Origin of the sequence: Ralstonia sp. GX3-BWBA (assembly GCF_003290055.1) — a bacterium.
GTDB lineage: Bacteria > Pseudomonadota > Gammaproteobacteria > Burkholderiales > Burkholderiaceae > Ralstonia > Ralstonia holmesii.
The window spans coordinates 110,846-168,516 of sequence record NZ_QMKS01000020.1 but is presented as its reverse complement, the minus strand read 5'-3'; the positions used below and the strand labels follow the sequence as shown (position 1 = coordinate 168,516).

47 protein-coding genes (2 of these 47 running past the window's edge) are annotated in these 57,671 nt (G+C 64.7%); 18 read left to right on the top strand and 29 right to left on the bottom strand.

The window, feature by feature from the left end; all coding sequences use genetic code 11:
- The 3 genes in view from DOD19_RS19585 to DOD19_RS19575 are tightly spaced (at most 18 nt apart) and all read right to left on the bottom strand, a layout consistent with a single transcriptional unit that may run on beyond the window.
- On the bottom strand, positions 1–552 hold the 5' portion of the coding sequence (locus DOD19_RS19585) for an OmpA family protein (protein WP_112187447.1). Its footprint begins 120 nt before the window's first position; only the first 552 of its 672 coding nucleotides appear in the window; its start codon is at positions 550–552; the stop codon falls past the left edge of the window.
- Positions 549–2,855, bottom strand: coding sequence for a DUF802 domain-containing protein (locus tag DOD19_RS19580; RefSeq protein ID WP_112187445.1), 2,307 nt, complete (start codon positions 2,853–2,855; stop codon positions 549–551). The genes DOD19_RS19585 and DOD19_RS19580 overlap by 4 nt, the downstream gene beginning before the upstream one ends.
- An 18-nt stretch (positions 2,856–2,873) precedes the next feature.
- A complete protein-coding gene (locus DOD19_RS19575) occupies positions 2,874–3,608 on the bottom strand; it encodes a DUF3348 domain-containing protein (protein WP_112187443.1) in 735 nt (244 codons plus the stop codon).
- 314 nt (positions 3,609–3,922) lie between these two features.
- Here DOD19_RS19575 and DOD19_RS19570 point away from each other — a divergent pair, with 314 nt between their 5' ends.
- The gene (locus DOD19_RS19570; RefSeq protein ID WP_112187441.1) at positions 3,923–5,077 is read left to right on the top strand and encodes a class I SAM-dependent methyltransferase; all 1,155 of its coding nucleotides are present in this window, start codon (positions 3,923–3,925) and stop codon (positions 5,075–5,077) included.
- Between the two features lie 9 nt (positions 5,078–5,086).
- Here DOD19_RS19570 and DOD19_RS19565 read toward each other — a convergent pair whose 3' ends face one another.
- On the bottom strand, positions 5,087–6,349 hold the full coding sequence (locus DOD19_RS19565; protein ID WP_112187439.1) for a TIGR03862 family flavoprotein: 1,263 nt from the start codon (positions 6,347–6,349) through the stop codon (positions 5,087–5,089).
- Between the two features lie 217 nt (positions 6,350–6,566).
- Between DOD19_RS19565 and DOD19_RS19560 the strand changes: the two genes are divergently transcribed.
- Positions 6,567–7,409, top strand: a complete 843-nt coding sequence (locus tag DOD19_RS19560; RefSeq protein ID WP_024977695.1) for an SAM-dependent methyltransferase — start codon at positions 6,567–6,569, stop codon at positions 7,407–7,409.
- A 97-nt stretch (positions 7,410–7,506) separates the two neighbouring features.
- Here DOD19_RS19560 and DOD19_RS19555 read toward each other — a convergent pair whose 3' ends face one another.
- Both DOD19_RS19555 and DOD19_RS27560 read right to left on the bottom strand, forming a co-directional pair.
- Positions 7,507–8,979 (bottom strand): sensor domain-containing diguanylate cyclase, encoded by a 1,473-nt coding sequence (locus DOD19_RS19555; RefSeq protein ID WP_024977694.1) that lies wholly within the window; start codon positions 8,977–8,979, stop codon positions 7,507–7,509.
- An 83-nt stretch (positions 8,980–9,062) separates the two neighbouring features.
- Entirely contained in the window at positions 9,063–9,251 is a 189-nt protein-coding gene (locus tag DOD19_RS27560) for a hypothetical protein (protein ID WP_162634400.1), read from the bottom strand.
- Positions 9,252–9,545: 294 nt separating this feature from the next.
- Between DOD19_RS27560 and DOD19_RS19550 the strand changes: the two genes are divergently transcribed.
- Positions 9,546–11,786, top strand: a complete 2,241-nt coding sequence (locus tag DOD19_RS19550) for a M1 family metallopeptidase (RefSeq protein WP_024977693.1) — start codon at positions 9,546–9,548, stop codon at positions 11,784–11,786.
- 116 nt (positions 11,787–11,902) lie between these two features.
- Here DOD19_RS19550 and DOD19_RS19545 read toward each other — a convergent pair whose 3' ends face one another.
- From DOD19_RS19545 to DOD19_RS19520, 6 genes are all read right to left on the bottom strand, one after another.
- Positions 11,903–12,226 carry a P-II family nitrogen regulator gene (locus tag DOD19_RS19545; RefSeq protein ID WP_112187438.1) on the bottom strand — a complete coding sequence of 108 codons (324 nt, stop codon included), beginning with the start codon at positions 12,224–12,226 and terminating at the stop codon, positions 11,903–11,905.
- On the bottom strand, positions 12,223–15,372 hold the full coding sequence (locus DOD19_RS19540) for an efflux RND transporter permease subunit (RefSeq protein WP_112187436.1): 3,150 nt from the start codon (positions 15,370–15,372) through the stop codon (positions 12,223–12,225). Before DOD19_RS19540 ends, DOD19_RS19545 begins: the two co-directional genes overlap by 4 nt.
- A complete protein-coding gene (locus DOD19_RS19535) occupies positions 15,369–16,589 on the bottom strand; it encodes an efflux RND transporter periplasmic adaptor subunit (RefSeq protein ID WP_112187434.1) in 1,221 nt (406 codons plus the stop codon). Before DOD19_RS19535 ends, DOD19_RS19540 begins: the two co-directional genes overlap by 4 nt.
- Positions 16,586–17,932: a TolC family protein gene (locus tag DOD19_RS19530; protein WP_112187432.1), complete on the bottom strand. Its 1,347-nt coding sequence runs from the start codon at positions 17,930–17,932 to the stop codon at positions 16,586–16,588. Before DOD19_RS19530 ends, DOD19_RS19535 begins: the two co-directional genes overlap by 4 nt.
- 113 nt (positions 17,933–18,045) lie before the next feature.
- Positions 18,046–18,573 (bottom strand): hypothetical protein, encoded by a 528-nt coding sequence (locus tag DOD19_RS19525; protein ID WP_112187430.1) that lies wholly within the window; start codon positions 18,571–18,573, stop codon positions 18,046–18,048.
- A gap of 64 nt (positions 18,574–18,637) precedes the next feature.
- Complete coding sequence (locus DOD19_RS19520) at positions 18,638–19,039, bottom strand: helix-turn-helix domain-containing protein (RefSeq protein WP_112187428.1); 402 nt, start codon at positions 19,037–19,039, stop codon at positions 18,638–18,640.
- Between the two features lie 239 nt (positions 19,040–19,278).
- Between DOD19_RS19520 and DOD19_RS19515 the strand changes: the two genes are divergently transcribed.
- From DOD19_RS19515 to DOD19_RS19500, 4 genes are all read left to right on the top strand, one after another.
- On the top strand, positions 19,279–19,608 hold the full coding sequence (locus tag DOD19_RS19515; RefSeq protein ID WP_112187427.1) for a multidrug efflux SMR transporter: 330 nt from the start codon (positions 19,279–19,281) through the stop codon (positions 19,606–19,608).
- Positions 19,609–19,628: 20 nt separating this feature from the next.
- The gene (locus tag DOD19_RS19510; RefSeq protein ID WP_112187424.1) at positions 19,629–20,273 is read left to right on the top strand and encodes an NAD(P)H-dependent oxidoreductase; all 645 of its coding nucleotides are present in this window, start codon (positions 19,629–19,631) and stop codon (positions 20,271–20,273) included.
- A 73-nt stretch (positions 20,274–20,346) separates the two neighbouring features.
- Positions 20,347–20,784, top strand: coding sequence for an Rrf2 family transcriptional regulator (locus DOD19_RS19505; protein WP_112187422.1), 438 nt, complete (start codon positions 20,347–20,349; stop codon positions 20,782–20,784).
- A 99-nt stretch (positions 20,785–20,883) separates the two neighbouring features.
- Positions 20,884–21,495, top strand: coding sequence for an NAD(P)-dependent oxidoreductase (locus DOD19_RS19500; protein ID WP_024977683.1), 612 nt, complete (start codon positions 20,884–20,886; stop codon positions 21,493–21,495).
- A 37-nt stretch (positions 21,496–21,532) separates the two neighbouring features.
- Here DOD19_RS19500 and DOD19_RS19495 read toward each other — a convergent pair whose 3' ends face one another.
- Both DOD19_RS19495 and DOD19_RS19490 read right to left on the bottom strand, forming a co-directional pair.
- Positions 21,533–23,020 (bottom strand): ATP-binding protein, encoded by a 1,488-nt coding sequence (locus tag DOD19_RS19495; protein WP_024977682.1) that lies wholly within the window; start codon positions 23,018–23,020, stop codon positions 21,533–21,535.
- Positions 23,017–23,694 carry a response regulator gene (locus DOD19_RS19490; RefSeq protein WP_004631528.1) on the bottom strand — a complete coding sequence of 226 codons (678 nt, stop codon included), beginning with the start codon at positions 23,692–23,694 and terminating at the stop codon, positions 23,017–23,019. The genes DOD19_RS19495 and DOD19_RS19490 overlap by 4 nt, the downstream gene beginning before the upstream one ends.
- A 232-nt stretch (positions 23,695–23,926) precedes the next feature.
- Between DOD19_RS19490 and DOD19_RS19485 the strand changes: the two genes are divergently transcribed.
- The 3 genes from DOD19_RS19485 (at position 23,927) to DOD19_RS19475 (ending at position 27,677) form a co-directional block, all read left to right on the top strand.
- Positions 23,927–25,246, top strand: coding sequence for an Nramp family divalent metal transporter (locus DOD19_RS19485; RefSeq protein WP_112187420.1), 1,320 nt, complete (start codon positions 23,927–23,929; stop codon positions 25,244–25,246).
- Positions 25,247–25,388: 142 nt separating this feature from the next.
- Positions 25,389–26,489 (top strand): GGDEF domain-containing protein, encoded by a 1,101-nt coding sequence (locus tag DOD19_RS19480; RefSeq protein WP_204360085.1) that lies wholly within the window; start codon positions 25,389–25,391, stop codon positions 26,487–26,489.
- A gap of 54 nt (positions 26,490–26,543) precedes the next feature.
- Entirely contained in the window at positions 26,544–27,677 is a 1,134-nt protein-coding gene (locus tag DOD19_RS19475) for a mechanosensitive ion channel family protein (RefSeq protein WP_112187418.1), read from the top strand.
- Here DOD19_RS19475 and DOD19_RS19470 read toward each other — a convergent pair.
- The 8 genes from DOD19_RS19470 to DOD19_RS19435 all read right to left on the bottom strand — a co-directional run bounded on the left by DOD19_RS19470 (position 27,667) and on the right by DOD19_RS19435 (position 39,487).
- On the bottom strand, positions 27,667–28,554 hold the full coding sequence (locus DOD19_RS19470) for a hypothetical protein (protein ID WP_024977678.1): 888 nt from the start codon (positions 28,552–28,554) through the stop codon (positions 27,667–27,669). The genes DOD19_RS19475 and DOD19_RS19470 overlap by 11 nt on opposite strands.
- A 2-nt stretch (positions 28,555–28,556) precedes the next feature.
- Complete coding sequence (locus DOD19_RS19465; RefSeq protein ID WP_112187416.1) at positions 28,557–30,269, bottom strand: DUF2334 domain-containing protein; 1,713 nt, start codon at positions 30,267–30,269, stop codon at positions 28,557–28,559.
- A 23-nt stretch (positions 30,270–30,292) separates the two neighbouring features.
- Positions 30,293–30,745 carry a hypothetical protein gene (locus DOD19_RS19460; RefSeq protein WP_024977676.1) on the bottom strand — a complete coding sequence of 151 codons (453 nt, stop codon included), beginning with the start codon at positions 30,743–30,745 and terminating at the stop codon, positions 30,293–30,295.
- Positions 30,746–30,754: 9 nt separating this feature from the next.
- On the bottom strand, positions 30,755–32,014 hold the full coding sequence (wecB, locus tag DOD19_RS19455) for a UDP-N-acetylglucosamine 2-epimerase (non-hydrolyzing) (protein ID WP_024977675.1): 1,260 nt from the start codon (positions 32,012–32,014) through the stop codon (positions 30,755–30,757).
- Positions 32,015–32,262: 248 nt separating this feature from the next.
- Positions 32,263–33,996 carry a tetratricopeptide repeat protein gene (locus tag DOD19_RS19450; RefSeq protein WP_112187414.1) on the bottom strand — a complete coding sequence of 578 codons (1,734 nt, stop codon included), beginning with the start codon at positions 33,994–33,996 and terminating at the stop codon, positions 32,263–32,265.
- Positions 33,993–36,104, bottom strand: coding sequence for a glycosyl transferase family protein (locus tag DOD19_RS19445; protein ID WP_112187412.1), 2,112 nt, complete (start codon positions 36,102–36,104; stop codon positions 33,993–33,995). The genes DOD19_RS19450 and DOD19_RS19445 overlap by 4 nt, the downstream gene beginning before the upstream one ends.
- Positions 36,105–36,846: 742 nt before the next feature.
- Positions 36,847–38,685 (bottom strand): methyl-accepting chemotaxis protein, encoded by a 1,839-nt coding sequence (locus DOD19_RS19440; protein WP_112187410.1) that lies wholly within the window; start codon positions 38,683–38,685, stop codon positions 36,847–36,849.
- Positions 38,686–38,773: 88 nt separating this feature from the next.
- Positions 38,774–39,487, bottom strand: coding sequence for a glycine zipper 2TM domain-containing protein (locus DOD19_RS19435; protein WP_112187567.1), 714 nt, complete (start codon positions 39,485–39,487; stop codon positions 38,774–38,776).
- 265 nt (positions 39,488–39,752) lie between these two features.
- Here DOD19_RS19435 and DOD19_RS19430 point away from each other — a divergent pair, with 265 nt between their 5' ends.
- A complete protein-coding gene (locus DOD19_RS19430) occupies positions 39,753–40,685 on the top strand; it encodes a 2-hydroxyacid dehydrogenase (RefSeq protein ID WP_112187408.1) in 933 nt (310 codons plus the stop codon).
- Positions 40,686–40,709: 24 nt separating this feature from the next.
- Here the strand turns inward: DOD19_RS19430 and DOD19_RS19425 are convergent, their stop codons facing one another.
- Positions 40,710–41,966 (bottom strand): branched-chain amino acid ABC transporter substrate-binding protein, encoded by a 1,257-nt coding sequence (locus DOD19_RS19425; protein ID WP_024977669.1) that lies wholly within the window; start codon positions 41,964–41,966, stop codon positions 40,710–40,712.
- Between the two features lie 229 nt (positions 41,967–42,195).
- On the opposite strand from DOD19_RS19425, the gene DOD19_RS19420 reads away from it, so the two are divergent.
- The 3 genes from DOD19_RS19420 to DOD19_RS19410 all read left to right on the top strand — a co-directional run bounded on the left by DOD19_RS19420 (position 42,196) and on the right by DOD19_RS19410 (position 44,878).
- Positions 42,196–42,861, top strand: a complete 666-nt coding sequence (locus DOD19_RS19420) for a TetR/AcrR family transcriptional regulator (protein WP_024977668.1) — start codon at positions 42,196–42,198, stop codon at positions 42,859–42,861.
- Positions 42,862–42,902: 41 nt separating this feature from the next.
- The gene (locus DOD19_RS19415) at positions 42,903–44,348 is read left to right on the top strand and encodes an MFS transporter (protein ID WP_112187405.1); all 1,446 of its coding nucleotides are present in this window, start codon (positions 42,903–42,905) and stop codon (positions 44,346–44,348) included.
- A gap of 95 nt (positions 44,349–44,443) precedes the next feature.
- Positions 44,444–44,878, top strand: coding sequence for an HIT family protein (locus DOD19_RS19410; protein WP_092971142.1), 435 nt, complete (start codon positions 44,444–44,446; stop codon positions 44,876–44,878).
- Positions 44,879–44,887: 9 nt separating this feature from the next.
- Here the strand turns inward: DOD19_RS19410 and DOD19_RS19405 are convergent, their stop codons facing one another.
- From DOD19_RS19405 to DOD19_RS19390, 4 genes are all read right to left on the bottom strand, one after another.
- Positions 44,888–48,067, bottom strand: a complete 3,180-nt coding sequence (locus tag DOD19_RS19405; protein WP_112187403.1) for a CusA/CzcA family heavy metal efflux RND transporter — start codon at positions 48,065–48,067, stop codon at positions 44,888–44,890.
- Between the two features lie 11 nt (positions 48,068–48,078).
- Complete coding sequence (locus DOD19_RS19400; RefSeq protein ID WP_112187402.1) at positions 48,079–49,269, bottom strand: efflux RND transporter periplasmic adaptor subunit; 1,191 nt, start codon at positions 49,267–49,269, stop codon at positions 48,079–48,081.
- Positions 49,270–49,293: 24 nt separating this feature from the next.
- Positions 49,294–50,496, bottom strand: a complete 1,203-nt coding sequence (locus DOD19_RS19395) for a TolC family protein (RefSeq protein ID WP_239498046.1) — start codon at positions 50,494–50,496, stop codon at positions 49,294–49,296.
- A 68-nt stretch (positions 50,497–50,564) separates the two neighbouring features.
- On the bottom strand, positions 50,565–50,918 hold the full coding sequence (locus DOD19_RS19390) for a hypothetical protein (protein ID WP_112187398.1): 354 nt from the start codon (positions 50,916–50,918) through the stop codon (positions 50,565–50,567).
- A gap of 194 nt (positions 50,919–51,112) precedes the next feature.
- On the opposite strand from DOD19_RS19390, the gene DOD19_RS19385 reads away from it, so the two are divergent.
- Together DOD19_RS19385 and DOD19_RS19380 are read left to right on the top strand one after the other, a co-directional pair.
- Positions 51,113–51,787 (top strand): heavy metal response regulator transcription factor, encoded by a 675-nt coding sequence (locus DOD19_RS19385; RefSeq protein ID WP_112187565.1) that lies wholly within the window; start codon positions 51,113–51,115, stop codon positions 51,785–51,787.
- Positions 51,788–51,795: 8 nt separating this feature from the next.
- On the top strand, positions 51,796–53,205 hold the full coding sequence (locus DOD19_RS19380) for a heavy metal sensor histidine kinase (RefSeq protein ID WP_112187563.1): 1,410 nt from the start codon (positions 51,796–51,798) through the stop codon (positions 53,203–53,205).
- 8 nt (positions 53,206–53,213) lie between these two features.
- Here DOD19_RS19380 and DOD19_RS19375 read toward each other — a convergent pair whose 3' ends face one another.
- Positions 53,214–53,576 carry a DUF2917 domain-containing protein gene (locus tag DOD19_RS19375; protein WP_024977659.1) on the bottom strand — a complete coding sequence of 121 codons (363 nt, stop codon included), beginning with the start codon at positions 53,574–53,576 and terminating at the stop codon, positions 53,214–53,216.
- Positions 53,577–53,828: 252 nt separating this feature from the next.
- Here DOD19_RS19375 and DOD19_RS19370 point away from each other — a divergent pair, with 252 nt between their 5' ends.
- Positions 53,829–54,785, top strand: a complete 957-nt coding sequence (locus DOD19_RS19370) for a TauD/TfdA family dioxygenase (RefSeq protein ID WP_112187396.1) — start codon at positions 53,829–53,831, stop codon at positions 54,783–54,785.
- Between the two features lie 2 nt (positions 54,786–54,787).
- Here the strand turns inward: DOD19_RS19370 and DOD19_RS19365 are convergent, their stop codons facing one another.
- Entirely contained in the window at positions 54,788–56,302 is a 1,515-nt protein-coding gene (locus tag DOD19_RS19365) for a M20 family peptidase (protein ID WP_112187394.1), read from the bottom strand.
- 302 nt (positions 56,303–56,604) lie between these two features.
- On the opposite strand from DOD19_RS19365, the gene DOD19_RS19360 reads away from it, so the two are divergent.
- Positions 56,605–57,671 carry the 5' portion of a PLP-dependent aminotransferase family protein gene (locus tag DOD19_RS19360; RefSeq protein ID WP_112187392.1) on the top strand. 352 nt of this gene lie beyond the right edge of the window, so only the first 1,067 of its 1,419 coding nucleotides appear in the window; the start codon lies at positions 56,605–56,607; its stop codon lies off the right edge, out of view.

The following is a 57,671-nucleotide window of genomic DNA, read 5'->3' as shown; positions in this document are numbered from 1 at the left end:
ACCAAACGCTGCCGCAAACACGCTGGAGGCGGGAATGCCTTCGTCAATCAGGGCGCGCGTCACGGTCAAGGCGCGCTTGGCGGACAGCTCCCAGTTATCTGCGAACAAGCGGTTGCCGGCACGTACCTGCTGATCGTCGGAGAACCCGCTCACCATCAGGATCTCTTCACGCGATGTGAGATACGCGGCCAGCGGCCCCGCCAGGCTCTTCATCAGCGCACGGCCCTCGGGTTGCAACTGATCGGAGTTGATCGCGAACAGCACATTGCCATTGATGCCGATACGCCCGTTGACGAGCGTCACGCGCCCGGCCGCCAGCGGGCCAGCAAGCGCCTGCTCCAGCGTCTTGCGGCGCTGCGCCTCGGCCTCGCGCTGCTTGACCTCGCTCTCCAGCTTGGACGACAGCTCCAGCTGCACGCCGATCACGCCCACCAGAATCAGCACAAACGCGCCCAGTAACACCGACATCAGGTCACCAAACGCGGCCCAAACCGGTGCGGTGGCCTCAATGCCACCTGCGCCATCTACGCTGCCGTCAATCTCGTCACTCATGCCGCTTCGGTCCCGGCCAGCGCGCGCTGGTCACCCAGCCGTTGCAGGTCTTCCAGAATCTGCTTTTGGGACAGCATGCTCAGGTCGATCACCTCACGCGCCTGCGCCACGTAGTAGGCAAGCTGTTCGTCGCTGCGCGTGAGCGACTTGTCGAGCGCGGCTTCGATGCGCTGGAGCTGGGCTGCAAGCTTGTCGTTCGACTCGCCAAACAGCTGCACGGCCACACCAAACGCTTCGCCCAGGCTGGCCACCTCGACGGCGCTGCCGGTCACCTGCGCGGCCACCGCGCCGAGCTTGCCGGTCTCGGCTTCCACCCGATCGGTGAACCGCACGCCCACGCGCTCCAGCAGATCTGCGGACGTTGCCACCAGCGCATCCACCGCTGTGCGTTGCTCGGTCGATGCATGGTTGACGGCGTCGAGCAGCGTTTCGAGCGTGCCAAGCAGGCGCGCACGCTCGTCCAGCATCGCGGTATCGCGCACCATGCTGTCGGACAGCTTCTGGCGCAGCTCGGCCACCACTTCGGCCGCAGCCTTGGGCGCTTCCGATGCAGCCTGTACCAGGCGAGAAATCTCGCTGATCGTGTTGTTGGCGTGCGCCTGCGTTTGCGCAGAGATGTCGCGCGCGGTTTGCGCCAGTGCATCGCAAATCTGTTGCTGACGGCTTGCCGTATCGGCGCCTGTTTTTTCCCACACCTCGCTCAGCTTGGCGCCCATCGCGCCGAGTGCATCGGTCCAGGCTGCCAAACGTTGCGCGTCGCGCGCTTCCAGGGCGGCTTGCAGCGTGGCATTCGATTGGCGCGATGCCTCCTGCTGCGAAGCGATATCGCGCGCGGTCTGCGCCAGCGCATTGCAGATGTCCTGTTGACGATTGGCCGTATCGGCGCCCGCTTTCTCCCACGCCTGACTCAGCTTCCCGCCCGTTGCGCTGAGCGCCTCGGTCCAGGCCGCCAGACGTTGCGCGTCTCGTGCTTCCAGCGCGGCCTGCAGCGCGGTGTGCGACTGGCGCGATGCGTCTTGCAGCGACACGGCGTGTTGCTCGAACGTGGCGGCAGCGGCCTCCAGCGCGCGCTGGTTCTGGACGGCCAGTTCGGTGTGGGCGTGTTCTTGCCGGGCAAGCGCATCACGCCAGGCAGCGGCCAAGCCGCCTGCCGTGGCGTCCAGTCGGTCGGTAACGCCATCGAGCAACCGCGCCGAGCGCTGCTCGAATGTTTCAGCAAACCGGTCGAGCGAGGTGCCAACCTGGCCAACCAGCGCTTCGCTGGAGCGTTGGTGCGCCGACAAGGCGTTGTTCCAGATGCCCGAAACCGTTTCGGCCGTGGCTTCAAAGCGGGTCGACAGGCCGTCGAGCTGACGCTGCACCGCGTGCGTGACCGTCTCCTGCAGCGCGGCCGATTCACGCGCGAGACCAGCCATCGTCGTTTCCACCACAGGCTGCAGCGCGGCGCTGGCAACGCGTGCGCTTTCGGCGGCACTGTCCTTCAGGGACTCGCCAACCGAGGAAGCAAGCTGGCTGTAGGCGGCTTCCGTCTTATCGAGAAATGCCTGCTGGGCGGCGATCTGCCGCTCGCTGCTGGCTGCGCCCTGCTGCTCCAGCGACGTCATCATCGCCTGCAGCCGGTCAACCAGCGCGGGCATCACATCGGATTGCCGCTGCAGAAGCTTGAACGTCTCTTCACGCTGATGCGCGTGCGAATAGATGCGCAACGTGGTCGCGATCTTTGCGTCGAGCGCCTGGACTGCCTGCAGCCGCTCGCGCCGGCACAGCGCCGAGAGCAACCCCAGCATGGCGGACGTCGCCACACCGGCAATCGAGGTACCGAACGAGAATCCCAACCCCTTGATCGGGGCAGCAAGCGATGCGCGGATCGCCTGCAAATCCGTCGCGCTCTCCAGCGCCGCGCCCGTGCCCTTGAGCGTCACCACCATGCCAAGCAGCGTGCCCAGCATGCCGAGCAGCACCAGCAGGCCCACCAGATACGGCGTCAACGCGGGCGCAGGCAGTGCAACGCGTTCGCCTTCCACGCGCAGGCGCACGGCATTGCGCAGGCTCGGGTGCAGCTGTTCCAGCCAGGCAGACAGCTTGGGCGGTGGCTCGGACAGCCCCGCCACGGCCTGCGTGACCGTGCCCGTGGCGTGGCGATAGCGGCGCAGCTCCAGGGCGCCGGCCACATAGGTGGCACCAATCACGAGCGTGACAGCCAGCGCCAGCAGATTTCCGCCAACGAGGTAACCGCCGGCAATCCACCCCAAGGCCGCCAGCCCGACAAAGAAAACGATGAGATTCAGGTGAAGTCTGGACATGAATGGTGTCTGTCCCGCTTAGCGGGGGCGAAGGGCTGCAAGCAACCCGTCGACCGGTTGAAAACGAACATCAAGCTCGGCCAGGAGCACGCTCTGCATATCCTTGCGGAACGCATCCAGCCAGGCGCGGGATGTGGATTGGGTGGCTTGGCCCTCTGCGGGCAACTCGGCCTGCCGCTGCTGCTCGGCCGTGCGCAAGCGCTCGAAGTACGGCCCCAGCATCGACGGAATGGTCCCCAGCAACGAACGTTCGCGGCCCGCGAGCGCCTGCTCCATGCTGGCGTCCAATACCGCGAGGCGCGCGAGGTCGGGCGTTCTGGCTGCCAGCAAGCGCCGCAAGCGGCCACGCAGCTCACTGATCTCCAGCTCCATCGTCTGCTGCATCAGCACGTAGCGCTGCCGAAAATCGGCATAGTCGACCACCAGCGGCGCCGAGGGGCTCTGGATCGGCGCGCGTGGGCCCGTCCTGGCATCGGGCGCGCAACTGGACGCGATGGACTTCGTCAGCGCTGCGCGGACACGGCTACCGATGGTCTCGGCGTCCGGGCCGACGGGCCGCGTGCTGGACGCAATGGCGGGCGGTGCCGCGCTCAGTGCCGACGAAAGCGTGATGGCATCCGTCCAACTGAGCCATTGGCTCAACCGGTCTGAGATGGGCTGCGCGGATGCGGAAACGTCGACGTCCGTCAGGCGAGCAAGAATGCGGATCAGCGCAGGGCCGCTGAGCGCCCTGCGTTGCTGGGCGTGCGCCATGCTACGAGTGCCGAAAAAAGGCTGGAGTTTACACTGCCTGCCCCGTCGGACAGCCGTCTTTAGGTGGCAAAAGCATCACTTCCGAAGAAGAATCAGGGCGATCAACCGGCTCGCCGGCGATATAGCGCCGCATCCTCTCCAGCGCAGAGCGGGGCATTGGGCCTTTAATGACATGGGGGCTTCGCCGAAACCGAGTCACTCCAGCGCTGCCGCGGAGGGCGTCCGGGTCGCCCCTCCGCATTTGTGCGATCAGGCCGACAGCGGTATTGTGTCGCCCACTACCGCACCCTCCCGGCTTTCCTGCCATTTCCCCCGTGACCGATCACCCCACCCTCACCTGGACCGACGACCGCCCTGAAGCCAGCAGCGACGCCGTCCATACTGTCCTCTGGCGCTCCGAAGCCGGCAATCCGCCGCCCAAGCGCGTGGTCGTTGCGGACGATCGCACCACCGCCGATGCGGCTTACCGCCTCGCCTGCGAAGGCACCGCACTGCTCTGGCAGGGCGATTTCCAGAACGCGCGCCAACTGCTGCAGGCCATGTCCCGCCGCACTGATCGCAAACCCGGCAAGGCGCGCAAGGAAGCCACCTCTGCCATCGATGCGTTCAACCTGCACCGCCAGGCGCAATCGCAGCGCGCACGCACGCTCGGCATGCTGCTGATCCCTCTGGATGCGGACTACGGCATCCCGCTGCGCCGCGCGCCTGACATGCGCGAAGCCTGCACGGAGGCCTACGGCACGAGCAGCGCCGCCTCCGTCGTCTCGCTGCGTGAGCTGCTGGGCCTGATCGGCGCGCATGAGTGGCGCAAGAAAGGTGTCGAGATTCCCGCGCTCGGAGGTGAGCGCATTCACCCGCACTACGGCGTGTTCTCGCCGGTGCGTGGCGAATACATCGATCTGGTGGCGAAGGCGCCGTTGCCTTCAAAAGCGCTGGCGTTCGACATTGGCACGGGCACGGGCGTGCTCGCGGCGGTGCTGGCCAAACGCGGCGTGAAGCGCGTCATCGGCACGGATCAGGACCCACGTGCCCTGGCCTGCGCCCGTGAGAACGTGGCGCGCCTCGGGCTGCAAACCCACGTCGACATTGTTGAAGCCGATCTGTTTCCCGAAGGGCGTGCGCCACTGATCGTGTGCAACCCACCGTGGCTGCCGGCACGGCCCAGCTCGCCCATCGAGCGCGCCGTTTACGACCCTGACAGCCGCATGCTGCGCAGCTTCCTGAATGGGCTGGCCGCACACCTGGAGCCCAACGGCGAAGGTTGGTTGATCCTGTCGGACTTTGCCGAGCACCTGGGCCTGCGCACGCGCGATGCGCTACTGGCGATGATCGACGCAGCCGGCCTTCAGGTCGTGGGCCGTGAAGACATCAAGCCGAAGCACCCGAAGGCGAGCGATGAAAACGACCCACTCTATCGCGCCCGCGTTGCCGAGGTGACGTCGTTGTGGCGCCTGAAGGCACGCCAATAGGCCAGTCATTCAGCGCGCCATCGTCGCCAGATAGTCGAGCGCGCCCTGCCCCGCGGCAGCGCCGCTCGCAAAACACGCCGTCAGCAGATAGCCGCCCGTCGGCGCTTCCCAATCGAGCATCTCGCCGGCGCAGAACACGCCCGGCAGACGCTCGATCATCAGCTTCGCATCCAACGCTTCAAACGCGACACCGCCTGCAGTGCTGATCGCCTCGTCAATGGGCCGGGTGCGTGTGAGCCGCAACGGCAGCGCCTTGATGGCTTTGGCCAACTGGGCAAGATCGGCAAATGCTTCCTTGCTCAGGCACTCACGCAGCAACCCGAGCTTCACGCCCGTGATGTTCAGCTTGCTTTGCAGATGGCTCGACATCGAACGCGCGCCGCGCGGACGCATCAGTTCATCACTCACACGTTGCGCGCTCCAGCCCGGCGCAAGGTCAAGCCAGATCGTCACGCCGCCCTCTGCGGACAGCGCATCGCGGATGGGCGCCGACAACGCATAGACGAGGCTGCCTTCAATGCCCGTCTGCGTGACGACGAACTCGCCCTGGCGGAATTGCAGCGCGCCGCCATCGCCCGACGGCAAGCCGATGGCGACCGACTTGACCGGCCGCCCCGCAAAGCGCTCCTGGAAATGCGCGCTCCAATCGGCATCGAACCCGCAGTTGGCTGGCCGCAATGGCTGCACCTGCACGCTGCGCGCCTGCAACAAAGGCACCCAGGCGCCGTCAGAGCCCAGGCGCGGCCAACTGCTGCCGCCCATGGCAAGCACCACGGCATCGGCTTGCACGAGGCGTTCAACATCGGTGGTTTCAAAGCGCAGCACCTGCGCGTGGTCCGATGGCTCTGCCCACCCCACCCAGCGATGCCGCATATGCAACTGCACGCCGGCCTCGCGCAGCCGGTGCAGCCATGCGCGCAGCAAGGGCGCAGCCTTCATCTCGGTCGGAAACACACGGCCCGAACTGCCGACAAACGTGTCGATGCCAAGCCCGTGAATCCAGGCGCGCAGGGCATCCGGGCTGAAGCGGTCAATAAGCGGCGCCAGCGCATCGCGCCGCGTGCGATAGCGGCCGAGAAACGCGTCGATCGGCTCGGAATGCGTGATGTTCATCCCGCCAATGCCCGCCAGCAGGAATTTGCGTCCGGCCGAAGGCATGGCATCGAACACCTCCACGCGCACACCGTTGCGCGACAGGACTTCAGCGGCCATCAGCCCGGCGGGGCCGGCGCCGATGACGGCAACGAGGGGGGCGTTGGGTGTTTCGGACATGCGGGGGGTGGATGGCTTATGCGGGGCAGACAAGCGGGGCGCTATTGTCACATCCTGTCTGAGCGCGGGCAAACGAGGTCGCGCATGGCGCCCATTTAGGGTGCGCTTGCCGTCGCCCACCCCGCTTTTCGGTAAACTGACGCCCTCTTTCCGCTTTTTCTCCGCGCCGCCGCACCGGTCCCATTCCGTGCGGCATGTCGCCCAGGCTGTCCTGACGATGTCCAACAAGACCCACGAAATCCGCCCCAACCAGTCGATCGAGCTGCTCAAGGAACTGCACATCCTGACGCGCGACGGCAAGATGAACCAGGACAGCCGCCGCAAGCTCAAGCAGGTCTATCACCTGTTCCAGTTCATCGAGCCGCTGATGGCCGACGTGCAGCAAGCCAAGGGGCACGTCACGCTGGTCGACCACGGCGCGGGCAAGTCTTACCTCGGCTTCATCCTGTACGACCTGTTCTGCAAAGAGCAGCCGGGCGATGGCACCTCGCACATTTACGGCATTGAAACGCGCGAAGAGCTGGTCGCCAAGTCGACCGAGCTTGCCGCGCGGCTGGGCTTCAAGGGGATGTCGTTCCTGAACCTGTCGGTGGCGGAATCGATCACGTCTGACAGGCTGCCGCCCACCATCGACATCGTGACCGCACTGCATGCGTGCAATACCGCCACGGACGATGCAATCCGCTTTGCGCTTGAAAAGCACGCGCAATACATCGTGCTCGTGCCGTGTTGCCAGGCGGAGGTGGCCGGCGTGCTGCGCAAGAACAAGGGCAAGTCGCTCGGCAACGCGCTCACGGAAATCTGGCGCCACCCGCTGCACACGCGCGAATTCGGCAGCCAGGTCACCAACGTGCTGCGCTGTCTGCAGCTTGAAGCGCACGGCTATCAGGTCAGCGTGACGGAACTCGTCGGGTGGGAACACTCGATGAAGAACGAGTTGATCATCGCGCAGTACAAAGACCTGCCGCGCCGCCGCCCGACCGAGCGGCTGAACGAGGTGATCAGCACGCTGGGGCTGGGAGAACTGCACGAACGGTTTTTTGCACCGACTGACTTCTGAAGAAAGGCAGTGTGAGCGCAGTCTGTCAGTGCATCAGCACCGGGGCCAGCTCGTTCGGGCCCCAGGATCGGTGCACAGCGCGCGCAGAGCGCCGCGGTTATGCCGGGCGTCCGCCTTCGTGCTGGATCCGCTTGTCTTCGTACATTGCGACATCGGCTTCGCGCAGCGTTTCTTCCAGACGCCCGCCTTCGTGGCAGGTGGCGCAGCCCATGGAAAAGCCGAGCACCGCGCCCGGATAGAACTGGTTGTTGAGTTCGACCAGCTTGCGCAGGCTCTCCACCAGCGCAGCACCGGCCTGGGCGTCGGCGCCGGGCAGTAGCACGGCAAACTCATCGCCGCCAATGCGCGCGGCGTGTGCGGGCTTGTCGATGGCCTTGCTGAGCACCTCGCCGGCGCGGCGCAGCAGCGCGTCGCCTGCGGCGTGGCCGAGTTGGTCATTCACGCGCTTCAAGTCGTTCAGGTCGATCATGATGACCGTGACCGGAAACGGGCCCTTGCGCTCCAGCCGGTTGATCTCGTCTACGTAGAACGAGCGGTTCTTCAGCTTGGTCAGCACGTCGTGCTTGCCGAGATATTCGAGATACGACTCAGCCTTCTTGCGCGCGGTGATGTCGGTCAGCGCCAGCAGCACCATGTCCCAATCCTTCTCGCGCCCGGGGAAGACAGAGAACTGCAGGTGGATGTTCAGCGTGTTGCCATCGAGCCCATAGTTGACCACCTCGCGCTGCTGGAAGAGCCTGCCTTCCCACAGGTCGATCAACTGCTCGCGAAAGTGCGAGCGCATGTCGTCGCGAAAGATTTCCGGCAAACGGGCAAGCAAGTCGTTGCGGTTGCGTGCCTTGAACATCTCCAGCGTGAAGCCGTTGACGTCGAGCACCTGGATCTCCTGCATGCAGCGCTCGACAAACTCGGGATGCACGTCGGTAAAGGTGCGGAAATCGGTGATGCCCTGCATGCGCACTTCGTCCAGCAGCATCTTGATGGTGCTGAAGTTCTCCACCCACAGCGACACCGGCGCGTGCTCGAACACGCCGCGCGCATAGAGCTGGCTGGCCGCGGCACGGCGGCGGGCGTCTTCGAGTTCGGTGATGTCGTCCACGGCCACCAGCACGCGGTCCCACGGCTGGTCGTGATCGGGCAGGACAACGCCCTTGAGCAGGATATCGAGGCGGCGGCCATCGAGCGTGTAGTTGACGCTGCGGCTCTCGAACGACGGCTCGCCAGACCAGAGCTGAACGAGTTCGCCCACGTGGGCTTCGAGCATGTCGTCGCGCAGTACGTCGGCCAGGCGCGCGGTGAGGGTTTCGGCATCTGGCGCGGCGTACATGGACAACGTGCGCCGGTTCACGCGCAGCACCTTGATGCAGGCGGAACACGCCGCCACGCGTGATGCGTCCTCTTCCAGAAAGCGCTGCAGATCGGTCACGCCGGCGGCACGCCATTGGGCAAAGAGGCGGTGCAGGTCGCTGTAATCCTCCAGCCACAATGACGTGGGGGTGACATCGAAGAAATCGATCAGGTTGACACCCACAGCCGCCGGGCTGCTGACGCTATCGGACGCGGATTGCATGAATCGCTCTACGGAAAACAGAAAACACTTCGCAAACCTTGCAAGCGTAACGGCTTTGTGTAACACCGCGCACAGCACCAGCCTCATCCGGAAGGATTACCCCCAGGCAGGCGATCGTCACTCAGCTGCTGCAGCGCAATACCTTGCCGAATACCGAGAAAGTTCCCCGACGGGAATTTCCAATCCCGCCCCGCATTTAGTTTTGCTTTATCTGGCGTTGTAAAAATAGCCGCTTCAATTTTTAAGATATTTTCACGAAGCGAGAAACGCATTTCATTTTTTCAACGCGCTTTGCAGATGTCACCAAGCACCCCGGGAAGTGGCCGCAGCTTTGCGTATGCGCATGCCAAAAACTGCAAATTCCCCGGCGTCTTCCCTTGCACGTGATTTAAAAAACTTCGTCTCGATTCGCAGGCCGTTTCCTCCAGAATCCGTGCATCCCGTGCGCGGGCTGTGATTTGCACCGCGCAAGAAGCGGGTAATTCCTTGTCCCGATTCTGCGGCCTGCCCCCCATTTTCTTTTGAGCCCTGGGCCGCCGATTCGTTTCCACCTCAGGAGAAATGCAATGCGGGATTCGACAACCCACCGTCGTACGGCCACGACACGCACCGGACGCGCCTACAGCGCCCGGACACGTCGTTCGTTCAAGCTGGCACTTGTGGCTCAGGCTGCGGCCGCGCTGATTCTGGCCGCGTGCGGCGGCGGCGGAGATGACGGGCTTACCCCGGCCGGCGGCAAGCTGGACGCAAACGGCTCGCAGCAGCAGGGCAATACCAATACAGGCAACACCAATGCGCAGGCGCCGGCCGTCGATGCATCGGTGCCCCCGGTGGAACTGCCGGACTACATCAAGCCCGTCAACTACAAGCTGTGGTTCCGCCCCAGCGCAGACCTGAACAGCTTCTCGGGCCGCGCCGACGTAGAGATCAAGGTCACCAAGCAGACCGGCGCCGTCACGCTGGCCGTGCGCGACCTGAAGCTCGACGCCTCGCGCCTGACGCTCACGCCCACCTCGGGCAACGGCGCATCGCGCGTGCTGGTGCCGATTCCGCAATCGCAAGGGGCCTTCTACGATCTGCGCGACCCGACCGGAGACATCAAGCCCGGCAACTACGTGCTCCATATGGAATGGACGGGCACGATCAACTTCACCAAGGCTGAAGGCATCTTCAAGCTGGGCCTGCAGGCCGCAACGGGCGAGAGCTCTGACGCCATCGTCACGCAAGGCGAATCGAACTTCGCGCGCGAGTGGTTCCCGAGCTGGGATGAGCCGGCCTTCCGCAACACCTTCGAGGTGACGGCCGAAATTCCGGGCGACTGGAAGGCCGTGGCCAACGGCAGGCAGACCGGCGCGACCAAACTACCGGATGGCTATCAGCAGGTGTCGTTTGCCAAGACGCCGTCGATGCCTGCTTACCTCCTGTTCTTCGGCGGCGGCAAGTTCGACATTCTGGAAGACCAGTTCACCAACCCGCTCGATGGCAGCAGCATGCGCCTGCGCTGGTGGGTGCCGCCTGGCGAGGCACACTCGGCGGTGGCCGGCATGCAGTTCACGAAGGAAGCGCTGAACCACTATTACAACTACTTCCAGATCCCACTGCCGTTCGACAAGATGGACACCATCGTCGCCAACGACAGCTACGACAACAAGAATGCCGGCTTTGGCGGCATGGAGAACTGGGGCGCCATCTTCGAGTTTGCCGACCAGGTGCTGGTGCCGCCCGATGGCGCACCGACAACCGTCCACTCGATGGGCAAGGCGCGCTCGTTCGTTGTGGTGTCGCATGAACTGGCGCACCAATGGTTTGGCGACCTCGTCACGCTGGACTGGTGGGACGACATCTGGTTGAACGAATCTTTCGCCAACTGGTTCGAGAACGTCACCAAGATCGCGCTGCATCCCGAGTTCCAGGGCAACACCTGGGCCGACTATGCAGCCGTCAAGCAGCGCGTCTACACGTTGGACCTGCAGCCGACCGCCGTACCGGTACAGCACAACCTGAGCGACGCCGGCTCGATGGACTTCCTCGACCGCTTTGCCTACAACAAGGGCGGCCATGTCTTGCAGATGATCGAGAATTACGTCGGCAAGGATGCCATGCGCAAGGGGCTGCAGAGCTACCTGAACAAGTACAAGTTCGGCAATGGCACGCCGCCGCGCCTGTGGGCGGAGCTGGAAGCCGCCAGCGGCAAGCCCGTCGGCAAGGTAGGCGACAGCTTTGTGCGCCAGACCGGCGTGCCGCTGGTCAGCATCGATGCGCAGTGCAACCCGGCCACCAACCAGAACGTGCTGACGATCACGCAGAAGGCGTTCCCGAACAAGAACGTCTATTCCGGCTATCAATGGAACATCCCGCTCACGATTGCCTACGGCGATGGGCTGGCGCAGACGCAAACGGTGGTGCTGGACCAGCAGACCGCACAGGTCACCCTGCCGACGTGCTCGGCCGTGCTGGCGAACCCGACGGGCCTGGACTACTACGTGACCAACTACAGCCCGACGCTGTGGAGCGCGCTGCTGGCGCAGGCCGGCACCATCACCAACAAGGCGACGACGACCAACATCGCCGGCGATGCGACGCAGCTGTACAACGCGCAGATCATCGACAAGGCGCTGTATGACCAGATCGTCGGCATCCAGAACATGCAGCCGGCTGTTGCAACGCTGCGTGCCCAGGCTGTGACGCCGACCGGATCGCTGCGTCCGCAAGCGGTGCAGTTGCAGGAAATGCAGTCGATGGACCGTCCGATCCACAAGTTCCGCTACGAAGGTCTCATGAAGCATCTGACCGACATCAAGCGGTAAGCGCCAAAGCAAACGGGCCGCTTCCCGTGTGTGTTGGGAAGCAGCCCGTTGCAACGTTGGCTCCTGATTTACGGCGGACAGGGTCCGCCGTTTTTCATGCGCGCGTTACACGATTCTCAACCAGTGCGATGCAGGAAAGTGGCCTGCATCACGTCGGTCATCCAGATGGCGCTGTCGCCGGTCTGGCCGTGCTCCAGCACCTTGACGGCACTCTCGAACAGCACGCTGGCCAGCGCATCCGACGCAACGATCTCGATGCGCACGCGCGGCACGAACTCCGTCAGGTCCTCCTTGATGGAATGCGCGCCGGCCTGGGAAGCCGCCGGTGGATAGGCGTTCACCTCACCCACCGCCATGCCCGGAAAGCCCGGGCAACTGCGCAGCGCTTCATGCATGCGTTCCAGTAGTTGCGGGCGCACTACGATGCGGATTTCCTTCATGCCTTCGACTCCTCATCAAACCATTTGTACAGCGTGGGCAGCATCACCAGCGTGAGCAGCGTGCAGGTCAGCAGACCGCCGATCACGACGATGGCCAGCGGCCGTTGCACTTCCGAGCCCGGCCCCGTGGCAAACAGGAACGGGATCAAACCCAGCATGGCCACCGTGGCCGTCATCATCACGGGGCGGAAGCGCATGCGCGAGCCCAGCCGCACGGATTCCTCCACCGACATGCCCTGCTCGCGCAAGCTGCGGATCGTGCTGACCAGCACCACGCCATTGAGCACCGCGATGCCCCATAGCGCCACGAAGCCGACCGATGCCGGCACGGACAGGTATTCACCCGTGACGAACAGCCCGATGATCCCGCCCACCGATGCAAACGGCAGCACCAGGATGATCAGCGTGGCGTAACGCACGGAGTTGAACAGCAGGAAGAGCAGGAAGAAGATGGCGGCCACCGTAATCGGCACGATCACCTTCAAGTGGCCCATGGCGCGTTCCATGTTCTGGAACTGGCCGCCCCACTCCAGGTAGTAGCCCTCGGGCAGCTTGACCTTCTGCGCCACGGCTGACTGCAGCTCGGCCACGAAGCCGCCCAGATCGCGGTCACGCACGTTCACGCCCACCACCACGCGGCGCTTGCCCAGTTCGCGGCTGATCTGCGCGGGGCCGTCGGTCACATCAATGCGGGCGATGCTTTCCAACGGCACTTGTGCCCCGTTGGGTGCGGCCACGATCAGGTTGCGGATGGCCTCCACGCTGCCGCGATACGCTTCCGGCAGGCGCACCACCGCGCTGAAGCGGCGCTCGCCTTCGAAGACCTCCGTCGCTTCCTTGCCGCCGATGGCGGTTTCGATCACGTTGTGCACGTCGGCCGCGTTCAGGCCGTGACGCGCGATGGCCTGGCGGTCGATTGCGATCTGCAGGTACTGCTGGCCGGTAATGCGCTCGACACGCATGTCCTGCGCGCCCTGGATGCCCTGCGCCACCTTGGCAATCGCCTCGGCCTTTTCGCGCAGCGTGTTCAGGTCGTCGCCAAACACCTTGATGGCCACATCGGAACGCACACCGGTCACCATCTCATCCACGCGGTCGGAGATCGGCTGCGCCATGACGATCTGCACGCCGGGCAGCACCTGCAGCGCCTTGCGCATCGCCTCGGCAATGTCGTCCTGATTCCAGCCCTTGGGCCATTCGTCGCGAGGTTTCAATGACACGATCGGTGTCGATTCATTCTGGCCCTGCGGATCTGCCGGCGATTCACCACGGCCCACACCCGAGACCGCCGACTTCACGCCCGGCACCTGCATCACCAGGCGCATGGCTTCCATCTCCATGCGGATCGACTCTTCCAGCGAGATGTTCGGCGCACGGTTGATGCCAGGCACCACCGAGCCTTCCCTCATCTCGGGAATGAACGCCGTGCCCAGGAACGGCATCAGTGCGCCGGTGGCGAGAAATACCGCCACCGCCACGATGACGGTCTTATGTCCGTTGTTCAGGCTCAGCTCCAGCAACCGCAGATACGGCTTCTTCATCTTGCGAATCAGCCACGTGTCATGCGCGTCGTGTTCGGCATGTGGGTCGTCACTGTGTTCACCTTCCACATGCTTGTGCGCTTTGGGCTTGAGCAGATACGACGACAGCACCGGCGTCAGCGTCAGCGACAGCACCAGCGAGAAGAACAGCGCAATGGCAATCGTGAAGGCCAGCGGCGCAAACATCTTGCCTTCCATGCCCTCCAGCGTCATCAGCGGCAGGAACACCAGGATGATGATGCCCACGCCAAAGATCACGGGCGTTGCCACCTCCGTCACGGCATGCAGGATGACGCGCGCGCGGCTCTCGTTCGGGTCGCGCGGCTTGGCCAGGTGCGCAAAGGCGTTCTCGACCACCACCACGGAGCCATCGACCATCAAGCCGATGGCGATGGCCAACCCGCCTAGTGACATCAAATTGGCCGAGATGCCGAGCTTGTTCATCGCCATGAACGTCAGCAACGGTGTGAGGATCAGCGTGCCCACCACGATAAGCGACGAACGGATGTCACCCAGAAACAGCAGCAGCACGATCACCACCAGCACCACGCCTTCGGCCAGCACCTTGATGACGGTCTGCAATGCCGAATCCACCAAGTCCGAGCGCTCGTAGTACGGCACGATCTTCAGGCCGTCTGGCAGCATGCCGTCGTTGTTGATCGCCTTGACGCGATCCTGGATGCGGGCGACGACTTCCTTGGCGTTGCCGCCGCGCATCATCATCACGACGCCACCAACAGATTCCGTCACGCCGTTCTTGACTACCGCCCCCGCGCGCACCGCCGTGCCAATCTTCACCTCAGCCACATCGCGGATCGTCAGCGGCGTGCCGTTGACCTCCTTGAGCACGATGGCGCCGATGTCGTTGGTGTCACGCACCAGGCCCACGCCGCGGATCAGGTATTGCTCGGCAAAGTGCGGCAACACGCCACCGCCGGAGTTGGCGTTGTTGGCGGCCAGCGCCTCGAACACCTGCTTGACCGTCACGTTGTGGTGGCGCAGGCGTTCCGGGTTGACGAGCACCTGATACTGCTTCTCATAGCCGCCCTGCGAGTTGATCTCGGCCACGCCCGGAATCGAACGCAGCAGCGGACGCACCACCCAGTCCTGCGCGATACGGCGCTGGGTGAGTTCCTCGACCGAGAGCTCCTTGTCGCCGTCATCCGGTTTGTCGAGCGTGTATTGATACACCTCGCCCAGGCCCGTAGACACGGGGCCGAGCACCGGCGTCACGCCTGCGGGCATGCGGGACTGCACCTCGATCAATCGCTCCATCACAAGCTGGCGTGCGAAGTACACGTCGGTCTCATCGGTGAAGACGAGCGTGATGAGCGACAGGCCCGGCTTGTTGAGCGAACGCATCTCCGTGAGCGCCGGCAGGCCGGTCATGGCCATCTCCACCGGCACGGTCACAAAGCGTTCAACCTCTTCGGGCGAGCGCCCCGGCGCTTCCGTGGCGATCTGCACCTGCACGTTGGTCACGTCCGGAAACGCGTCAAGCGAGAGCTTGCGTGCGGCGTCAAACCCGAAGAACAGCAGCACGGCGGCGATCACGGCCACCACGAGCCGCTGCTTGAGCGCGCCGCGAATCAATGCGTCGATCATGCGCCCTCCATCTCGGCGCGCTTGCGCTCGTTGTTCAGATGGAAGCCCCCTTCAACGACGATGGGCTGGCCGGCTTGCACGCCGGAGACGACCGGGCGCACGCCGTTCGATTCATCGCCCAGCTTGACCGGCGTGAGCTGGTAGTTCGTATTGCTGGTGCGCACGAACACGTAGTCGCGGTTGTCTTCACGCACCACGGCGGAGGTCGGCACCACCACGCGTTCTTCCGGGCGCGACTGAATGATCAGCGTGGCCAGCATCGACGGCTTGAGCGTGCGCTCTGCGTTGTCGACTTCAGTGCGCACCGTGACGGTACGCGTTTGCGGGTCAACAATGTCCGACACCCAGATCAGCTTGCCCACAATGCGCTCGCCCGCGCCGGTGTCGATCTCCACGGCCTGGCCCGCGCGCACGCCAGCGGCAGCGTTCTCAGGCACTTCGCCCACCACCCACACGCGCGACAGATCGGCCACGGTGAACAGCTCATCGGCCGGCTGCACCACCTGGCCGCGCGTCACCTTGCGCTCCACCACCGTGCCGCTGATGCTGGCCACCACGGGCGAGATGGACGACATGCCGCCCGTGCGCATCTTCGCCAGCGTGCCAGGGGACACACCCATCACGCGCAATTGGTCGACGGCTGCGCGCACTTCGGCATCGGCCATCGCCAGTTCGCTCTTGCGCTTCTGCAGCTCAGCCGAGCCGATCACGTCGGCGGCCAGCAGCAGCTTGGCGCGTTCCAACGCACGCACCTGCAAGTCGCGCTGCGCAGCGGCCTTCTGATAGCCGAGCTGCGCGGCACCGAGCTCCGTGCTGTGCAATTGCGCCAGGATGTCGCCCGCCTTGACGCTCTGGCCAGGCGTGGCAACCAGCTCCGTCACGCGGCCCGTGACGGTGGCACCGATGCGGGCAACGCGTTGTTCGTCAAATGCGATCTGCCCCGGCACCCGCAGGCGTTCCGCAATCGGCTGCTTGCCGACCGGCACCACCTTCAGGCGCTGCACCAGCGTGGGTTGCGCAACCACGAGATTCGGGTCGGTGGCCTGTGGCGCGGCCTTGGGATCGTTGCCGGCGTCTTTGCCGCAGGCGCCCAGCAACAGCATCGCCGCCAGGGCAACGCCGGCCAGCCGGATCGAAGAAGAGAAGGAAGAAGGTGCGTTCATGGTGAGGCTGGATTCGTAAGTTCGGGAGGCAACGCGGCAGATCGGGCGTGTCATTGGGCCTCCGGGCGCAGGCGGTCGAGTTCGACGGCGGCGGTGCGCAGGTCGGCGCGTGCGGCAATGAGGTCGTTACGTGCCTGGCGGAAAACGCGCTGGGCGTCGAGGTAGTCGAGAATCCCGCGCTCGCCGTGGCGGTATGCGGCTTCGGCCACGCGCAGCGCCGATTCAGCCTGCTTGATGACGCCGGATTCGAGCGCGCTGACTTGCGACTCCGCAATCTCGTATTGGCGATAGGCGGATTCCACCGCCTGGCGCACACGCAACTCGCGGTCGCGCAACATGGCGCGAGCACGTTCACGGGCGGCCACGGCTTCGCCCACCGGGCCTTCACGTCGGTCAAAGAGCGGAATCGACATCACCAGACCCACGCGGCTGTCCTGCAGGTCGGGCTGACGATCGACCGACCCGCGCAGCGCAAGCGACGGCCAACGCTGGCTGCGCTCGTGCGCCAGGCGGGCCTCGGCCTCGCGCACGGCGGCGCGGTCGGCTTCCAGCTCCGGATGCGTGGCGAGAACCGTACTGACCAGATCGGCCAGAGGCGGCAGATGCGCCACGGAGGGCGTCTCCGCTCCGGCATCGACATCGAACGTCAGCGGCAGATCGGCACCCACGGCGCGGCGCAGTTCTGCCAGCGCCTGTTGCACACGCAGTGCGGCGGCCTGTTCGTTGCGCTGCGCGTTGAGCAGCTCTGCGTCGCCACGGATGAGTTCATAGCGCGGGGCTTCGCCGGTTTCCACTCGCACAGCCACGCCACGGCGAATCTGCTCGACCAGCGTCACGTCTTCGCGCGCATTGCGTTGTTCGGCCTCGCGGCGCACCACGTCGTAGAAACGCAGCTTGAGATCGGCTTCCACATCGCGCGCCTGGGATCGGGCGGTCGCCTGCGACGCTTCGTACGCAGCATCGGCGGCTTGCTTGCGAGCGGCGCGCTGCCACGGCAAATCGAGCTTTTGCGTGATCGACACGCTATTCGTGCGGCCTTCCGCCGCACCCGGCACGCGGGCACGCTGGCGGCCGGCCATGGCTTCCACCTCGGGGTTGGGCCAAGCGCGCGCAGTGGCGATGCCCGCCTGCGCAGCCTGCACCTGGGCCTGCGAAGCGGCGAGCGCCGGGTGGTTGGCGCGGGCCAGCTCCAGCAACTGCGGCAAGGTGTAGCGCGGCTGCGGGAGCGCCTCGTCAGCCCGGGCGGTGGCGGCCTGGGCACCACGTGGCGAAGGCGCCGGGGGCGCGGCGTTGGCGTGGACGGCCATTGCAGCCAGCACAACGGAAAGAACAGCACGTCGCGACGCGCGCGCACCCGCGGCGGGGCGCGGGGTGGCCGCATCCTGATTGGACAACATCCGAAATCATCCTGAAAAAGAAGAACAGGCAAGCGCGAACGTCCAGCCGGTCAGCAGACCAGTTGGCGCAGCACTAGCAACTCAAAGGGATGGTTTCCGGCGAATGCCGGAGATCAGACGCGTGCGGGAGGACGCAGCATGGGGGCCGGCGTGGGGCCAGCCTGGAACGGGGGAAGAGAGACGCGGACGCGCGCGACACGCAAGCCGGGCATCAACGCCATGGGCGGCGGCGGCAGCCAGAGTTCCGGCGCATCGCTGGGGTGATCAGGGGCCGCGGCACCGGTCGTGGGCAGGTCGGGCGCATCGGATGCATGCGCAACCCAATATTCAACGCTGAAGCACTGGCCGGGCTGCTTGACCGCCTTGCCGAGTGCGACCTTGATGGCACGCTCGAAACCCTTGTTGGATTTGGCTGCCGGCAGTGCATCGCCCGGGATATCGTCGACCACGGCTTCGATGGCTTCCAGCGCGTCGTCCGCAGCCTGGCCATCAGGGAAATGCGTGGCCGAGAACACCGAGACCGTAAACAACAGGCACCAGATCGTGACGATCCAACGTACGCCGCGCACGCGCGACAGCACGCCCCGCGCAGTGGCGCGAGACAACGTCGGCAAGGCAGAGAAGAGAGTCGTCACAAACATGGGCCCCGAATACTATCGGAAAAATGCTGCATCTGCACACAACGTCCGGCAGATCGCGCAGATGTCAATCGGAATCGACCTGGCTTTTTCGAATCCGTTCCATTTCGGGCCAATGCGCGCGCACCCAGTCGTCCAAGCCGACGAACGTGCGGTTGAGGGATTCGCCCAGCGGGCTGAGCCGGTATTCGACGTGCGGCGGAACGCTGTCGAAGATGGTGCGCAGGATGAGGCCGTTGGCTTCCAGCTCGCGCAGTGTTTGCGTGAGCATTTTCTGCGAGATGCCGTTGCCCACGCGGCGCAGGAGTTCGTTGTTGCGCACGGGGCCGTTTTCCAGTGCCGGGAAGATGCGCAGCGCCCATTTGCCGGCCACCAGTTCCAGCGCGCGCGTGGAAGGGCAAGCGCCAGTGGTGCCTTCAGGGCGGCCTTCCGGCGATGGAGATGAGGACGGGGCCATGTTGTCCGCCATGGGGCCTCCGGAACACGATTGGGATACGCGTGACCGTACCGCCAATCGTGCCGCCCCGCAACGCGGCCGGGGTGAAGCACATGCGCAACGAGGGACGATGGCCCACGCGCCATACCCGCACCGTTCCTAGTGGTTACCTCCAGGTGCGTACTTGTTGCCGCGTCGTCCCGTCCTTACTCTGGGTGCATCGCAACGCATCCGCTTGCCGCCCGGGCAGCGGACATTCCCCCGGAGGCTCCATGCTTCAAACCGCCTGGCTTTGGCTGCTGGCAGCCGGCGCAGTGGAGATCGCCATGGCGATCTCGCTCAAGTTAGCGCAGGGGTGGACGCGCCCCATTCCCGGCGCGCTCGGCATCGTGACGGCGCTCGGCAGCGTCTTCCTGCTCACGCATGCCATGCGCGGCCTGCCCGCCGGCACCGCCTATGCGGTCTGGACGGGCATCGGCTCGGTGGGGGTGACCGTGCTCGGCATCGTGCTGTTTGGCGAGAGCATGCAGCCCGCGCGCCTGGCCTGCATCGGGCTGGTGATTGCAGGCACCGTCGGCCTCAATTTCTTCAACGCGGCGTAAGACCGCACCTGGAGCCCATCATGACCCGCCTGCTCTATATCGAAGCCTCGCCCATGAAAGCGCTGTCCCATTCCATCGACGTGGCAAAGCAGTTTCTCGACGCCTACCGCACCGCGCACCCAGGCCACGAGATCGACACGATCGACTTGTGGAGCAGCGACATCGACCTGCCCGAATTCGACGCCGACATGATCGGCGCCAAGTTTGCGGTCCTGCGCACCCAGAACGCCACGGCGGAACAGCAGGCGCAATGGCAGCGCGCGGTGGCGCTGTCGCAGCGCTTCAATGCGGCAGACCACTATCTCTTTTCTGTACCGATGTGGAATTTTGGAGCGCCCTATCGGCTCAAGCACTTCATTGATGTGGTGACGCTGCCGGGGCAGAACTGGAGTTGGTCGCCGGCGACGGGCTATCAGGCGCTGCTCTCGGGCAAGAAGGCGGCCCTCATCTACGCCAGCGCCGGTGCTTACGCCGCGCACACTGAAGGCGCGAGCGAATCGCCGGACGATTTCCAGAAACCTTATCTGCGCCGCTGGCTGCGCTTCCTGGGCATTGAAGACGTGGCCGAGATCAGTGCAGCGCCCACGCTCACCACGCCCGATGTGCTGGCGGCCGCCAAGGCAGATGCCAAAGCACGGGCCACCGCACTGGCCTCTGCCTTCTGAAGCGCACGCGTGCCACGGGGTTGACCGCGCGTCAAAGTGTATCTACCATGGTTACACTTTTGCATTCACCACCATGTCCACCAGCAGCCGCTTCGCCGTCTCCGTGCATATCCTCACCCTGCTTGCCAGCGCGGAGGGGCCGGTGCCGTCGTCGCTGATCGCGGGCAGCGTGGGAACCAACCCAGCGCTCATCCGGCGTCTGGTGGCGCAGCTGGCTGAAGCCGGCTTTGTCACCTCGCAGATGGGCGCGATGGGCGGCGCCACGCTGGCACGACCGGCAGACCGCATCACGCTGCTGGACGTCTTTCGTGTGGTGGAATCTCCGGTGCTGATTGCGCTGCCGCCGAATGCACCCAACCCGGCGTGCGAGGTCGGCCGCGAGATCACGGGCGTACTGGAGCGCGTGACGGAGCGCGCGCAAGCCGCGTTGGAAGCCGAGCTTGCCGCGCAAACCATCGCCAGCATCCTCAACGAGGTGGGACACGCACAACGCCGTCGCCGTCGAGCCTAGCCAGGCCACTACGTCGGTCTATTTTTTTACCCCTATATGTAACTGCATTAATTACATATAACGTTTCAACCGCTCAAACCATTCCATAAGGAGTTGACTATGAAGATCGCAATCATCGGCGCCACGGGGCGCGTGGGCACCCGCCTGATCGACGAAGCACTGCGCCGCGGCCACCAGGTGACAGCCATTGCGCGCACGGCGTCCAAGCTGCCTGCACGTGCGGGGCTGACCGCCAAAGATGTGGATGTGGCCGACCAGGCTGGCCTCGTGGCCGCACTCGCTGGCAACGATGTGGCCTACAGCACGGTGCGCTTTCTGCAGGCTAGCGCCGACCAGATCGTCGGTGCGGTGAAGAAGGCGGCCGTGCCGCGTCTGCTGGTGGTGGGTGGCGCCGGCAGCCTGGAAGTGGCCCCGGGCGTGGCACTGATCGACACGCCGCAGTTCCCCAAGGAGTACTTTGACGAGGCGTCGGCCGGGCGTGATTTCCTAAACGCGCTGCGCAAAGAAACCGAGCTGAACTGGACGTTCGTGTCGCCGTCGGCCATCTTCGAGCCGGGCGAGCGCACGGGCCACTTCCGCGTCGGCAAGGATTCGCTGCTGGTGGATGCCAATGGCAAGCCGTGGATTTCGATGGAGGACTACGCCATCGCCTTCCTCGACGAAACCGAAAAGCCGGCGCACCCGCGCCAGCGCTTCACGGTTGGTTACTGATCAGCGGCCGGTGGACGGCACGGCCAGCGCGCGCCAATCAGTGGCTGGGCGTGTCGGCCATGCCGGGAGGCGCATCGTCGGGCTCGATCGGCTCGGGCGCGGAATCCAGCGCCGGCAGGCGGATCACGATCGCGCAGCCTCTGCCGTCCGCATGGGCGAGGCCGTCTTCGATGGCCACCGAGCCATTCCCCAATTCCACGATACGGCGCACGATCGCCAAGCCCAGGCCGCTGCCCTGCGACTGGCTGGTGCGCGGACGGTAGAAACGCTCGAATACGCGATCGCGCTCGTCGGGCGGGATACCGGGGCCGGAGTCTTCAATGCGCAGCTCGACCATCGGCACGCCCGCCTGCTCGATGCGCTTGACGGCCAAGCGCACCTCGCCGCCGTTGGGCGTTTCGCGCACGGCGTTGTCGAGTACGTTTTCCACCAGCGTCGCAGCGTCTTCATGCGACACCGACACCCACGCCTGGTTGGCGCCGTCGTACGACAGCGTGATGTTGCGACGCTCTGCGCGCGAGGCCTGCTGGATCACGCCGCTGCGTGCACAGCCCGCCAGGTCCGACAACGCGCCCTGGGCAAGCTGCGCCTCCACGCGGCGCGCATCCAGCCGCGCAATGGCAAGCAGCTTGGCGAGTGACTGCGTTGCGCGTGAAATGCCGCGGTCGAACTCGCGCAGCGCGGTAGAACGATCGTCTTCGCTATCGGAATGCGACACGACATACGCCTGCGCCTGAATGGCGGCTAGCGGCGTGCGCAGTTCGTGCGCGGCATCGGCAAAGAAACGGCGGTCCGCCTCGATGCCGCGACGCACACGCGCGAACAGCCCGTTCAAGGCATCGACCAGCGGTTTCAGCTCGGCGTGCTCGACGCTCTGCACGGGGTCGAGGTCGGCAGAGTCACGCGCCTCAACCTGGCGCGTGAGCGTGCGCAGCGGCTTGAGACCCTGGTGCGCTGCCCAACCAACCATCACCATCAACGCGCTCGCCAGAATGGCCAGCGCCACCGCCACCTCCTCGAACAGGTCGCGAATGGCGCGCTCGTACGCGGTCAGGGGCTGCGCCACGGTGGCCGAGATCTTGCCGTCGACGCTGTCGACCGTATAGCTGCGCCACGGCTTGCCCTCCAGCATGATCTCGACGACGGTGTCGTGCGCCTTGCCGCACGGCATGGTGGGGGCACCGGGGAAGGCGGTGATGACGTGGCCGGCACGATCGCACAGCACGTAGCGGAATTCGCCCGGCAGGATGTTGGGCAGCGACAGGCCCAGCTTGATGTCGGTGAGCCGGCGCAGGAATTCTTCGCGGCGCGGCACGTCGTCCATGTTGAGCGTGGTGAGGTCCGCATAGGCCTGCGCCGACATGCGCAGGTCGCTCACCACCTGGCGGCTGTTGGTGCGCGAGATTTCCAGATGCGCGATGACGAGCTGCACCAGCAGCATCAACACCAGCGCGAGCAGGATCAGCACATACAGGCGGAACGACAGCGAGCGAACCCGCAGGATGGCTGGAACCGCCAGCTTCATTGGGCGGCCCCGCGGTTGCCGCCGATCATGTAGCCGACACCGCGAATGGTCTGGATGGTTTCGTTGCCGAGCTTGCGGCGCAGGTGGTGGATGACGACTTCCAGCGCGTTGGCGCTCACGCTGTCGCCCTCACGGTAGAGCGCGTCCATGAGCGTTTCGCGCGGCACCCAGCGGTGCGCGCGGCGCACAAGTTCAAGCAGCAGTTGGTATTCGCGCGGCGTGAGTTCGATGACCTGGCCCTCTTGCGTCACGCGCTTCTGCGAGGGCTCCACCACCAGGTTGCCGACGTTCCACTGGTTGGTGCTCTGCCCCGCATGCCGACGCAGCACGGCGCGCAGGCGGGCGATGAGCTCATCCACGGGGAACGGCTTGACGAGAAAGTCATCCGCGCCGGAATCCAGCCCCTTGAGACGTTCCGACAGCGCATCGCGCGCGCTGGCAATGATGACAGGCACGTCGCTGTGCGCGGCCCGCAGTTCTTCCAGGAAGGTATGGCCCTCACCATCGGGCAACCCGAGATCGAGCACGATGGCTTCGAAGGTGTTGGTGGTGATCCATTTCTGCGCGTCGACCAGGCGGCGCACCCAGGTCGCGTTGTAGCCGGCCTGACGCAGCGCGCGGGCCAGCGCCGTGCCCAACGGCAAATCGTCTTCGATAAGGAGGATGGCGTTCATGCGCGGGAGTCTCGGCGGCGGTAATGACGGTAAACGGACAACCGGCGCGTGGAAACAGGCGCCGGCGAAGCTCGAAATCTACCGCAACGGACTGAGCTTTGCCTTAAATGTGTGGAGACAGGTGACGAGAAAGTCGCCCCACCAACACATATCGGGCGCGGTTCCAGGCGTGCAGCGTGGCGTTTAGCTATCATTCCGGAATTCCGATTGCGTTTTCCTTAGTCACACGCGCATGTTCCGCCTGCCCACGACCGCCACCGCGCCGTTCTGTCCATCCGAGGTGCGCGGCACCGTCGCCGTGCCGCCCGGCCTGCCGCTGTGGAAGAAGCTGCTGCGCTTTGCGGGGCCGGGGCTGCTGGTGTCGGTCGGCTATATGGACCCGGGCAACTGGGCGACCGACATTGAAGCCGGTTCACGTTACGGCTATGCGTTGCTGTTCGTGGTCGTGCTCTCCAGCCTGGCGGCCATGGTGCTGCAGTGCCTGTCGGCACGACTGGGCATCGTCACCGGCATGGACCTGGCGCGCGCCTCTCGCGACCGCTATCAGCCTGGCGCATTGCGCGTGCAATGGCTGCTGGCAGAGCTGTCCATCATTGCGTGCGACCTGGCTGAGGTACTGGGCTGCGCGCTGGCCTTCCACCTGCTGCTGGGCGTGCCGATCCTTTGGGGCGTGGCGCTCACCGCGCTGGACACGCTGATCGTGCTGGGCCTGAAGGGTAAAAACTTTCGCCAACTGGAAGCCATCGTGCTGGGGCTCATTCTCACGATTGGGCTGTGCTACTTCGTTGAACTCGTGCTCATCAAGCCGCACTGGCCTTCGGTAGCGGCCGGGTTGATGCCCTCGTGGCAGGCCGTGAGCCAGCGCGAGCCGCTGTATCTGGCCATCGGCATCCTCGGCGCCACGGTGATGCCGCACAACCTGTACCTGCACTCGTCCATCGTGCAGACGCGCATGACGGCGAACACCGAGGATGCCAAGCGCGAGGCAATCGGCCTGTCGCGGCTGGACACCATCGCGTCGCTGAGCCTCGCGCTGCTCGTGAACGGCGCGATCCTGATCTTGGCGGCAGCGGCATTCAACGCGCACGGCCATCAGAACGTGGCCGACATCGAAGACGCCTACCACCTGCTGGAGCCCATCGTCGGAACGGCGCTGGCCGGGCTGCTGTTTGGCATCGCGTTGCTGGCGGCGGGGCAAAGCTCGACCTTTACCGGCACCATCGCGGGGCAGGTCCTGATGGAGGGGTTCCTCGACTTGCGCATCCCCTGCTGGCAGCGGCGGTTGATCACGCGGGCACTGGCGCTGATCCCCGCGTTCATCGGCGTGGCGATGCTGGGCGACCACGCCATCGGCAAACTGCTTGTCATCAGCCAGGTGGTGCTCGGCCTGCAACTGCCGTTTGCGATGCTTCCGCTGATCCGCATGACGGGCGATCGCACGCTGATGGGGGTATTTGTTAACAGTCGGTTAACGTCTTGGCTGGCGTGGGGGCTATTCATCGTCATCAGCGTCGCCAATGTGTGGCTGGTGTGGCAAGTGCTGGCAGGCTGAGACACACATTGCGGGATTCCCCCCACTAAAAATCCGCGCACGGGGTTGCCTGCCGCCATTAGAATGCGCGCTTTGTTGCGCAATTCGGCCCCGCCCGCGCCCGCATCATCCCGTCGCGCCAGAGGGTCTCTCTTGCCCTGCCTTGAGCGCGAACCTGCCTACCGCCTCCGACCTGCCCGACGCACGCGCACCCTCGCGTGACTATCAGGCGCGCCATTTTGTGCCGATGATCATCGCGCTGAGCAAATGCGGCGTGCTCGGTTACGCCTTCGCAATCGTGCTGGGCTGGTCGGTCGGGCTGCTGCACCGGCCGGGGCCGCTGCTCGCGCTGCTCCTGCTGCTGATGGCGATCGTGGTGGTCGCACAGCGGTATCGGCACACCGGCATGTGGGGGCTGCTGGCGCTCACGCACCTGCTGGCAGAGGAAGTGGCCATCATCGCGTTCGGCCATCAGGCAGGGCTCCAATGGGTCCTGCCGGCGTTCTATCTGATGCCGCTTGCCACCAGCCCCGCGTGGCTCAACCGGCGCGATTTCTGCATCGCCATGGCGCTGTGCACGGCCGGGCCTATCGTTGCCCTGCTGATCGCGCCAGAACCCGCCACAGCAATCCACCACGGCTGGCTGGGGCTGGTGCTCTATCTGCCAATCTGCATTGCTGCGGCCGCCGTCATTCACCACTACCTGCTGCGCGCCATGGCGCGGCACTTTGCGGCCGAACGCAGCCTGGCCGATCGCGCCAACACCGACCACCTGACCGGTATGCTCGCGCGGCAACGCTTCTTCGAACTGGGCACCTTTGCGGTCGAACGTGCGCAACATCATGCCGAGCCGCTGTGCGCGCTCTACCTCGACGTCGATCACTTCAAATCCATCAACGATACGTGGGGACATGCCGCCGGCGACGAGGCACTCGTCGCGCTGTCTGATGCGCTGGCCGGCGTGCTGCGCCCGGCTGACCTGTTCGGCCGTCTGGGCGGTGACGAGTTTGCTGTGCTGCTGCCGGGCTGCGGCCTGACCGGCGCGCTTGCCGTGGTGGACAGGCTCAAGACGGCGGTGGCCGGCACGCAAACGCCCGTGGGGCCGCTGACAGTGAGCGTGGGCGCCGCACCGCTGCGCCCCGGGCAAGACCTGGCACGCCTTTTGGCCGATGCCGATCTCGGCCTGATGGAAGCCAAGCGACAGGGTCGCAACCGCGTGTGCGTGCCGACCGACGCCGAGCCGAAGGCAACGCTGCGGCAATAAGGGCAGGCACGCTATGTGCGGCGCAGCATCCGTGTTATCTGCACGGAGATGTCCATGGAGTGGCTCAACGCCCACACCTTCCTGCGCGTGCCGGCCCGCGATTGGGCCGCCGCCGCATTGACAGTAATCGCTGCATATGTGTTGCTGTCCAGCGTCTTGCACCTGATCTGCAACCGGTTTGACGCGCGTGCCCGCCGGACGGGCTACCGCTTCGACATTCTCGTCACGGCGGTGCTACGCGATACGCATCCGGTGTTCATTGCGCTGGCCGCATTGCTCGCAGGTTCGTACTTCATCGATCTGCCAACGCGCATTGCCAACAAGCTCGACCACATCTGGTTCGTCATCATCGGTTTCCAGATTGCCCTGTGGCTCAATCGCGGCGTGAAGCTATGGGCGCGTGACCGGCTGTCGACGCAGACCCACGCCACGCGCAACCCCGTGATCACATCAATGACCGCGTGGGTGCTGCGGTTTGCGCTGTGGTCAATGCTGCTGCTGGCCATTCTGGCCAACGTGGGCGTCAACATCACGGCCTTCGTTGCCAGCCTGGGTGTGGGCGGCGTGGCGGTGGCGCTGGCGGTGCAAAGCATCCTGAGTGACCTGTTTGCCTCGCTCGCCATCGGGCTGGATAAGCCGTTCGAGATCGGAGACTTCATCGTCTTCGAATCGATTGCCGGCACGGTGCAGCACGTGGGCCTCAAGACCACACGCATCCGCAGCCTGTCGGGCGAAGAGATCATCGCTTCCAACACGGCGCTGCTCAAGAGCACGATTCACAATTACAAACGGATGTCGGAACGACGCATCGTCTTCACCTTCGGGGTGACCTACGATGCGCGCGCCGCGCAGCTGCAGAAAATTCCGGAAATCGTGCGCCGTGCGGTGGAAGCCGCCGGCAACACGCGGTTTGATCGCGCGCACTTCAAGGAGTTTGGCGAGAACGCTCTGAACTTCGAGGTCGTGTATTTCGTGACCGATCCGGACTTCAACCTGTACATGGACATTCAGCAACGCATCAACCTGACGATCCTGGAAGGGCTGGAGAATCTCGGTACCTCGTTCGCGCTGCCCACGCGCACGATCCAGCTGGTGCGTCGTGACGGCGAGCCGGTTGAACCCGAAGACCTGGCAGACCGCAAATCAACGGCTAACACCCAACGCGTCAGCGCGCGAGCTAGCGGCTGACCGCCACGGGCATGCTCAGGAACGCCGCATCGAGGCTGCGCCATAGCGGCCTTGAGCGCGGCACCATGTCTTGCCGGAAGTACCACCAGAAGTAGCCGCCGACAAAGCGAGGATGCGTGACCGCGAGCCCGTAGTAGTGCGCGACGAGCGCCGGCTTGCGTACGGCATGCCGCGTCCCGACTTCTCCAAACCCCAAAGCGGCGTGCGGAAACAGTCCGCCTAGCCTGGTGAACACTGCGTTCCAATCGGGCGGCGCGATCTTGCAATCGTCTTCATAGAAGCTGATGAAGACGTAGTCGAGCCCATCGCGCAAGCGCAGCGGCACATTACGTTGCACCCACTCGAACATCGCGCGTGACGGCTGCTCGGCGCAGCCCTCGTTGTAGTACAGCGTGAGCGCCGTGCGGCCGCCACCGGCTCTGATGACTTCATAGGCCGCCATGGTCTTGTCGATCACGTCGCGTGTGGGGCCGGTCCACTCGCCGTTGATCTCGTTGCCGATTTCCCAGACGTCGACATTGCTGCCGAGCGTGTGCAGGTAAGCGGCAGCACGCTCGCGCAGTTGCGGTGTGGTGTATTGCTTGAGTGTGGAGGAATCCACCAGTTCGCCCATCACATACGCGACGTCCCGGATGGCGGCCACCGCCCCAACGTAATGCGGCGCGTCCATGCCTTCATCAAAGACGACGCGCACCGTGGGCGTGCGCGAGAGGTGCGACAGCGCGTCCACCACGGCAGGCACGTTGTCCACAGCGTCAACCGTCACGCCATACAACGGCACAGGGCCGGCGGGCATGGCGCCCACCGACCCTGCGGCTTCAGAGGATGCGCTCAATGCCAGCATGACAGTCGCCAGTAACAAGCGCATCCGGCACATCGTCACTTCACCGTGCTCGCGTCAACCCAGGTGTACCCCATGCTGGTGATACCTGTGATGATGGTCTGGAAGTCGGTATAGCCCGGCGTGCCAAGATCGGGCTCCAGCCAGAACGGATGGAAGAAGAACGAGGCAAAGCCGTCGCGTACCACCTGTGCATACGTCGCGTTGGTCAGGATGTCCTGTGCGGTGTACGTCAGGCATGACGACGGATCGATATTGCAGATGTTGTATTCCACGTTGCCCAGGTTTTCCGGAATGATGCGCTGGTTGTAGTAGTCCTTCTGAATGATGTAGGGGAAGAACTGGCCAACCGAAAAATCATGTCCTGCGGTGGTCGAGTTCAAGGTCTGCGGGTTATCCGACGTGTAATACACCACGCGCTGATAGGTGTTCTTGAAGTACTGCGGCACCGCCTTGATCGACAGCGGAGACGATTGATAGTGCGGCGCCTCCCAGGCGAACGGCGCGTAGCCATTGAGCTGGAACTCCAGCAGCCCGGAAGACAATCGCCCTGCTGCCCATTGCGTTGAATCTTCGTTCACAGGCCGGTTCTGCGTAGCGAGCCAGAACTCGAAGTCGTTCGCGCTGACCGCGTTGATAAGGTTCGGGATGTTGCTGTACTGGTGCGTGTAGCCGTGCATCAGGATCTTCCCGCCACGTGGCAACGCATGGTTGAGCGCTGATTTGAGCCCCGTCGCGTTGACCAGGTGGATCGTCTGCGACACGCCGCCGTTGTAGACGCCGTTCGGGTCCGTGTACAGCGGGATGGTGGCGATCGAGAACGGAATCTTCAAGCTGTACAGATAGTCCGTCAGCGTGTTGATGGACTTCACGGTGTTGGTGGCGTTGACATCTTCCAGGCGCACCAGCGCGCGGTGCAGGGTGGGCGCATTGGTACCCAGGATGTCATGCAGCATGTCGCACATCGCCAGGTAGCGGTCGCGTGGGCCGATATATGAGAACGGCATGTCGGCCACGTACCAGAAGTTGCCCGAGTGCATGATGTACGGGGCGGTCTCCTGCGTAACGGAATTGGTGATCGTCACCACACTGCTCGCCTTGGTGGGATCAGCCACCGAGGTCACGCCAATGTCCGGATCAGCGCTGATGGCGCCGGTCGTGGCATTGAAGGCGTAGTACTTGGTCATGGTCTGGCTCTTGTACGACACCGTATCGAAGAACCCCGGATTTGGTGTAGTGGCCGACGGTGCCGCGTTCATGCCGCGCAGACCGACAAAATTGATGCCGTAACGCGAGGTGAACGGATACGCCGTGTTCCAGGCAAGTTCCCACAGGTTGTACTTGAACCAGACCACGGTCTTCTGCGTGGTGGTCACATCCGACAGGAACGCCGCCGGTATGGGGTTGTTGTAGTAACTCCCCATGTAGAAGATGGCGGTGTACTGCTCGGTCATGCCAGCCGTGTAGTTCTGCACGGGCAGCATCGTGATGGTGGTGTTGAAGTGCGCGAGCAGGTTGTACAGCATGATCGCGTACGCCTTGCCCAGGTTGGTGTACTGGTCGTTTGGCGGGGCGTCGTACAGCACCAGCATCGGGGCTGGCGTACTGGTTGTCGTTCCCGCCACCGTCACGCAGATGGACCCGAGCCCGATCGTGCAGGTGGCAGCCTGCGCTGGCGCTGTCAGCGAGATGCCGAGCAGGCCGCCCGCAAAGACGAGCGCGCACAGGAACTTACGTAGGAATGTCTTCATGATGACTCTCCGACTCATGGCAATCATGGGCGATAGAACGAGCCGTCCGCTTGGCGGTAGAGCCCGAGGTTGAAGTTGGGGCCACGATCGTGGCCACGGTCTGTACCTGCCGTCTCGTTTTCCGGCGTGCCGGGGCGGACTTCGGTCATCACTGCCGTGCGTGGTGGTGGAATGACCTGTCCGTTCTCATCCATGACGCCGTAGCCGTAGGCGCGCGCGCCTCCAGTCACGGGCCTGGGTGTGACTGCTGCCACAACGGTGGGCTGCATGGGTGGCGCAGCCGTGGCGGTCGCCCTGGACGACGCGGGGGCTGGGGCTTTCTTGTCTGTGTCGATACTGGGGCTGCCCTGGCCCGTCGCGCCGGTCACGATGGCGGGTACGCCGCCATCACCAGCCCACGGCGGCGTCACGATCAGCCACCCGGCAACAAGTGCGGAGGCAACCAACACGCCGCCCCCGATTTGCTTCGCTTTCATCAAAGCCTCCTAACCGTTCAGGCGGTGCTGCGTTGACGACCCTTGCGCGGTGGCACGCGCCGCTTCCAGATCGATGATTTCGGCCTCGGTGGCCGGTTTGCGAATGAGTTGCGGACCGCGCGCCACCTTCTGCGGCTGCGTGGCAAAGGCCTTCTTCAGCGCATCGACAATGCGCCGGCAGGCCTGGCCGTCGCCATAAGGGTTGTGGGCTTGCGCCATGCGCTCGTATTCGGCGGCGTTGTTGAGCAGCGTTTCTGCTTCATCGACGATGCGTTGCGTATCGGTGCCGACCAGCCGCGCGGTGCCCGATGCCACGGCCTCCGGCCGCTCGGTGGTGTCGCGCGTCACCAGCACCGGTTTGCCCAGCGCGGGCGCCTCTTCCTGAATGCCGCCGGAATCGGTAACGATCAGGTACGCCCGATCCATCAGGTAGACGAACGGCAGGTAGTCCTGCGGCGCAATCAGGTGAACGTTGTCGTGGCCGGAAAGGATGGCGTTGACCGGCTGCTGCACGTTCGGGTTCAGGTGCACCGGATACACAACCTGCACATCCGGATGACGCGCCGCCAGCAAGCGCAGCGCCACGCAGAAGTTCTCGAACGGCTCGCCGAAGTTCTCGCGGCGATGGCCCGTCACCAGGATCATCCGACGCCCGGCCTCCAGGAACGGATAGCGCGCCGCCATCTGGGCTGACAGCGTGGCGTCGTCGTCCAGCCGCTGCTTCACGGCCAGCAGCGCATCGATGACGGTGTTGCCGGTCAGCGTGACCTGCTCCGGGTCGATGCCCTCGTCCAGCAGGTTCTGGCGCGATTCGGCCGTGGGCGCGAAGTGCCAGGTCGTCACGGAATCGGTGACGCGCCGGTTCAGCTCTTCCGGCCATGGCGACCAGATGTTGCCGGTACGCAAGCCTGCTTCCACATGCCCGACCGGAATGCGCCGGTAGAACGCCGCGAGGCTTGCCGCCAGCGTGGTCGTCGTGTCGCCGTGGACGAGCACGGCATCGGGCTTGTAGGCATCGAGCACGCCGTCGATGCCGCCCAACACGTTGGACGTGATGTCGGATAACGTCTGCCCAGGCCGCATCAGGTTGAGGTCAAACTCCGGCACGATGCCGAAGAGTTCCAGCACTTGATCCAGCATCTGCCGGTGCTGCGCGCTCACGCACACCGCCGAGGTAAAGCCTGCCTCGGCCTGCAATGCCTGCACCAGCGGCGCCATCTTGATGGCCTCCGGGCGCGTGCCGAACACGGTCAAAATTTTCCCTGTCATGATTCCCCCCAGTCGTCTGCATCGGCGCATGCAAAAGCGCGACGACGAACGTGTCGCTTCTGACGTCGGCGCAGACTTCGCCATTGAGCGAAGGCCGTGCCAACTGTCCCGCTTTGACTCGCCATGGCGCTGCGACGCCATCCTTCGGATGCCGCTGCAACTCCTCTTTGTTACCCGTTTCCCTCGGCGGTCAAAAACGTTTCATCTGCGACACCTCTGACTGGGGTCTGCTTGAATCCAGGACTGACTTAGAACCAAAGAATGGCTCGCGCGACCACCCCCTTTGCTCGATCCGCGTGCGTCAATGGCAAGCGGTATTGCACGGTCAAATCCAGCCAACTGGCCGGCGCTGCGTAGTGCGACTCGCGAAACCAGTAGCGGAAGTTGATGCCTGGGCCGACACCCAGTGCGAGCCGCTGATCGATCGCCTTGTTGTCGTGATCGCCCGCCAGCACGATATGCGGATAGACCGTCAGGCGATCGCTGATCGAGTTAAGTAACCACGTGTGTCCGTAGCGCATTTCCGTGCTGACGATCATGCGGCCCTGGTTGAGGAAGTACGCGCCCTCGCCAAACACCTGCCACGTCTGCCAGCGCGGCTTGGTGACCTGCAGGTCGAGCCCCTGGTCGGTCGAGAAGCCGATGCGCAGCAAAGTATCGTTGGTGGTCAGTTGCCCGATGCGGAAGAGACGCTCGGCGGTGAACACCAGGTTGATGTCCTTGATCGGCTTGTAGCGTGCGCCCACCGAGCCCTGCGCGGTCGGCAGACCCGTGTTGCCGTTGCGGTCGTACACGCTGTCGTAGCCGCGTACGAAGAGCTGGAAGATGCTGCCGTCGCGGTAGCCGATACCGGGCGGTTGCCAGTACACCTCTGCGCCAGCCTGCCCCACGCTGACCGTGTTGGGCAAACCGAATGCAGACGTTTGATACGCGCCAGAGAGAACCATGCCGAACGTGCGCTGCATCTGCTCGACTTCACGCCGGTAGCCGAAGCGGCGATCCGGTGGAAGGCGGTCGTCTCCATTGCCACCGCGGTCGCTCTTGGCATCGGCGTCGGCATGGTCGAGGCTCTCTCGGAAGAGCTTGATGGCAGTCGGGTTGTCGCCCAGGCGCTTTGCTGCGTAGGCGGCATCGGCGTAGTGGGTCCAGTTACCCTCGCCCGTGGCGAAGCCGCGCTGGAACGCTGCCAATGCAGCGCGGTCGTCACGCGCACGCAGATGGCTGTAAGCCTCGTTCAACTCACGCTGGCCGATCACGCGCGGATCATTGGCGGACGTGGGCGCAGCCTGCGCTTCGGGTGCCATCGCCTGGGCGAGCAGCGCCTTGGCGTAGCGCTGGCGCGCCGGGTCCGTAGCGTGTTCGGCGGCCAGCGTGGCAGCCTGGGTTGCGCCATCCCGGTCGCCCAATTGCAGGCGTGACTGCGCGAGACGCACTTGCACGTCGGCATCGGGGGTGTCCTTCATGCCGCTGAGCGCATCGAGGGCAGCCTGCGGATGCTTGGCGGAATACGCGCTGTCCGACCAGGCCAGATGCAGGTTGCGCTGCTCCTGCGCGGTCCAGTCGGTGCCTTGCACGGCGCGCGCAAAGTCTCGTTCAGCGACGGCGGGGTCGTTGGCCTTCTGCGCCAGGAACCCGTGCTGGGCGTACACGCGTGGCTCGTCGGGATACTTCTGCAGCAACGCATCGGCCTGCGCGCGTGCCGCATCCAACTGGCCCTTGCGGGTGAGCACATCCAGCAGCAGCAGGTTCAGTTGCAGGCTGTCAGGCTGCACGGCCAATGCCGCACGCGTGGCGGCTTCGGCATCGTCGAGCTTGTTGCCATCGATGGCGTGATAAGCGCGATCGGCGCGAAAGTAGGCATCGGGCTGCAACGGCGCAGGCTGCTCTGCCAGTGATACGCCATGACACAACGCCCACACTGCCGCAGCAATCGGCCAGCGCAGATGGCGCACGGTTAAACGGTTGACTCTCTCGTGTGTCATGCCACACCTCCCGCAACAGATGGGTTCGGCCGCGGGTCTGGCCCAGGGGGCAGGTCCGGCGGCACAGGAATCGGGGGGATGGTGGAAGCCTCGGGTGCGGGTGCCGTGCCGGCTGCAACACCTGGGCCGGCGCCCGTCATGGATTCGACGGCCAGCATGGCCGAATGCGCCGCCGGGCCAAACACGACCGTGGTACGGCGGTTGGGGTCGGCCATCTGCGCCAGCTCGGCCGACATTTCGTGATCGCACGCCATGAAGCACGCGACCTTGCGGCCGGCCGCATGGGCCAGCTCTTCCAGCACTGCGCCGTCGGGCAACTCCGACACGGCGATGTTGAGCGAGCCGTCTTCGCCAATCGAGAACGGCACCACGTGATGCCGTACTGCCAAGTCACGCGGCAGGCAATCGGCAAGCGCACCGAGCACGACGTTGGTCAGGCTCACGCGCGGCAGGTCGACCTGCTCGGCCAGCGCATCGGCCAGCGTGTCGGGCGTCACCAGGCCCTGCTCGATCAGCACTTGCCCAAGCCGGCGTCCGGTTTGGCGCTGGATGGCGAGTGCGGCATCCAACTGCTCCTGCGTGAGCACTTCCCACTTGATGAGCGTCTCGCCCAGCTTGCAGCGCGTACGGCCCAGTGCGTCGTTCGACAGATAGGTGTGCTGCGTCTTGTCCCAGGCGATAGGCTTGCCGGTCAGGCAGTAGATCAGGAAGATCTTCCACGCGCGGCATACCGAGAAAAAGTTGATGAAGTTGTTCACCACCAGCCTGGGCAAACACAGCACGCCTTGCAGCGGGCCGTTGAGCCGCCCGACAAAGTACACGCGCTGCGCCAGCCGATTGACGAGCAGCGCCGCATTCACAGCCAGCAGATCCTGCATCCAGATGCTGCCGACCACGAAAGTGCCGTCCGGAATGGTGACCAAGCCTTTTGACATCAACGCTGCCAGCGCCAGATAGTTCAGCGACAGCACGTAGGCCAGGATCGAGAATAGCGCCGTCAGCACGCCCTTGCGGTCCCGGAAGAACATGTAGCGGGTGATGAGGTTGCCGTTCCAGCCCATCTGCAACCAACCCTGGAACGCAATGCCGAGCACCCAGCGCGCGCGCTGGCGGTACGCCGTGCGGAACGTGCTCGGAAAGTACTCGCGCGTGGCCAGCAGTTGCGGGCGTGCGCCCTTGCGCCGCCCAAAGCGCCAGCGTGTGCGTGTCTTGCCCTGGGCGTCTTCAGCCGGTTCTGCGTTCTCGCAGATCGGGAAATGCACGAATGCTTCACGCATGCCGAGTTCCCGCAGTCGGAAACTGAAGTCGTAGTCTTCGGTGAGCGTGCTGGTGTTGAACGGAGAATCGCCGCGCACCTTCATCACCGCTTCGATCGCGCGGCGGCTGTAGCACAGCGCAACACCGGCCCCAGGCACCGTGCCGGTCAGTGCCTGGCGCGCCACCAGGTCTTTCTGGTGCGTCTCGGAAAAGTCATCCATGTACGTACCGGCCACCCACTCGTACCACTTGCGCTCAAGCGATAGCACCGGCAACTGCACGAGATCCTGATCGCGGATGAAGTAGTTGAAGTACTTCAGCTCCAGCGGGTGGATCACGTCTTCACAGTCATGCATGATCACGCCGGCAAAGCGGATGCCGTGGCCTGCCTCGTGCCGGATGATGGTCTGGATGATGGTGTTCAGGCAGTCGGCCTTGCACGTCGGGCCATCGTGCGTGACGGCTGCGCGCACCACGCGGCCGGGATAGCGGCGCACCATGCGCTCGACTTCGGTGGTGGTCTCCGCATCGTTGCGGTACGCGCCGGCAAAGATGATGAAGCGCGTGTACTCCATCGTCGCCAGAGTGTTCTCGACCATCTTGGCGATGACGTCGTACTCCTTCCACGCCGGCACCATGATGGCGAGCCATTGCTCTTCGCGCTCGCGCAGCGATTGCGCCGAGATCGTGACCGGCGTGCGCCCGCGCTGCGGCCAGAGCCACAGCTCCCGCACCCAGTAGAAGGCATCCAGGAAGAAATCGTCGGCGGTGCTGATGAAGATGACGAGCGTGGTCGCCACCGTCAAGGTATTGAGCAATGCCAGGTAAAGCTCCCATGGCAGATCGCTCATGGCTGCTCCCCTGCTCCCACCCTACGGGCGCGTCGCCAGTGTCCGGCGTACCCCCCGCCTTGCGCTGTGGCACTCATGCTTCCCCCAAAGGTCTTCTTCGACGTCCGGCGCAACTGCGTTGCGCCGTGGCATCCGTCCCGCTTACCTGCTGTCGATCGGGTGGATGCGTCGCCCTCTAGCCTGCTTCCCGCGAGGAGGAACGCGAGGACCATACCAACGCCCGCCGAGGCGCACGGTTATGCGGTGCAACGCACCACATACGCCTTCAGACACGTGCCGGGTGCGCCGGGTTGTTGCATGGGTGAACGCAAGACGCGGGCGGTGAGGGGAGCAATATCAACGCCACGGCATGCAACGCCATCCGATGGGGTGGGACAGTCGTCCGGGCAGCGTACAAGGCCTCCCTACGAATGACGGAGGCGTTGAACGGTCAAGTGCAGGGTGTTTGGGTTAGGCGAGCAGGCAGCCCGTCTGACAGGCACGGTGGGATGTTGCCCCATGCGCGGCGGTGCGCAACATGGGGCGGGTTGCGAAGCCTTATGCGCAAAGGATCGGCATGACGAACGGCAGGCCGCAGGCGTACCGGCCGGGTTGTCTTGCCACGCGCGCGCGACGTTGCTGCGCGAATCGCAGCCCGGGCTGACAACATCGGCCCAAGCAATCCAGCAAATCGGTTACAGCGCTGAAACACAAAGCCGCGCTCAGGGCGCGGCTTGTTGGGAGGAGTGTGTCGGCTTGTGCGTCAGAACTGTTCCCAGTCGTCGGCATCGCTGGAGGCCGCAGCCAAGGCAAGCTTGCCAGGTTTGGGTTCGGCTGCCACGGCAGGCGCTACCTTCGCGCTTTGAACTGGCACAGCGGCCGACTTGACCGGCGCAGCGGGGCGCTTGCCGGCCGCACGCGCCGTCGCCACGGCAGGTCTGCGTGCAACCGGTTTAGCGACCGGGCTGGAAACGGTCAATGCGGCCGATGTAGCCGACGCAGCGGGCGCCGCCTTTGCGGCCACGGGCGCCATCACGGGCTCAGCGTGAGCACCGGCCGCCGGCAGGCGGAACGACGCCACCGCTTCACGCAGCACGCCGGCCTGCTCTTCCAGCGATTGCGCAGCAGCCGCTGCCTCTTCCACCAGCGCGGCGTTCTGCTGGGTCACCTCGTCCATCTGTGTGACGGCCTGGTTGACTTGCTCGATACCGGCGCTTTGTTCGTCCGATGCGGAACTGATTTCGCCCATGATGTCGGTCACGCGCTTGACTGCCACAACCACTTCGTCAATCACCGCGCCAGCTTCGGTCACCAGCGTCGAGCCGTTCTCAACGCGGCCAACCGAATCGCTGATCAACTCCTTGATCTCCTTGGCCGCCGTGGCCGAGCGCTGCGCCAGGCTGCGCACCTCACCCGCCACCACCGCAAAACCGCGCCCCTGTTCGCCAGCGCGAGCGGCTTCCACCGCCGCATTCAACGCGAGGATGTTGGTCTGAAACGCAATGCCTTCAATCACGCCGATGATGTCGGCGATCTTCTTGCTGCTGTCGTTGATGCCCGACATCGTCTCGATCACGCGGCCCACCACCTCACCGCCCTTGACGGCGATATCCGACGCGTTGCCCGCAAGCTGGCTGGCCTGGCGTGCGTTGTCGGCGTTCTGGCGCACGATGCTGGTCAGCTCTTCCATGCTCGACGCAGTTTCTTCCAGCGACGAGGCCTGTTCTTCCGTGCGTTGCGACAGATCCATGTTGCCGGCCGCAATCTGCTTGGTGGCGCTGGCGATGGATTCGCTGCCGCCGCGCATCGTCACGATGGTCCGGATCAGCCCGTGCTGCATGTCAATGAGACCTTGCGTGAGCGCGCCCATTTCGTCCTTACTGCTGACGGTAATGCGCTCGGTCAGGTTGCCGTTCGAGATCGCGCTGAAGTGGCCCAGCATCTTCGACAGCGGCACCGAAATCGCGCGGTGCAGACCGAATGCGCAGCCCAGTGCCGCAGCAATGCCCAGCACGATGGCGCCAACGATCAGCATCAGAAACGCGTGCGAGCGGGCGACCGCGCCTTCGTAGGCGGTCTTGGCCTGCTCAGCCTGGCTGCGATCCAGTGCGTCCACCGCAGCAGACAGTGCCACGAACTGCGGCGGGATGATGGTCATGACCACCTTATCTGCGGCGGCGGTATCGTGCGCGCGCAGGGCGCTCATCAGCGGTTCGACGCCATCGCGGAACAACGCTGTGCGCTTGGCTTCAACGTCGGCGGCCAGGCGTGCTTCCTCCGCGTTCATGGGCAGCGCCTTGTATTGCTTCCACGCCCCCTCAGACTTGGCGCGGTAAGCGTTGGCCTTTTCGATGATGGCCGGCACGTCGGCCGCATCCGGATGGAAGACCGCCCGATCAAGCGTCGTACGCACGATCGCTGCATTCAGCTGCGCCTTGCCCATCAGCGATGCCGAAGCGAGCTGATTGGTGTAGACCTCATTGATATTCGCGTCGGAGGCGCGCATCCCGATCACGCCAATGGTGCCGGTAATCGCCAGCAGCAAAGCGAGCAGCGCCAGCGCTGCGTTGAGTCGGAAACGGATGGAAAGTCGATTGAGCATGGCAGTCACGGCGGGTTATTGCCTCCGCTATATCGGCCGACCCGCTCCGTTTCTGAAGCCCACGCGGGCGGCCCCATGCAGGATGTGGCTAGTAAGGCACTGCTATGTTGTTTTCGATGCGGGCGCGATCACCCACGCGCAATCCGTTCGGGTTGTTTTGCGTGAGCGTCACGCGCGAGTTGTCGCTCAGCCGCATGGTCACGCGATAAGTCTGGCCGACCACCGTATTGCCTTCCACGGCGTTGCCCGCCATGGCGCCCGCCACCGCGCCGCCGATGGTGGCCACGGTGTTGCCGCGGCCGCCACCAACCTGGTGACCAAGCAAGCCGCCCACCACACCGCCGAGTACCGCACCTACGCCGCTCGACTGGCCGCGCACGGGCACCGCCTCGACGTATTCAACAACGCCGTAACGGTTATCCGCGGGCGCTTGATAAGACTGATCGCCGTTGTTCGGATACGGCGAATAGTTCGGTTGCGAGTAAGTCGGCTGTGGCTGCGAATAGGTCGGCGCCGGCTGCTGCGGATAGGGCTGCGGCGCGTTCGGGTCATAGCTGCCGTAGCCGTTGTTATACGTGTTGTCGTACCCGCTGGCATAGCCGCTACTGTAGGTGGTCGGGCCGGTGCTGTTGCCGTAAGCATTGCTGCCCGCGGCATAACCCGCGCCATAGCCCGCGCCATAACCGGGGTACGCCGGCGCCGTCACGCAGCCTGTCAGCCCCGCTGCCACGGCAGCCAATGTGGCCACTGTCACCCAACGCGCTACGCGCCCTGCACGGTCCGACTTGTTCGTTGCTTGCATGATCAATCCCGTCTTGTGAACAAGGCGTCTGGGCCGGACCTGCTCTGCGGCCTGCGGCCATGCGCCTCTTGCCGCAAAGTCTATGCCGCAGCCCTACAAACCCGTGCAACCAAACCCGCTCATCGGTAACGGGGTGTAACCGCATGACGGCCGTAGCTTTCAGCAAGGCGGCGGGGCGCACGTTATCATCGTCAAGCGCCGTGCGACGCACCTCCTTGCCGACGGGGCCTTGCCCCATTCATGCGGCCCGCCTCCTCTCCTGACCATGCAACCGACCCTGCTGCTTCTCATTGCGATGACGCCCGATAACGTGGCGCAGATCGCTGAACATTTTCACGTCATCCATGCACCGACCCGCGCCGAACGCGATGCCGCCATCGCGCGCGACGGGCAAGCAGTTCGCATCGTGCTGACCAATGGCTCGACGGGCCTGACCGGAGCGGAAATTGCCGCGATGCCCAAGCTGGAACTGGCCTGCGCGCTGGGCGCTGGCTACGAGAACATCGATGTGGAGGCCGCCCGCGCCCGTGGCGTAGCGGTTGCCAACGGCGCCGGCACCAACGACGCCTGCGTGGCCGACCACGCCTTTGGCTTGCTGCTGGCCACCGTGCGAGGGATTCCCAAGCTGGATCGATCCACACGCAATGGCGTCTGGCGCGACGACATTCCGCTGCAACCGGGTGTTTGCAGCAAGCGCCTGGGCATCGTTGGTCTGGGCACCATCGGGCTGCAGATCGCACGCCGTGCTGCGGGCTTCGACATGCAGATCGGTTATCACAACCGCAAGCCACGCGACGGGGTGTCGTACCGCTACTTCGACGCGCTCAAGGACATGGCCGAGTGGGCCGACTTTCTGATCGTTGCCACGCCGGGCGGCGCGCAGACCAAGCACCTCGTCAACCAGACGATCCTGGAAGCGCTGGGCCCGAACGGCTACGTGGTCAACATCGCGCGCGGCAGCGTGGTGGATACGGCGGCGCTGGAAGCGGCCATCCGCTCAGGCAAGCTGGGGGGCGCGGGGCTGGATGTGTATGAGAGCGAGCCCAAGCCGCCGGCCGGGCTGCTGGATCTGGAGCAGGTCGTGCTGACGCCGCACATTGCCGGCTGGTCGCCGGAATCGGTGCAGGCCACGGTGGATCGCTTTCTAGAGAACGCCCGTGGGCACCTGGCGGGCACGGGGGTGGTGTCCCCGGTCTAGGCCGGGAACACCACGATCACGCGGTTACGACGCCGGACGCTTCATCTGGCACGACGTCGGCTGGGCCGCAAGGTGCGGTTCCAGCGTGACGTCGGTACGCCAGCCATAGCCGGTGTTTTCCTGGTCGTACTTGATCTTTTTGCCGTCGGCCTTCACCCAGGTGGTCACGTACAGCGTCTGCTGCGCCTGGTGGTCGGTCTTGCGCATTTCGATCGGGCCATTGAGGCCATCGACCGTCATGCCTTCCATCACCTTGGCCACCTTGGCAGGCTCGGCAGAACCGCTGGTCTTGATGGCCTTTGCCAGGAAGGCGATGCCGGTGTAGACATCAGCGTTGAAGAAGTCGTCGTTGTACTTCTTCTTAAAGCCGTCGAGCACGGCGCTCGTCTTCGGGTTGCCGTCGTTCGGCGCGAAGTAGCTGATGACCTTCACGCGGTCTGCGCCGGAGGCCCCCATCGCCGTGGGCACACCGGTGGTGCCTGCGTAGTACGTATAGAAATTGGTGGTCAGCCCCGCATCCTTCGATGCGCGGATCAGCAGTGCCAGATCGCTCCCCCAGTTGCCGGTGATGACCGTATCGGCGCCGGAAGCACGAATCTTCGCGACATACGGCGAGAAGTCCTTCACCTGCGCGAGCGGGTGCAGATCTTCCCCCACCACCTGGATGTCCGGACGCTTGCGCTTGAGGTATTCCTTGGCCGCGCGCGCCACCTGGTGGCCGAACGAATAGTTCTGGTTCAGAAGATAGACCTTCTTGATGTTCTGGTCCTTGGCGAGATAGCTCGTCAGGGCCTCCATCTTCATGTCGGAGTTGGCGTCCAGACGGAAGTGCCAGTAGTTGCACTTGTTGTTCGTCATGTCCGGATCGACCGCGGCGTAGTTGAGATAGATGATCTCTTTGCCCGGATTGCGGTCGTTGTACTTGGCGATGGCGTCCTGCAGCGCCATGCCCACGCTGGAGCCGTCGCCCTGCGCGACGTAGCGGATGCCCTGGTCGGTGATCTGCTTGAGGATCGTCAGGCTCTCTTGCGGCGAAACCTTGTTGTCAAAGCCAACCACTTCAAACTTGGTGCCGTTGCCGCTCCAGTTCTGCTGGTTGGCCAGATCGGCCGCGTATTGCCAGCTGCGCAGCTGGTTCTGGCCAAGCGCCCCCATCAGCCCGGATAGCGGATCGATCCACGCGATCTTGACGGTCTCGGCGTGGACGGTGCTCGGGCAAAATGCGCCCGCGAATGTGCCAACTGCTGCCGCCGCGCACAGCGCGAGTCGGAATGCCTTCATGCAAATGTCTCCTGATGTCTTATCGTTTGACGCCGTGCAGAAGGCATCGTCGAGCATGGTTCTTGCACTAAACCGCAAACCAAGGCTTACGGTAGCTCGATCCTTCCATACACAAACGTATGTGCATGGTAGGAGTGCGTTTGTTGCCGTGTCAACCCGCGCAAACCTGGGGGCCTCAGCACGATTTAAGCGCTGGACAGCCTCGTCAGCGGGGCTAGAATCCGCCTTCATGCCAAAGTCATCCCCGCAGATCGACGAACACGACGAAGCCGTCGCAGTCGATGCCGATTCCGCCTCCCCCGCCGCGCCGCGTGCACAGCTCACGCCTGACGACTGGGTGCGCGCCGCCACCGATCTGCTCGTGACAAAGAGCATTGATGCCGTGCGCGTGGACGTGCTCGCCAAGCAGTTGGACGTTACGCGCGGCAGCTTCTACTGGCACTTCAAGAACCGCGACGACCTGCTGCACCAGGTATTGCAGGACTGGAGCGAGCGCACGCGCGTGGGTCCCAAGCTGGAGCGGCAAAACCCGTCGGTGCAGGGGCTCGTGCGCGATCTGCTCGCGCTGCCGTTTCGCGGACGCAGTGCCCGCCGCACGGCCATGATCGAATTTGCCATCCGTGCGTGGGCGCGGCGCGACCCGATGGCGCAAGAGGCTGTCGAAGCCGTCGACGAGCATCGTATGGACTATTACGTCCAGCATTTCCAGGCGATCGGCTTTGCGCGCAAGGACGCCAAGGCGCGCGCCTTCATGCTGTACGCCTACCAGCTATCGGAGGCCACGCTCTGGCACCAGGGCAGCAAACCCGACAAGGACGCGCGCCGCCGCTTCTTTGAAGACACACTGCTCGCGGGCGCACCGTCTGAAGGTTCGGCGGCGCCGTCGCGGGAATAAATCGTGCTGCATCGAGCGCATTCGACTTTGAGTGCGCCGCGATGCCCGAATCGCCAGCCTTTCATACATCCGACCTGCCCGGCCGGCTCGATCGCCTGCCGTGGAGCCGCTTTCACACGCGCGTGGTCATTGCGCTGGGCATTACATGGTTGCTCGACGGCCTGGAGGTGACGCTGGCCGGCGCCGTGGCCGGCGCGCTCAAGCAAAGCCCCACGCTGCATCTCACCAACGCGCAGGTAGGCATTGCCAGCAGCGCCTACCTGGTCGGTGCGGTGTTCGGCGCACTGCTGTTCGGCTGGATGACGGATCGACTGGGCCGCCGCAAGCTGTTCTTCATCACGTTGGGCGTCTACATCCTGGCCACGCTGGCCACGGCATTTTCGTGGAGCTTCGCCAGCCTCGTCGTCTTTCGCGTGCTCACAGGCGCAGGCATCGGTGGCGAATACGCGGCCATCAACTCGACCATTCAGGAACTGACGCCGGCACGCGTGCGCGGCTGGACCGACCTCGCCATCAACGGCACGTTCTGGATCGGTGCCGCGTTGGGCGCAGGTGCATCGTTGTGGCTGCTGGACCCAGCGCACATGAGCATCGATACCGGCTGGCGGCTGTGCTTCTTCATCGGCGCCCTGCTGGGGCTCATCATTCTGGTGATGCGTTTCTGGATTCCGGAAAGCCCACGCTGGCTCATCACGCGCGGCCGGCACGAAGAAGCGCAGACCATCGTGCAGAACATCGAAAGCGAAATCGCCACACGCGGCCATCGCTTCGATACCGCTCCGCTGCCCGCATTGCGCATGCGCCGCCGCGGCCATCCACGCTTGATGGAAGTCGCACGCGTGCTGTTCGTGCAGCACCGGCAACGCGCGCTGGTGGGCCTCGCGCTGATGGCGGCGCAGGCGTTTTTCTACAACGCGATTTTCTTCACCTACGCGCTGGTGCTGACGGATTTCTATGACGTGCCCGCAACGAAGGTCGGTACATACCTGCTGCCGTTCGCGCTGGGCAATTTTCTTGGGCCGCTGCTGCTTGGGCGGCTGTTTGACGTGGTCGGCCGGCGCACGATGATTGCCGCGACCTACGCCATCAGCGGGGTGCTCTTGCTGGCAAGTGGCGTGCTGTTCAAGGCGGGTGTGCTGGATGGCACCACGCAGACCATCGCGTGGACCGTGGTGTTCTTCTTTGCGTCGGCCGCCGCCAGCTCGGCGTACCTGACGGTGAGCGAAACCTTTCCGCTGGAGGTGCGCGCGCTGGCCATCGCGCTGTTCTATGCCGTGGGCACGGGGCTTGGCGGCGTGGCCGGGCCTGCGCTGTTCGGCTGGCTGATCGATACGCACTCGCGCGGTGCCGTGTTCGGTGGCTACGCATTCGGCGCGGTGCTGATGCTGCTTGCTGCCGCTGTGCAGGCTTGCTGGGGGACGGCTGCCGAACGCAAGCCGCTAGAACACGTGGCTGCGCCGCTGTCGGTTGACGACAGGCCGGCTTGATCTGTGCCAAACCTGCGCCACGCGCGTCGCCGCCGGTCGCCTATATACTTTCGCGCAGCGCTTTCCCGTGCATTTCCCGCTTACTGGAGACACCCATGCCTGACGCGACTTACGACAACCAGAACATCTTCGCCAAGATCCTGCGCGGCGAACTGCCTTGCATCAAGGTGTACGAAGACGACCACACCATCGCTTTCATGGACATCATGCCGCAAGCCGACGGTCACGTGCTCGTGCTGCCCAAGGAAGGCGCGGCCGAGCTGTTCGACCTGTCGGACGATGCCGCGTCGGCCGCCATCCGCACCACGCGCAAGCTGGCGCGCGCCGTGCGTGCTGCGTTTACGCCGCCGGGTATCGCGGTCTTCCAGCTCAATGGCAGCGCTGCCGGGCAGACGGTGCCGCACGTCCACTTTCACGTGCTGCCGCGCTACAGCGATACCCCGCTGCAACCGCACGCCCGCGTGCAGGCCGACAGCGACAAGCTCAAGGCCCACGCCGAAAAGATCATCGCCGCACTGCAAGCGGAATAAGCACCGCCGTCACGGCGCAGCGGACGGCACTGCCGAATCTGCCTGCGCCGTGGCGCCTTCTCGCCCATCCTCCCGCCGATAGGCCAGCCGGTACAGCACCGGCAGCACCAGCAGCGTCAGCGCCGTCGACGACAGAATCCCCCCGATCACCACCGTCGCCAGGGGACGCTGCACCTCCGCGCCCGTGCCGGTTGCCAGCGCCATCGGCACGAAACCGAGCGACGCCACTAGTGCCGTCATCAGCACGGGGCGCAAGCGTGTGAGCGCACCCTCACGCACCGCCTCGTCGACCGACTGGCCGCTCTCGCGCAGGCTGCGGATAAAGCTCAGCATCACCAGCCCGTTGAGCACCGCCACGCCCGACAGCGCGATGAAACCCACCGCCGCTGAAATCGACAGCGGAATGCCGCGCAGCGCCAGCGCCAGAATCCCGCCCGACAGTGCGAACGGAATGCCCGAGAACACGAGCAAACCATCCTTCAGGTTGCCGAACATCATGAACAGCAGCGTGAGCACCATGGCCAGCGCCAGCGGCACCACGATCTGCAGGCGCTCGGTAGCCGACTGCAACTGCTCGAACTGCCCGCCCCACGCCATCCAGTAACCAGCCGGCAGACGCACCTGCGCATCGAGCACTGCCTGCGCTTCTTCAACGAAGGAGGCAATGTCGCGCCCGCGCACATTGGCACTGACGACGATGCGGCGCTTGCCATCTTCGCGGCTGACTTGGTTGGGGCCCGTGACTTCATTGAGCGTGGCGACATCCGACAGCGGCACGTAGCCCTGACCGTTCGGCAACGCCAACGGCAAGCGGCCCAGCGCAGCCGGGTCGCTGCGTGAGGTTTCAGGCAGGCGCACGACAATGCCGAAACGACGGTCGCCCTGGAATACCGTGCCCGCATCCTTGCCGCCGATGGCCGCGGACACCGTGTCCTGAATCGCCCCGATGGAGAGGCCGTAGCGTGCAGCCTTGTCACGATCGATGTCGACGTTCAGGAAAGGCAGTCCGCCGGTCTGTTCGATCTTCACTTCCGTTGCGCCTGTCAGCTTGCCGAGCTGCGCTGCGATCATCCTGGCCTGCGCTTCCAGCACGCCCATGTCGTCGCCGAAGAGCTTGACCGCCACATCGCTGCGAACGCCGGAGATCAGTTCGTTGAAGCGCAACTGAATCGGCTGTGAGAACTCGTATGCATTGCCGGGCAGTGCTTCCACCGTGGCACGAATGTCGGCCAGCAATTGGTCACGGTTGCGGCGTTTGCCATCGGGGCCGGCGGGCCAGTCACGCTCGGGCTTGAGCATGATGTAGCCGTCGGAGATGCTAGGCGGCATCACGTCGGTCGCGACTTCCGCCGTGCCGGTGCGCGCGAAGACACGCTCGATCTCGGGAAACTTCGCCTTGAGCGCGCGCTCGATCTGCATCTGCATGTCCAGCGATTGCGCGAGGCCCGTGCCCGGCACGCGCATCGCCTGAATGGAAAAATCGCCCTCGTTCAGGTTGGGGACAAACTCCGCGCCCAGGCGGGTGGCCGCCACCAGCGAGACCGATACGGCCACCGCTGCAAACGTCAAAACCACGGCCGGCGCGGCCAAGACGCGTTCGAGCAACGGCGCGTACATGCGGCGCGCCCAACCCATCAGGCGGTTCTCTTTCTCGGCCACGCGCTCGCCAATGAACAAGGCCACGGCCGCCGGCACAAACGTGATGGAGAGGATCATGGCCGCCGCCAAGGCCAGCACCACCGTGATCGCCATCGGGTGGAACATCTTGCCCTCTACACCCGAGAGCGCAAAGATCGGCAGGTAAACCACCATGATGATGAGCTGGCCATACAGCAGTGGGCGGCGTGCCTCGCGGGCCGCTTCAAACACCTCATCGAAACGCTCGGCGCGCGTGAGCGGCCGACCGCGCGATTCCTGCGCATGCGCAAGGCGCCGCACGCAGTTCTCGACGATCACCACGGCGCCGTCAACGATGATGCCGAAGTCCAGCGCGCCAAGACTCATCAGGTTGGCGCTCACCTTGGCCGACACCATGCCGCTGAACGTCATCAGCATCGACAGCGGAATCACCAACGCCGTCAACACGGCTGCACGCAGGTTGCCCAGGAAGAGGAACAGCACCGCCATCACCAAAATGGCGCCTTCCAGCAGGTTTTTCTTGACCGTGGCGATGGCCTTGTCGACGAGCACCGTACGGTCGTACACGGACTCCACGCGAATGCCCGCCGGCAGCGTCTTGCGAATTTCCAGCATGCGCTTGTCCACGGCCTGCGAAACGGTGCGGCTGTTCTCACCCATCAACAGAAACGCCGTGCCAAGCACCACCTCGCGCCCGTTGCTGGTGGCGGCGCCCGTGCGCAGCTCGCTGCCGCTTTCGATGGTGGCGACGTCACGCAAGCGCACCGGCGTGCCGTTGGGGCTGGCGAGCACCACGTTGCCAATGTCCGCCGCATCGCGCAACTGCCCGGGCGCGCGCACAAGGTATTGCTCGCCCTTGCGCTCGATATAACCGGCGCCGATGTTTGCATTGTTGCGCTCAAGCGCTGCCACCACATCGGCCAAGGTGAGCTTGTACGAAGCCAAGCGTTCCGGGCTTGTTGCCACCAGGAATTCCTTTGCGAAGCCACCGATGGTGTTGACTTCCGTCACGCCCGGCACGTTGCGGATCTGCGGACGGATCACCCAGTCCTGCAACTCGCGCAAATCTGCGGGGGTGTAGACAGTGCCGTCGGGCTTGCGTGCGTTGGCATCGGCCTCCACCGTCCACAGGTAGATTTCGCCCAGGCCAGTGGAAACGGGCCCCATGCTTGGCGAAATGCCATCGGGCAACTGCTCCTTCGCAGCCTGCAGGCGCTCGCTCACCAGTTGGCGCGCGAAGTAGATGTCGGTGCCTTCCTTGAAGATCACCGTCACCTGCGACAGGCCGTAGCGCGAGAGCGAGCGCGTCTGCTCCAGCTTCGGCAAGCCGGCCATGGCAGTTTCCAGCGCATAGGTGATGCGCTGCTCGGTCTCCAACGGCGAATAGCCCGGTGCCGGGGTGTTGATCTGCACCTGCACGTTGGTGATGTCAGGCACCGCATCGATGGACAGGCGCGTGTAGCTGTACGCGCCGAACGCGGCGGCGGCCAGCACGGCCAGCAGCACCAGCCAGCGCTGCGCGATGACGGTGCGCAAGAGGCGTTCAAACATGGCGCCTCCTTTTAGTGGCCGTGGTCGGCGGACTTGCCGGCTTCGGCCTTCAGCACGTAGCTGTTGGCTGCGGCGTAGTGCGTGCCGGCGGGAAGGCCATCCAGGATTTCCGTCCAGGTACCGTCAGTGCGGCCTGTCTTGACGGGACGCACTTCAAAGCCGGTCGGCACGGGCACGAATACCGATGGCTTGTCATCCACGGTCTGCACGGCATCGGCGCGCACCGCCACGGGCACCTGCACACGTCCCGATTCAACCGACACGTTGACGAACATGCCCGGGCGCCATGCCAGCTTGGGGTTGTCGAGCGTCACGCGGGCGGGCGCGGTGCGGGTCAGCTCGCCCAGCAAGGCGCCAACGTACGAGACCTTGCCTTGCACAGCGGTGCCGGTGGCCGTGGCGCGCACGGTGGCCAACGCGTTGGCGGTGACCGCCTCCAGATCCTTGGCAGTAACGGAGAAATCCGCCCACACGGTGCGCAGATCAGCCACGGTAAAGACGGCCGTTTCTGCCTGCACCGCTTCGCCCTGCGACAAATGCTTGGCGACCACCACGCCATCAAACGGCGCACGCAGCTCGAAGCGATTCAACGCTGAACCCGCCGGTGCGGCACCAATGGCCGTCAGCTTCTGGCGGGCGTTGTCCGCCGCAATGCGGGCTTCCTGTAGCGATGTACGCGCCTGCTGGTAATCCTGTTCGGCGGCAATGCCTTGCTCCCACAAGCGCTTTTCGCGCGCGTGCGTTTCCTGCGCGAGTGCAAGGCGTTGCTGGGCCGCCTGTAGTTCGCTGCGTTGATCCGACAGCGCGGGGCTGGACAGCACGGCCAGCAGTTGGCCGCGTGCCACCGGTTGGCCCAGCTCCACCGCTACCTTCTCGGCGACGCCCGCCACGCGCGGCACCACGTGCGCGGTGCGATCTTCGTTCAGGCGAATTTCGCCGGGCAGGACAACCTCTGTTCGCAGCTCGGCGGCACCTACGGTTTCCACGCCGATCTTTGCATTGGCGATGGCGTCGGCCGTCATGGCAAGCGTTTCGGCGTGGGACGCCTCGGCCTGCTCGGTGGCGGCCGGTGCAGGTGCCGCCTCGGCCTCGGACGTCGCAGCCTGGCGCGCACCCATGCCGAACCACAGCCCGGCAGCGGCCAGCGCCCCAAGCACGACGATGAGCGCGATGGCGCGCCGTTGTTGCGGTGGAAGTGTCATGTCAGCAGAAAGAAAGAGGCCGCACTACCGGCCGAGGATGCGATCGATACCGGCGGCCGCCTGATGCGCGCGGGACAGCGCGGCCAGGTATTGCGCGCGCGCCTGGAACAGCGTGCGCTGGGCGTCCAGCACATCGAGGAAATTGAATTTGCCGGCATCAAAGCCAATGCGTGCGGCGTCATACGCGCGCTGCGCACCGGGCAACACGTCTTGCCGCAGCGACTGCACGGCGGCGCGGGCCGCGTCGAGCCGCGCCACGTCCTGCGCAAGCGTGGCGTTCTGCTCAAGCTGCAGGGCGCGATAGTCTTCAAACGCCTTGTCGGCCAAACGCTGTGCTTCGAGCTGGCTGCCCTGGTTGCGGTCGAACAGCGGCAAAGGCACGGCAATGCCGAGCACCGCCATGTTGTTGTTCGCGGCGCTGTCGCGCTTGGCGCCCACCGTGAGCGTCACGTCGGGCACGCGCTTGCTGCGCTCCACGTTGGCGAGCGCTTGGCGCCGGTCGATCTCCAGACGGGCGCGGATGGCGCGGGGCGTGTTTTCCAGGGTGCCAGTGGCTTGCCGCGCTTCGGGCGGCACGACGGGCAACGTCTCCGCACTACCGTCGGCTTCGGGCGCGATGGAAGCGATGCCCCAGAAGGCCGCCAATGCGCGCTGGGCGACCAGCAACTCAGCTTTCGCGTCACGCAGTTCGATGGCAGCACTGGCACGTGCCACGCCAGCCTTGGTCTGCTCCACCGGTGACACCTTGCCCGCCTGCACGCGACGCGCGGCTGCGGATTCAGCCTGGGCGGCCAATGCATCCGACGCCTGCGCGAGCCCCAGGCGCTCCTGCGCAATCACCAAATCGAAAAAGGCCCGCGCGACATCCGCACGCAACTCGGCCTGCAGCACGGTGGCATCTTGCGCCGTGGCGTCTCGGGCGATTTCTGCAGCGCGCGTGCGTGCACCGCGCTTGCCGCCCAGTTCCAATGGGATATTCAGTTGCGCCGTCATCGTGGCTCGGTCGCGGCGAACGTCTTCTGTCGTGAAGGCGGCTTCGGGATTGCGCAGCCGGCGGGCCTGATCGAGCGCCCCTTCACTGGCGGCCACTTCATAGCCCGCTGCGGCCAGCGCCGGATGCGACTGCACCGCGCGTTCAACGGCTTGCTGCAGCGTCACGCGTTCGGATGACGCAGCCGCAGGCCCGCCGGGCATAGAAAGCGCCACCGGAGCGACGGGGTCAGTCACCGCTGCGGTGGCCAACGGGGCAGCCAAAAGGCAGATGAGAGCCGCCCCGGCGCGCTGGAAGCGAGGCATTACGCAATCGCGCCGTCGGTGTACGGATCCGGGCTGCGCGGGCTGCTCAGGCTCCCATCGGTGTAAGGGTCGCGAGCGCCGACGCGGGCATCGAGCACCGCTTGCGCTGCACCGTCCGTGTAAGGATCGCGGGCGCCGGTTTTGCCGCCATCGGTGTAGGGGTCACGCGTACCGGACTTGGCGCCATCGGTGTACGGGTCACGCGCGCCGGCCTTGGCCAGCGGTGCGGACATCGATTTGATCTGCGGAGCGCAGCAGGCATCGTGATTGTCTTGCGCGGCCACAGCCGTGCCGGTTGCCAGCATTGCGGCCAGTGCAGCCAGGGGAAGCACACGTTGGAATCGAATCGCCATGAGAATCTCCTTCAAAAGGCCTGACATCAGCAAACAGGAAAGGGGGGCGATGTCAGTGGGGCCAGTCTAGGGAGCGGTGCACCACGCGGGCATGACTCGAAGATGACAAACTTGTCATCTTTGTGCCGCCATCTGGGGTTTTGGCATATCGTGGCGGCACTGGCGGATGCATCAAGCGCACGCCACTTTTCATCATGCGACTGCTGATTGTTGAAGACGAGCCCAAAGCGGGCGACTACCTGCTCAAGGGCCTGACGGAATCCGGCTTTGTGGCTGACCTTGCCCGCACGGGCCCCGATGGTCTGTTCCAGGCCATGGAGCATGACTACGACCTGATCGTGCTGGACGTCATGCTGCCGGGCATGGACGGCTGGCAGGTGCTGCAGGAACTGCGCCGCCGCAAGAGCACGCCGGTGCTGTGCCTGACCGCACGCGACGAACTGGCCGACCGCCTGAAAGGCCTCGAACTGGGCGCGGACGACTACCTCGTCAAACCCTTCGCCTTTGCCGAGTTGGTGGCGCGCGTGCGCACCATTCTGCGGCGCGGCCCGCTGCGCGAAAGCGAGATCCTCGAAATTGCCGACCTGACGATCGACACGATCAAGCGCCGCGTGACGCGTGCAGGACAACGCATCGACCTGACCGCCAAGGAATACGCGCTGCTGCATCTGCTGGCACGCCGCGCGGGCGAGGTGCTATCGCGCTCGCTGATCGCCTCTCAGGTGTGGGATGTGAATTTCGACAGCAACACCAACGTGGTGGATGTGTCGATCCGGCGGCTGCGCGCCAAGGTGGACGACCCATTCGAGCACAAGCTGATCCACACGTTGCGCGGCATGGGCTACGTGCTGGACGCGGTGGATCGCTGATGAGGCCGCTGATGCGCTGGCCCGCGTCGCTTGCCGGCAGGCTCGTGCTGGCGTTTGTGGTGGTGGCATCGGTCACGCTCACGGCAGCCGGCACGTATCTGTACTTCGCGCTCAACGCGCAACTGCGCGTGGCTGACGATGCGATGCTGCTCGGCAAGATCACGCAGTTGCGCCACCTGGCCAGCGAGGCGCTCAACGCCGACGATCTGGCGCGCACCGCGCACCGCTACACCGATGTGGTGTCGGGCCACGATGGGTTGATCCTGCGCATTGCCACGCCCGAAGGCCGCACGCTGGTTGAGGTGAACCCCGAGGGCGAACAGGTGACGATGCCGCGCGTGATACCGGCTGCAGTGCCGCCGTCGGAGTCTTCCGTACAGACTTGGATGTCGATGACCGGCATGGCATCGCGCGCCGTAGCCGCGGAGGCATGGCTGGGGCAGAACACCGCAAAAGTCATCGTGCTGGTGGCGCAGGATGGCGACAGCCGTGCAGCACTGCTCACCAAGTACCAGCGCCACATCGTGTTTGCAGTGCTTGGCGGTGTGGCTGCGGTGGCGCTGCTGAGCCTGCTGCTCGTGCGCGGCACGCTGCGCGGGTTGGCACGCATCGGCAATCAGGCAGCGGCCGTGGTGCCGAGCCAGCTCGATACGCGTCTCACGCTGCAGGGGGCGCCGCGTGAGTTGGCCGACTTGCTGGCTTCACTCAACGCCATGCTCACGCGCCTGCAGGATGGCTTTGCGCGGCTCTCGCAGTTCTCGGCAGACCTGGCGCATGATTTCCGCACGCCGCTGGCCAACCTGGTAGGCCAGACAGAAGTCACGCTCGCCCACCCGCGCACGGTCGAGGAATACCGCAGCGTGCTCGAATCCAACCTGGAGGAATACGCGCGCCTGTCGCACATGATCGAAGACATGCTGTTCCTGGCACGCGCCGACCATGCCCGTGTGGCGCTGTCCATCGCGCCGCTGGATGCGCGCCACGAGGTGCAAGTGCTGGTCGACTACTTCGAGGCAGTGGCGGCTGATCGTGACATCACCATCGACGTGCGCGGCGATGCGCAACTGCGCGCGGATGCCACGTTGCTGCGCCGGGCGATCAACAACCTGCTCGACAACGCGCTACGTCACACGCCCGCCGGAGCGCGCATCGACGTAGCGATCGAGTTGATGCCGCAGGGCATCGCAATTACCGTGGGCAACCCCGGGGCAGGCATTCCGGCCCCCGCCCTGCCGCTTCTGTTCGAGCGGTTCTATCGGGGCGACCCCTCGCGGGCGCAGTCTGGTGCGCAATCAAGCCAGTCCACTGGCCTGGGATTGGCTATCGTCAAGACCATCATGGACCTGCACGGCGGTAGCGTGCAGGCCAGCAGCCCGCCGGGTGGGCGGACCGAGTTCCGGCTCGTGTTTCCGGCTTGACGCACGGCTTAGGTGCCAATCCGCTGTGCCGACGGCGTACGCGCAGCATCCTGCCCGTCGTCACGCAGAATCTGCCGATACGCAGCCACCACCAGCAGACCGATGAAGCGCAGCAGGCGGCGCGGGGCGTTGATGTCTTCGGTCACGGCAAAGCGCGCCGGCGTACCTTCGACCGGTTCACCGGAGAGCCAGAAGCGCACGCCCGCCGGTACGTCGATCGACTGGCCTGGCTTGAGCCAGATGTCCTGCCGCTGATGCTCTTGCGTGACCCACAACAGCCCGGCTTGTGCGGCGATGGTTTGGGCCCGTGCCGACCGCCAGCTCACCGGCACGCCCGGCCGGTCCAGTTCGAAGATTCTGATTTCGCGCATGATTGAGACTCCTGTGCCGGGGTTCGTGGTGGATTTTTATGGGGACTGCGGATCGGCACGGTTCCATCTTGCGCGGCAGTTCAAGCCGTTGACATGAACAGTTGTGAACAGTTTGGCTGAACTGTTCAGCATCTTTCGCGAACAGTTCAGTGCAATGACGGACAGAACTGCATTTGGATATGTCAAACCGTTCGTTTTCCGTTGGGCGCCGGCTGGCTAGCATGGTCCATCGCCATTCCTGCCGGAGCCGCCATGCCACACGACCACAACGCCGCCATCGACCCCACATTTGGCGCCCTGCGCGTACGCCGGGTGGCCGGCCACATCGGCGGGGAGGTTCTCGACCTCAAGCTTGGCGCGGAACTGACGGAAGACGCGTTCGCGAGCCTGTATGCCGCGCTGCTCAAATACAAGGTGTTGTTCTTTCGCGACCAGCAGCATCTGGACGACGACCGGCACCAGGCCTTCGGCAAGCGCTTCGGCCGCATCGTCACCCACCCGACCGTGCCGGCGCCCACCGGCACGCAACTGTTTGAACTCGACGCGTCAAAGGGCGGCGGCCGCGCCGATTCCTGGCACACCGACGTGACGTTTCTGGATGCGTTTCCGAAGGTATCGATCCTGCGCGCGGTGACGATTCCCGCTTACGGCGGCGACACCGTCTGGGCCAACACCGCCCGCGCCTACGAGCTGTTGCCCGACCCGCTCAAGCAGCTTGCCGAGCAACTCTGGGCCGTGCACACCAACGATTACGACTACGGCGCCGAGCGCACGCAGATCGACGGTGCGCGCCTGCGGCATCACCACGAGGTATTTACCGCCTCGGTATATGAAGCCTCGCACCCGGTGGTGCACGTGCACCCCGAGACCAGCGAACGCGCCCTGCTGCTCGGCCACTTCGTCAAGCGCTTCACCGGCGTGGCGGGCAGCGAATCGACGCGGCTGTTCGAGTTACTGCAGAATCGCGTGACGCGGCTCGACAACACCGTGCGCTGGCAATGGCGCCAGCACGACGTCGCCATCTGGGACAACCGTGCCACGCAGCACTACGCCATCAACGATTACGGCAACCAGCCGCGCCTGGTACGCCGCGTGACCGTGCACGGCGACACAGCCATCTCAGTAGACGGCAGCCGCAGCACGCAACTGCGCCGCCCCGAAGCCACCAACGACGCGCACATCGACACGCTGCTGGCGGCCTCGCACTGACATCAAGCCCCGGCTGCCTGCTGCACCAACCGGTGGTAGAACCGGATCAGCTCCACCAGGTTGGCCTCGGTGATCCGCTCGTTGGTGCCGTGAAAGCGCGGCAAGTCTTCCGGCTTGGCGCGCACCGGCGAGAACCGATAGACATGGTCGGCAATCTCGATCATGTGGCGCGAATCGGTCGCCCCGATCATCAGCCCGGGCGCCACGACCGTGCCCGGAAACAGCTCGCGCACCGTCTTGTTGATCAACTGATACGACGCCGATTGCGTGGGCGACACCGGCGAGGCCTCGCTCGAACCGGGCAGCCGGCTCAGTTCGAACTTGCCGTTGGGCGCGGCCGCCTTGGCGGCATCTTCGACGTGCGCGGTAACGGAGGCGATGGTGTCGCCGGGTAGCAGACGGAAGTTGACCGTCGCCTCGGCGCGGCCGGGCAGCACGTTGTCCTTGTTGCCGGCCTGCACGATGGTCAGCGCAGTGGTGGTGCGCAGCATGGCGTTGGAACTGGCCGACGCTTCCAGCTGCTTCTGCACCAGCGGCCCGAACAGCCACAGGTTGGACAGCGCCACGCGGCTGAAACCCTGCATCTCTGGCGCTAGCGTTGCAAACATCTCCTGTGCAACACCGCGAATGCCGGCGGGCAATTGATCGTCATCCAGCCGCTTGAGCGTGGCGCTCATCATGGCGATGGCGCTCTGCCCGTGCGGCGGCGGCATCGACGAATGCCCCGGCGTGGCCCCGACCTTGAGTTGCACTGAGAGAAAGCCCTTCTCTGCCACGCCGATCAGCGCCGCTGGTTTGGTGAGCCCCGGCAGCACGCCTTCGGTAATCAACAGGCCTTCGTCGATCACGAAGTCGAGACGCTCACCGCGCGACTTGAGCAGCGCGGCGATCTGCTTGGCACCGCGCTCGCCGCCCACTTCCTCATCGGCGCCAAAGGCCAGGTGGATGGTGCGGCGCGGTTTGAAACCACTCGCGGCCAGCAACTCGATGGCCTCCATCTGCGAGATCAGGTTGCCCTTGTCGTCCCACGCGCCACGGCCCCAGACCATGCCGTCTTTCACCACGCCGTCAAAGGGCGGCTGGGTCCAGTCGCCTTCGGTGCCGGGGGCGATGGGCACGACGTCTTGGTGCGCCATCAGCATGACGGGCTTTAGCGACGGGTCGGAGCCCTTCCAGGTGTAGAGCAACGCAAAGTCGCCCACTTGCTCACGCTGCAGCACGGCATGTGCCTTGGGATAGCGCGCCTCGAGCATGGCGTGCAACTGGCGGAACTGATCGGCGTTCAGTTGCGCATCGGCCGCGCTCGATACGGTGCGTGCGCGTACGGCTTCGGCCAGGTGCGCCGCAGCGGCCGGCCCGTCCACTGCGACCGGCGTGACAGCGGGCACATCGAGCTGGCGCGAGCTGTGCCGCCACGTGTTGAACGCCACGTAAGCGGCCACCAACACCACAACCGCAATGGCCAGGCGCAACAGCCGCCCGATGACGGCTCCACGACGCTTGAACGACGTACGCATTTGTCTCCTCTCCTTTGAAGGTGCATGGCCTTCGCCCGATTTGTATGCGCCGGGCGTAAGGCGCCAGTATCGCCGCAGTCGCTTGTATTCGGTGGGCTTCCGAATGCGGCCTCAAAACGCGCGAAAGAAAGGGCCAGTTCCCCTTTTTCACGGAGCCAGCCCGGCGCATCGTCCCGCGGAGAATGCGGCCCGCCGCGTGGCGATCCGCACCATCGCGTTCCGGCGTGTTTGGCTACAATGCCTGAACAGTACTGAACAGTTGCTCGCATCTGTTCAGAAGCTTCCAGATCAGCCTTCACGCCATGAAACTTCTCATCGATGCCACCACCCGCGTACCGATTGCCGACCAGATCGTGGCCGGCGTGCAGGCATGGATCCGAGACAACGACGTGCGCCCCGGCGCCAAGCTGCCGTCGATCCGGCAACTGGCGGCCGACTACGGCATCAGCCGCTTCCCCGTGATCGAGGCATATGATCGATTGGTCTCCCTGGGCCTGCTGGACTCGCGCCACGGCTCCGGCTTCTATGTGGCCGAGAGCAACCTGACCGGCCGCGACGGGCGCGGCTGGTCAGACCCGCGCCGCGCAGAGGCTGAGTCCAAACACATCTTCGAGCAGTTCAGTTACCCCGACGGCATGCTCAAGCTCGGCGGCGGCTTTGTTCCGGCCGACTGGCGCGATGTCGACGGCCTGACGCAGGCCATCCGCCAGGTGTCTCGCACCGATACACACGCGGTGATCGACTACTCCTCGCCGCTTGGCAACATGGCGCTGCGCCATCAGGTCATGATGCGAGCACGCCAGCTTGGTATCCAGGCGGAACTGCCCAATGTGTTGATCACCGCCGGCACGAGCCAGGCGATCGACCTTGTGATGCGGCACCTGCTCAAACCCGGCGACACGGTGTTTGTGGAAGACCCGGGCTACTACACCGTGTTCGGCCTACTGCGTTTGCATGGTGTGAAGCTGGTCGGCATTCCGCGCAGGAGCGATGGGCCCGACGTGGAAGTCACAGAAGCGATGCTGCGCGAACACCGGCCCAAGCTGTTCTTCATCAACAGCGTGCTGCAGAACCCGACCGGCTCGGTCGTGTCGCCACCGGTCGCGTTTCGGCTGCTTGAGCTGGCGCGGCGCCACGGCTTCACGTTTCTGGAAGACGACATCTTTGCCGACCTGCAGGCCGACCCCACCGCGCGGCTGGCAACGCTGGACCAGCTCGACCAGGTGATCTACGTGGGCGGATTTTCGAAGACGGTGTCGGCATCGCTGCCGGTGGGCTACCTGATTGCCAAGCGCGAGCTGGTGCATGACCTGACCAACGTGAAGATGCTCACCAGCGTGGGCGGCTCGCGTTTTGCCGAGGCCGTGGT

Bases quoted from the DNA above. Each gene is read 5' to 3' on its own strand.
- DOD19_RS19580 (WP_112187445.1), bottom strand. From the start codon at position 2,855: ATGTCCAGACTTCACCTGAATCTCATCGTTTTCTTTGTCGGGCTGGCG.
- DOD19_RS19575 (WP_112187443.1), bottom strand. From the start codon at position 3,608: ATGGCGCACGCCCAGCAACGCAGGGCGCTCAGCGGCCCTGCGCTGATC.
- DOD19_RS19565 (WP_112187439.1), bottom strand. From the start codon at position 6,349: ATGTCCGAAACACCCAACGCCCCCCTCGTTGCCGTCATCGGCGCCGGC.
- DOD19_RS19560 (WP_024977695.1), top strand. From the start codon at position 6,567: ATGTCCAACAAGACCCACGAAATCCGCCCCAACCAGTCGATCGAGCTG.
- DOD19_RS19555 (WP_024977694.1), bottom strand. From the start codon at position 8,979: ATGCAATCCGCGTCCGATAGCGTCAGCAGCCCGGCGGCTGTGGGTGTC.
- DOD19_RS27560 (WP_162634400.1), bottom strand. From the start codon at position 9,251: ATGCGTTTCTCGCTTCGTGAAAATATCTTAAAAATTGAAGCGGCTATT.
- DOD19_RS19550 (WP_024977693.1), top strand. From the start codon at position 9,546: ATGCGGGATTCGACAACCCACCGTCGTACGGCCACGACACGCACCGGA.
- DOD19_RS19545 (WP_112187438.1), bottom strand. From the start codon at position 12,226: ATGAAGGAAATCCGCATCGTAGTGCGCCCGCAACTACTGGAACGCATG.
- DOD19_RS19540 (WP_112187436.1), bottom strand. From the start codon at position 15,372: ATGATCGACGCATTGATTCGCGGCGCGCTCAAGCAGCGGCTCGTGGTG.
- DOD19_RS19535 (WP_112187434.1), bottom strand. From the start codon at position 16,589: ATGACACGCCCGATCTGCCGCGTTGCCTCCCGAACTTACGAATCCAGC.
- DOD19_RS19530 (WP_112187432.1), bottom strand. From the start codon at position 17,932: ATGTTGTCCAATCAGGATGCGGCCACCCCGCGCCCCGCCGCGGGTGCG.
- DOD19_RS19525 (WP_112187430.1), bottom strand. From the start codon at position 18,573: ATGTTTGTGACGACTCTCTTCTCTGCCTTGCCGACGTTGTCTCGCGCC.
- DOD19_RS19520 (WP_112187428.1), bottom strand. From the start codon at position 19,039: ATGGCGGACAACATGGCCCCGTCCTCATCTCCATCGCCGGAAGGCCGC.
- DOD19_RS19515 (WP_112187427.1), top strand. From the start codon at position 19,279: ATGCTTCAAACCGCCTGGCTTTGGCTGCTGGCAGCCGGCGCAGTGGAG.
- DOD19_RS19510 (WP_112187424.1), top strand. From the start codon at position 19,629: ATGACCCGCCTGCTCTATATCGAAGCCTCGCCCATGAAAGCGCTGTCC.
- DOD19_RS19505 (WP_112187422.1), top strand. From the start codon at position 20,347: ATGTCCACCAGCAGCCGCTTCGCCGTCTCCGTGCATATCCTCACCCTG.
- DOD19_RS19500 (WP_024977683.1), top strand. From the start codon at position 20,884: ATGAAGATCGCAATCATCGGCGCCACGGGGCGCGTGGGCACCCGCCTG.
- DOD19_RS19495 (WP_024977682.1), bottom strand. From the start codon at position 23,020: ATGAAGCTGGCGGTTCCAGCCATCCTGCGGGTTCGCTCGCTGTCGTTC.
- DOD19_RS19490 (WP_004631528.1), bottom strand. From the start codon at position 23,694: ATGAACGCCATCCTCCTTATCGAAGACGATTTGCCGTTGGGCACGGCG.
- DOD19_RS19485 (WP_112187420.1), top strand. From the start codon at position 23,927: ATGTTCCGCCTGCCCACGACCGCCACCGCGCCGTTCTGTCCATCCGAG.
- DOD19_RS19475 (WP_112187418.1), top strand. From the start codon at position 26,544: ATGGAGTGGCTCAACGCCCACACCTTCCTGCGCGTGCCGGCCCGCGAT.
- DOD19_RS19470 (WP_024977678.1), bottom strand. From the start codon at position 28,554: ATGTGCCGGATGCGCTTGTTACTGGCGACTGTCATGCTGGCATTGAGC.
- DOD19_RS19465 (WP_112187416.1), bottom strand. From the start codon at position 30,269: ATGAAGACATTCCTACGTAAGTTCCTGTGCGCGCTCGTCTTTGCGGGC.
- DOD19_RS19460 (WP_024977676.1), bottom strand. From the start codon at position 30,745: ATGAAAGCGAAGCAAATCGGGGGCGGCGTGTTGGTTGCCTCCGCACTT.
- wecB (WP_024977675.1), bottom strand. From the start codon at position 32,014: ATGACAGGGAAAATTTTGACCGTGTTCGGCACGCGCCCGGAGGCCATC.
- DOD19_RS19450 (WP_112187414.1), bottom strand. From the start codon at position 33,996: ATGACACACGAGAGAGTCAACCGTTTAACCGTGCGCCATCTGCGCTGG.
- DOD19_RS19445 (WP_112187412.1), bottom strand. From the start codon at position 36,104: ATGAGCGATCTGCCATGGGAGCTTTACCTGGCATTGCTCAATACCTTG.
- DOD19_RS19440 (WP_112187410.1), bottom strand. From the start codon at position 38,685: ATGCTCAATCGACTTTCCATCCGTTTCCGACTCAACGCAGCGCTGGCG.
- DOD19_RS19435 (WP_112187567.1), bottom strand. From the start codon at position 39,487: ATGCAAGCAACGAACAAGTCGGACCGTGCAGGGCGCGTAGCGCGTTGG.
- DOD19_RS19430 (WP_112187408.1), top strand. From the start codon at position 39,753: ATGCAACCGACCCTGCTGCTTCTCATTGCGATGACGCCCGATAACGTG.
- DOD19_RS19425 (WP_024977669.1), bottom strand. From the start codon at position 41,966: ATGAAGGCATTCCGACTCGCGCTGTGCGCGGCGGCAGCAGTTGGCACA.
- DOD19_RS19420 (WP_024977668.1), top strand. From the start codon at position 42,196: ATGCCAAAGTCATCCCCGCAGATCGACGAACACGACGAAGCCGTCGCA.
- DOD19_RS19415 (WP_112187405.1), top strand. From the start codon at position 42,903: ATGCCCGAATCGCCAGCCTTTCATACATCCGACCTGCCCGGCCGGCTC.
- DOD19_RS19410 (WP_092971142.1), top strand. From the start codon at position 44,444: ATGCCTGACGCGACTTACGACAACCAGAACATCTTCGCCAAGATCCTG.
- DOD19_RS19405 (WP_112187403.1), bottom strand. From the start codon at position 48,067: ATGTTTGAACGCCTCTTGCGCACCGTCATCGCGCAGCGCTGGCTGGTG.
- DOD19_RS19400 (WP_112187402.1), bottom strand. From the start codon at position 49,269: ATGACACTTCCACCGCAACAACGGCGCGCCATCGCGCTCATCGTCGTG.
- DOD19_RS19390 (WP_112187398.1), bottom strand. From the start codon at position 50,918: ATGGCGATTCGATTCCAACGTGTGCTTCCCCTGGCTGCACTGGCCGCA.
- DOD19_RS19385 (WP_112187565.1), top strand. From the start codon at position 51,113: ATGCGACTGCTGATTGTTGAAGACGAGCCCAAAGCGGGCGACTACCTG.
- DOD19_RS19375 (WP_024977659.1), bottom strand. From the start codon at position 53,576: ATGCGCGAAATCAGAATCTTCGAACTGGACCGGCCGGGCGTGCCGGTG.
- DOD19_RS19370 (WP_112187396.1), top strand. From the start codon at position 53,829: ATGCCACACGACCACAACGCCGCCATCGACCCCACATTTGGCGCCCTG.
- DOD19_RS19365 (WP_112187394.1), bottom strand. From the start codon at position 56,302: ATGCGTACGTCGTTCAAGCGTCGTGGAGCCGTCATCGGGCGGCTGTTG.